This window comes from Acanthopleuribacter pedis, from assembly GCF_017377855.1.
Taxonomy (GTDB): domain Bacteria; phylum Acidobacteriota; class Holophagae; order Acanthopleuribacterales; family Acanthopleuribacteraceae; genus Acanthopleuribacter; species Acanthopleuribacter pedis.
The window spans coordinates 1-57,671 of record NZ_JAFREP010000007.1 but is presented as its reverse complement, the minus strand read 5'-3'; the positions used below and the strand labels follow the sequence as shown (position 1 = coordinate 57,671).

Below are 57,671 nucleotides of genomic sequence, written 5' to 3'. Positions count from 1 at the left end.
CGATTCAGGCCGGGTTGGGCCCGAGGCGGAAACCCTTTTTTAGGGTTGGGGTGCGAGCTTCACCGCTTTGGGGAAGGTCACCAAGAATTTGGTATCGATTTCAGGGGTGTCCATGTAACCGACTTCAGGCAAAGTCTTGCCGGCGGCAAAGGGATCGATGATGGTGGGGCTGCCCTGCAAGGCGGTGCCGAGGTAGGTTGCGGTTTGCAACTGACCGGCGGCAACGGAAGGATCGGTTGGGATCAACAAGAAGCCGTGGGCGGCGTTGGTGTACTGGAAGTGACCGGAACCCACATGAGGCGCGGTAACTTGCGGCTGGAAGGGGTATTCCCAAGATGCGGAAACCTGGGCCAGGCCCATGGCGCGGGTCAGGTCGGCGGTGGCGGTGTTGGGAATCACCTGGTCTTCAAAGGCTTCCTGCAAAAGGATGTTGGGCGCTTGACCGCCGGGCTTCAAGCCGGCATTCAAGGTTTGGGTAGCGTAGTTCATGGGGTCGGCATCGTCCAAAACGGTTTGGAAGATCAGGAAAAACAGGTTGTAATCGGCGGAACCGGTCGCAATCCCTTGTGCGGCCAAACCGGCATTCACACCGGGGCTGATGCTCTGGGACCGGGTCAAAATACCGCTCAAACGACCGCCGGGCACGTTCAGTACCGCGGTGTTCAGGCCTTCCTGCATGGTGGCGAACACGGTGCCGAACAAGGCGCCCAAGGATTGGCCGACGAAGGAAACGTTGGTGCCCAGCTCGGGTTGGCCGTCGCCGTTAAAGTCGGCGTTGCCGGATTGGATCATTTGCGTCAGCACAAACTGATCGGACAAGGTTTGCAGTGCGTTGTCACGCGTCATGCGGGGAATGCCCAAGTTGATGAAGTTACTGCCGGAGGGATCGGGGATGCCGTCACCCTGCTGAACGACGTTACCGGAAGCGTCAACTTCGAAGATGATCGCGCCGGTTTCGTTGTCGAGGAAGTCCATGGTGCGCTCACCGTGGAGCACGATGTCGATGGCGATCACGCCGAAGCCGGCGGTACACAAGGTATTGGCAATCGCCAACACGTTTTCTTTGGCACCGGTGAGACCGTGTTGGAAAATCACGGTAGGCGGTGGGTTGATCGCGGACTGCGCGGGCAAGGCCGCCCAGAAGTTAATGGTGCTGGTGCCGGTGGCGGTGGGGTTGCCCTGGGGGTCACGCGGCATGGGACCGACGAGCGGGTGGCCGATGTAGTTGGGCGCTTCAAAAGAACCTTTGTACATGGAACCGATGGCGTTGTGCGGTACGGAACCAAGCCCCTGCGATTGGAAGAACTGGTCAACCGCTTCCGGGGTGGGCAGGGGGATTTCAATGGTCGGCGTGGGGTTGGTGGCGCCGGCGGCGGTACGCAGAGAAACGGCCGGTGCAAACAGCGGCTGGGTATTGAAGGCCCAAGCAAAAGGAATGTTGCCGCGTTGTTGGCCGGTTACGGCCTCGGCAAATTGCCAAATCGGTTGGTAGGCCTGGCGAACGGGCTCCAAGGCCGCACTCGCAGAAGTGGGATCGATGGGCTCGAAACGCTTCAAGACGTCGATGGTCAATTGGGACTCAACGGGACGGCCGTTGTTGTCCAAAACACCGCGGGTCACGATGGCAATGTAGGTGCTGCCGGGCGCCAGGGGGAAAACAGGGGTGGCGGTAACGGTGGTGCGGTTTGAAGCGGCGTCGTAGGTCGCGGCATACGCCATAGGCGCGGGCTGGAGCGAAGCCAAATCGGTGGTCTGGCGGAACACGGGCATGGTTTCCATGCTCAGTGAAGAAGCATCGAGCTGACCCTCAAAAGGAAGCACGAGGGGGGCCAGGGTAGAGAAACCGCGCAGGGTGTTGGCGGAGTCAAAAGGCTCGCCGCTGAGCGGAAGGTTGACCAAACCGGTTGCGGGGTTGATCAGCAAGTTGTTGGGGATCGCAATATCGGCGGGACTGCCGGAAGCAGGATCAAAGAAAACGTAGGTGAACTCTTGGAACAGAAATTCGCCGTGATCTTCGTCGTCGGAACAAGCGGTCATGAACAATACTGCAAACAGGGACAGAAGGGCGCCGGTAATACGGAGGCGGCGGGACATGGATTCCTCCAGATATTCAGACACAAACTGGGGAACAAGCTCGGTTGCTTCTCATGGTTCTCTCAGTAAAGGTCTGGAAAATTTTTTCGAAAATCGCCCTTCACTATAACTCAGAGCGAACATTCGCAACAACAAGCAAGTTGTTCTCAGCAGGGAACTTGCCGCTGAAATTGCATTCAAATATCTCTGGTGACACCAGTTTGAGACTTTCGGGAGAACCAAATTAGCCGTATCATGAGCGGGGGCTTTTGCCCAGAAAAGGCCTAACCCGCATCTCACACGGCCTGAAACCGAAGAGGCGCGATAAGCGCGAGGGATTTTGGCCAAAAATCTGGAGCGAAATGGCTTGGGAAAAGCGGGCCGGGGTCGCGCACGACCGCACCCGCCGGCCTTGAGCATTTTCACGGACCGTTGCAGCCCAGAGTTTTCGCCAAAATCACCGCGTCTTATTGCGTCTTTTCGGTTGAAAAGATATGAAGGAGTCCTCAGTTGAAGCAAGCAGTCGAAATCCTAGCCCCGGCCGGTTCGCCCGAATCGTTGGTTGCGGCCTTAGAAGGCGGCGCCGACGCCGTGTATTGCGGTCTCAAGGATTTCAACGCGCGCGGCAACGCGGTCAACTTCTCGGTGGCCGATCTCGCTTTTTACGTACCCCTCGCCCACCAACACGGCACCAAGGTTTACCTCACCCTCAACACGCTGGTTAAGATGTCGGAAATGAGCCCGATTCTGCACGCGCTTGCCGAGGCAAGCGATTGCGGCATCGACGGCGTCATTTTGCAAGATATCGGTTTGGGCCGCACCATCGCCAAACACTTCCCCCACCTGCGCCGCCACGCCTCGACCCAACTGGCGATCCACAACCTCGAGGGCGTCGGCTTCTGTGTTGACGAGGGTTTTCAGCGCGTGGTTTTGGCGCGCGAACTGACCTTTGACGAAATCGCGGCGATCCGCGCCAAATACCCGGCCGACCAAATCGAGCTGGAAGTTTTTTGTCACGGCGCCATGTGTTACACCTACAGCGGCATGTGTTTCTTCAGTGGTTCGGTCGGCGGGCGCTCCGGCAACCGCGGCGAATGCGCCTACACCTGCCGCAAGGGTTACCGCATCCACAACGAAACCGAATTCCCGATGGCGGCGGAAAAGGGCAGTTTTAAGAACTACCTCTTTAGTATGAAGGACATGAACACGCTGGACGTGCTGCCGCAACTGCTGGATACGGGCATTGATTCCCTGAAAATCGAGGGGCGCCGCAAAGGCCCGGCTTATGTACACGCCTCGGTGCGCGCTTACCGGGAACGCATGGAAACGGCGGCCACGGCGGCGCGTGAGCGCGACTTGCAACTGGCCTTCGGCCGCGATTACACGGCGGCTTTTTATCAGCGCGGCCAGTTCGGCGACCATCCCATCGACCTGACCGCGACCGGCAGCAAAGGCTTGCCCCTGGGCACGATTGAAGCCGACGGCTGTTCCTTCGTGTTGGAACAAGACGGTTTACAACGCTACGACGGGCTGCGGTTGGTGACCCCGCAACGAGACGAAACCCTCTTATCATTTAATAAGTACACGGTGGAAGACGGCGACCGCATGCGCCCCGCCAAAGGGGCACGGGTCACCCTCGCCAAAAACTTCCCGCCGGGAACCCACGTGATGTGGGTTAATTCCCAGGCGGTCAACCAGCAATACCGGCCCGCAAGCCGGTTCCTCGGCAAAAGGGTGGCGGAACTCCCGTTGCTGGTCCACATGGCGGTTGAATTCGACGAAACCACCCGAGACCTAAACGTGCGTGCCTACGGACGACACGGCTCGGTGAGCCGCACCCTGACGGTTCCAAGCGGCGACCAAAAACGGGCCCTCCCCCTGCGCGACAAGTTGTTCCGCTTCGGCGACACGGCCTTCCAGGCGGGCGAATACCACGGCCCGGCCGAAATCGACGGCTTTCTGCCGTTTTCCCAACTCAAAAAGCTGCGCCGCGATCTGTTGGGCGAATTAAACGAAACACTGAAAAGCGGTCGCTCCGATTGGCTGGACGCACTCATTAAACTGGAACAACCGGAACAACAAACAACCTCGGCCGAAACCACGACCCAATTCGCACTGCGCGTGGCCGACCTCGCCACCCTGGAACACGCCCTCAAGCACCAAACCGAAACGGACCAAATCGATTTCGTCATGCGGCCGACCCTGTCGACGCCGGACTGGCGCAAGGCATTGGACATGTTGCGCGGCCAAACCAAACCGGTGCGTTTCGCCTTACCGATGGTGCTGCGCAAATGGGATTTACGGGTGATCCGCCATCGCCTGCCCAACCTCGCCGATTTCGACTGTGAATTTGTGCTGGCCAACCCGGCCCACTTCGATCTGCTCGCGGGCGACCCACGCCGCAAACACGCGGATTTCTCGCTATACCACCTGAATCGCTGGGCGGTTGAGGCGCTGGAACAACGGGGAATCGACGGCCGCTTCACGCTTTCGCTGGAAGACGACAAACCCAACATGGAAGCGCTGCTGCGCGCCTCGGATGCGGGCCGCTTTGAGGTGATCGGGTACACCGACACCCCGCTGTTTGTGGCGGAAGCCTGCAGCTTGGCGGCCCTTTACGGCGGTTGTCCCGGCGCCAAAAAATGCGGTCACGAAACGCTGTTCATCGAAAACGAACACGGCGACCAATTCCAGGTACGCCACGACCGCTGTCGCAGCACGGTAATCGGCGAACAGGCCTTGAGCTGGAGCGGGCAATTCGCATGGTTCCGCCGTCTGGGCGTGGCTACCTTCCGCCTCGACTTCACCACCCGCCCCTACAGTGCCGACCAAATGGGCCGGATCCTTGAGCACGCGCGCCGCGATCAGGTACTTGCCGACACCCACACCGAAAATTTGGACCGCATTCTGCTTTAACCTAAGAAGCGCAATCCATCGCGGTGATATTAGCCAAACCTCTGGGCTTGGGAGAACCGTATCGCGCCTCGAATGAAAGCAACAAGGCATTCGCCGCGGCAAGTTAACCTCAATCCCAACAGCATTGCCCCCTCAAAAGCCTTTCACAAAAAGAAGGTTTTTGAGGAGAAAAAATGCCCCCGCTGAACGCGGCCGTTGCATCGGCTGCTAGGCCGGAACCTGCCCGGATCTAACAAAAACGGTGGAACCAGAGATTTCCCCTTGCAACCAAACCCAAAACACTTTGCCTGGGCTGCAACGGTCCGTAAAAATGCTCAAGGCCGGCGGGTGCGGTCGTGCGCGACCCCGGCCCGCTTTTCCCACACCATTTCGCTCCAGATTTTTGGTCCGGCGCTTAAGATTTTCCCCGGCGGCTTCGCCTGTCTCAGCTAAAATGGTCACCATTGTCACGGAGACGATACGGGCAAATCAGGGGGCACAGCAGCCGAAGGTGTCAACCGACACCCAACCCACCCGGTCTCCGCGGATCGGTTTCGCCTCGCCCGTATTTCTCAGCAAGCGTCGTGCGACGGCACGCTTGTTGAGAAATGCGGGCGGGAGGGCGCACCCCCTGCCACCATGGACACGAATCGCGTCCCCCCTTCAAAAAGGCAAGCCGACCCTTTCATTATTCTTCCATGCGGTTTTTTTATCGGGCCGGCGGTTGTTCAACCGCACACACCCGAACCACCTACCGCGCCATGAGGTTTTCATGAACGTTTCCCGCTGTCTCGTTTGGGCACTCGTTTTCAGTCTCTTTCTGGGCGTCTCAACCCTGCAAGCAGACGATCACGAGGAGGGCACCGCTATTTTTCCCTACAAATACCATCTCAAAGATTTCGATAACGGCCTGCGTGTGATTGTCATCCCCACGGGGATCCCCAACTTGGTTTCGCTGCAGATCCCGGTGCAAACGGGTTCCCGCAACGAGGTCGAACCGGGTAAATCCGGCTTCGCCCACTTCTTCGAACACATGATGTTCCGCGGCTCCGAGAACATCAGTTCGGAAGAGTACAACGCCACGTTGAAAAACATCGGCGCGGACCAAAACGCCTACACCACCGACGATTTCACCAACTACCACATCACTTTCTCTAAGGACGACCTGGACACGGTCATGCGTTTAGAAGCCGACCGCTTCCGCTATCTGTCCTATCCCGAGGCCGACTTCAAAACCGAGGCACGCGCCATTTTGGGCGAGTACAACAAAAACTCGGCCAACCCAATCATGAAAATCCTGGAGCGCCAACGGGACCTGGCATTCAGCAACCACACCTACAGACACACCACCATGGGTTTCCTCAAAGACATCAAGGACATGCCCAACCAATTCGAATACTCGCGCGAATTTTTCAAGCGTTACTACCGCCCTGAAAAAATCGTGATCGTTTTGGCAGGGGACGTCGACCCCGAGGGCGCCTTTGGTTTGGTTGAAAAGTACTGGGGCGACTGGGAACGCGGCACTTACGAAAGTGACATCCCCACCGAACCAGCCCCCACCGGCCCCAAATACGAGCACATCGCCTGGCCCGCGCCCACGCTGCCGATGGTTGCGGTCGGTTTCCGCGGCCCCGCGGTTTCCGAAACGGAACTGGACATGGCGGCGATGGACATCATCGCGGAAATCGCGTTTTCCAGCAGCTCGCCGCTTTACCAAAAGCTGGTGCTCAAAGAACAAAAAGCCAACTCGGTACAAAACTACTTCCCGAACCGCATCGATCCCTACCTGGTCACGGCCTTCGCCCAGTTGAAGTCGGCCGACGATATCGCGGCGGCCCGTGACGATATCCTGGCGGCGTTTGCGAACCTGCGCACCGAAAAGGTCGCGGAACAACGTCTGAACGAAATTAAAGACAACCTGAAATACAGTTTCGCCATGGGTTTGACGAGCAGCAACGACATCGCCTCGGCCTTGGTTCCCTGGCTGGCACTGACCCGCGATCCCGAATCGATTAACCGTTACTATCGCCTCTACGACCAAATCACCCCGGACGTCGTCCACCGCGTCGCCAACACCTACTTTGTCGATCATGGTTTGGTGGTGGTTACCGTGGCACAAGGCGAAATCGCCGAGGACCTCCAAGGCCACGGCTCGATTGAAGGCATCGTTACCAAAAGCAAGGAAACGGTTGATTCCAAGGTGAAAACCCACCTGATCGAAAGCCCGTCTCCCGTGTTGAACTTCCGCTTTATGTTCCACACCGGCGCCGCCGTCCAAAAGCCCGAACACGCGGGCATCGCGGCCCTGACCACGGCCATGATCGCCAACGGCGGCAGCAAGACCCTGGATTACAGCGCGATTCAAAAAGCCTTTTTCCCCATGGCCACCGGGTTCGGCGTCCAGGTAGACAAGGAAATGACCGTGTTCCGCGGTTCCATTCACCAAGACAACCTCGACACCTACTACACCATCATCAAAGACCAAATGTTGCAACCGGCGTGGGATGAGGACGACTTCGAACGGGTCAAAAACCAACTGAAAAGCTCGATCACCATCAACCTGCGCAGCAACAACGACGAGGAACTGGGCAAAGAAGTTCTTTACGAATTCATTTACCAGGGCCACCCCTACGGCACGCTTAACGCGGGCCATATCAGCAAGATTGACAAGCTGACCCTGGCTGATTTGAAAGCCTTCTACGCGGAGCACTTCACCCAAAACAACCTGACGGTGGGCATGGCCGGCAACTTCCCCGAGGGTTTCGCGGACCGCGTGAAACGCGACTTCGCGGCGCTGCCCGAGGGCAAGCCGGCCGCCAAAATGGAACTGCCCGCGCCTAAAACCATCGACGGCTTGCACGTGCAGATCGTGGAAAAAGAGACCCGCGCCACGGCACTTTCCATGGGGTTCCCCATCGAGGTGAACCGCAGCCATCCCGATTTCGCGGCCTTGTGGCTGGCGCGCTCCTACTTCGGTGAGCACCGCTCCACCAACAGCTACCTGTTCCAGCGCATGCGCGAGTTGCGCGGCATGAACTACGGGGATTACGCCTACATCGAGTATTTCCCCAACGGCATGTTCTTAACGCAACCCAACCCCAACTACGCGCGCCAACAACAAATTTTCCAAATTTGGGTGCGCCCGGTGCCACCGGAGCAGGCTGCTTTCGCGTTGCGCATCGCCAAGTACGAGCTGGATAAGCTGGTCAAAGACGGTATGAGCAAAAAAGATTTCGAGGCCACGCGGAATTTCCTGATTAAGTTCGTGAACGTTCTGACCGGCTCGGACAACCGCCGCCTGGGTTACGCGATGGACAGCGAATTCTACGGCATGAAGGACTTCAACCAATCGATGGTCGCGGCGCTGAAAAAGCTGAAGCTGAAGGACGTGAACCGCGCAATTAAGAAGCACCTTCAGGGCGATAACATGAAAATCGTGTTCATCACCAAGGATGCCCAAGGCTTGGCCGACCAGCTTTTGTCGGGTGAGCCGACGCCGATCCAGTACGGCAGCGAAAAACCCGCCGAAATCCTGGAAGAGGACAAAATCATCGAGAAGTACCCCATCAAACTCAGCAAAGAAAACGTTGAGATCATCCCGGTGGACAAAGTCTTCAACTAGCCGGATAACCGAAACCAATTTGCAGAGAGGGTGCGCCGCGAGGTGCGCCCTTTTCTGTTTGGGATGGCTGGGATGCAGTTGCATGGCGGGGTCATTGCTTTGGAGCGGGTAGCGGATGGGCGTTTCGGCTCTTGGTTGCCGCTTCCCGTTGCGGATTGGGTCGGTGCTTTGTTTTATTTCTTAGGATGCTTCGATATTTTGAGGATGGGCGATTTCGCCCGTCGCCCCATTTGGTTGGGCCCCGCCGCGGATGAAGCCGTCACTTCGTTGGTCTGGTTTTCTGGATGCGGATGGGCGTTTCGTCCCTTGGTGACCTCTTCCCGATTCAGGCCGAGCCGTTGCTCCACCGGACAGGATTCCGCCTGGTAAATCGCCCAAAAGATTATTTCTTTTCCGGGCGCGATCCCGTGGGGCCGAACACCCCGCCTTCATCGCCATCCCATCCATCCAAGGCGCGATCCCCGCCCGCCACCACAGGCTGCAAACCGCCCATCCTCTAATCACCCTAACATCCTAAGAAATAACGATTACCAACCCGCGCCCCTCAATCAACCAAAATTTGTAAAACCCACCCATCCAAAAAATCCTATCTGTAAAAGGTTTGAAACGACACTTGACGCTTTAAATCTACATCTGTAGTTTTAAAGCCACAGCATTCGAGGAGTGTTTTGTGAAACTTTCCGATTTTGAGTTTGAGGTCATGCAGGTCTTTTGGGACCAGGGTTCCCTCACGGCACCCGAGGTCCACAAGCAAATCGCCGAACAACGCAAGGTCGCCTATTCCACCGTCAAAACGATCATCGATCGCTTGGAGGAGAAACAGGCCCTGGTGCGTGAGCGAACCTACGGACGAACCATCCTTTACGGGGCGGCGGTGACACGCGAGTCATTGTCCAAACCCATGGTGCATTCGTTTATCGGCAAGCTGTTCGGCGGCAATGTGCGTCCGCTGTTTAACCATGTACTCAAGGAAGAGCAGATGTCGTTGGAAGACGTCGACTACCTTCAAGAGATCTTGGATCAAAAGCGGCGCAAGCTTGAAAAAGAGAAGGAGTGACCGGTGATTCGTTATTTACTCTGGCACAGTTTGATTTCGCTGATGGTGTGGGCCGCCCTGAAAACCGGGCGTTCGGCACCACCGCGGGTCAATATGTTCGTCGCTTTGTTCGGCATGGTGATTTGGCTGATTCCCTTCCCGTTGTTTCACGTACCGGTTAGTGAAGCCGTTGCGGGTTCGGCCCCTGCCACCATGTACCATTTCCTGGTCGTCGGTCAGGGCGGCGGGTCCGAGGTGATCCCAGAGATGACGCATCAACGCGTGGCGTCACCCGAAGCCACCGGCGAAACCCTGTTTTCGCTGTTGTTTGTTTTGGCGACCCTGTTCGGCAGCCTGTTGTTCTTGCGCGATTTATACCAACAGCGGCGGACGATTGCCGCCTTGCGCAAGGATGCGATTCGGTTGCCTTCTCCTTTGATGCGAACTCAGGTAGCGGTATTCCAAATGGCTGGGAGCGGTGCCATGACCACCGGCATCTTGCGCCCCAGCGTTTGGATCGGCGCCGATCATATCCGCCAACCTGAATTTCGCGCCCTGCTTGCCCACGAACTCACCCACGTCCGCCGCGGCGATAACGCCTACCTGCTTTTGGTGCGTTTGCTCGAACGCCTGTTTTGGTGGAACCCCTTGATGGGTGTGTTGTCGGAGCGGATGCGTTTCTACCTGGAACTGTCCTGCGATCAATCCTGTTGTTCCCGCTTTGAAAAACAGGCCTATCGCGAGGCGCTGGCCGCGACCATGCTCAAGGTCGCACGGCTAACGACCCCAAACCGACGCTTGGCCGCGGCTTGGGGTACGGGAGAACGCCACAACCTCACACGAATCAAAATGATCGATGGGAGTTTTCAGATGAGAAAAGGATATATCAGCGTACTCGTGGTTTTGGTTCTGGTCAACGCGGCCCTGCTTGCGGCGCCCGGTCGCTTGACATGGCCGACGGCCCCCCTCGCCGCCGGCACCCTAACCGGTCTCGCCGCCGAGGCCCCCCTCGCGGGGGACATCCCTCGCGTCGGCCAGGCCGGTGTCGAAGCGCCCGTTTTCACCAAAAAAGTGGCGCCCAACTACCCGGAAGCCGCCCGCGAGATGCAACTACAGGGTTACGTCATTTTGGAAGCGACCCTGCGTGCAAGCGGTGTGGTTGAAGATGTGGTTGTCCTGCGCACCCTGGGCAAAGGTCGCTATCAGTTCGAAGAAGAAGCCACCGCCGCCATCAAACAGTGGGAATTCCTGCCCGCCACCCGCAACGGCGAAGCCGTCGACGTTCGCATGACCCTGAAAATCGATTTCGTGTTGGACGGTCCCAAGAAAACCCGCCAGGTCGCCATTACGCGGTGGCGCAACCTGAACCCCGGCTTGGAAGGCAGCGTGCGCCTCCCCCGCATCGTCAATCACAACACCACCGAAAACAAAAAAGCCGCCGATCAAACCCAAGTCCAGATCCCCGTGTTGGTCCAGGTTGCATCCGGCGGCGAGATCGTCGAGCTGTCCGTGGACGAACAAGCCCTGGCCCATTTCGGCAATCCGGGCGACATCCGCGGTCGCGTCGATCTCTTCTTGGACGAGCTCAGTTTTACCCCGGCAATCATTGGCGAAACCCCGGTTGATACAGAAATCCGTTTTTTTGTCCCGATCAGTCTTTAGTTCTCGCTACTAATAGTGGAAAGCAAATGACGCAACGGAGCGTCGCTGGAAGAGCAGGAACGAAATCGCTTTGTGGTACGGCCGACTGTTAAGCGAACCTGGGCAGAACTTTTCCGCGCCCGATTCAGCGCGTCGACACACACAATCGTGGGTACACCCCACCCACGGTGTTCATGATAACTACGAAATGCGTGGTCCCTCTAGAAGGCCACGCATTTTCATTTTTAGCATCCTTACTTACGGGTTAGTACGCTTCCATGTATTCGCTAACTTGTTGGTAAATTTTGAGGGCCGCGATCTTCGCCTTGGGACCGGCGCTCAAGTTGGTGTACTCCAACATTTCGGTGCCTTGCAGGCGGCCGAGCGGCCGTTTTTGGTGCAGGGACAACACCGACACTTGAACCTGCGCTTGCCACGCGGTTTGGTTACGTCCTCGGAAGCTGATATTGCGCTCGCCCCGTTCATCAACCCGCACCAGCACGAGCACATCGGTTTCGTGACGTTTCAGTGCTTGGCGCAGGCGCAGGATGGGCAGGGGTTGCTGCTGGATCAAATCACTGGGATCGCGCATGTCGTCCAGGGCGAGAATGGGGTAATCATCGCGGGAAAGGTGGTTCTCCAGGTGAACGCGAATCGGTCCCGAGATGGTGGGATCACCCAGAACCGCCACGACCACATTGGGGACCTCGGGTTTGGCACGGACCGCCCGTTGACCGGGAACGCGGGGTTGTGGTTGATCGCTTTTGGCGGCCATGCGCTGTCGCGGTCGGGTGATTTGCGGTTGATCCGCATCGGAAGCTTGCAGCGCGGGTTCGGATTCAGGAAAGGACGTCGTTTCGACCGGTTCATCCGGTTGGTTGGCAGCCATAGCCGTGCTGTTCGGTTGCGCCTGCGGTTGCGGGATTGCGGCGGGTTCGCCGGCGGCACGCGCGGTTTGAGGTGTTTGGATCGGCGGCGGCATGTCGGCAGTCGGTCCTTTTTTATTCGGTTGCGGATCGGCACCGATGACGGTCGCATCGCTTTCGGGTGATGCCTGGTTTTGCGGGTCGGTAGCGGGCTCGGTCGGTAGCACCCCGCTCTGATTGGCCGCGGCCGCGGTGTCGGTGGGTTGTTTTTGTGCCTGGCGCGTGTCCGCCGTTTCTGTCGGTCCGGCTTCCTGGGATTGGCGACCCCACCACAGAACCGCGCCAACGCCAAACACGAGAAACGCCGCGGCGGCAATCATCAGCCCGGCCTTGCCACGTCCGCCGGAGGAAGCAACAGACCGAGGAGGCGGGCCGGTTGGCGGCGCACTTTGCGGTTTAGCGGTAACCTTTCCTGCTGGTGACGGACCGGCAATGGGGCCGGTTGCTGCGCTCGTTGAGGGATTGGTCGGCGGACCGGAAGCAGACGGCGTTGCCACGGTTTCCGCCGGCGGCACGGGCGGTGGCGGCGGCCCCAAGGAAGCCTCCGTGGGTAAGGGTGGCGGGGCGGCCGCGGGCACATATTCGGTGGGCACCATGTTGGCATCGGTCGCGGTTTTGCTTTCATCCACGGCCGGACCCGCGGCGGCGAGGTCCCGCGCGGGACGATCACCGAGGGTGCGGTAGGTCTGCACCCCGAAGCCTTGTTCCAAATCGCGAATCAGCAGCTCGCAATCGGGATAACGATCCTCCGGTTTTTTGGCAACCATGCGATTAAGCATGTCGATGGTGTGGGCGTCCACTTCGGGATTGAGTTGGGCCACATCGGGAAGCGGCGACTGGACGACTTTGTGGATCATGGCGAAGGGGCTGTCGGCTTGAAAGGGTTGTTGCCCGGTCAGCATTTCAAAAAACACCACGCCGAGGGAAAAGATATCGGCGCGGCCGTCGAGCGGAAGCCCTTGGCAAAGTTCGGGCGAAAGGTAGCCGGGGGTGCCGAGGAACTGCCCGGTCCCGGTCAATTTCTTGCCCAGTTCGGCCATGTAAGCGATACCAAAGTCGGCAATTTTCACGTTGCCGCGGCGGTCAATCATCAAGTTACCGGGTTTGATATCGCGGTGGATGATTTCTTTTTCATGGGCCGCGGCCAAACCCGAGGCGGCCTGGACCAAAATGCGTGCCGCCGTTTGCGGTTCAATGCGCCCTTCCTTGCGAATCATTTGGGAAAGGGATAAACCTTCAACGAATTCCATGACAAAGTAGGGCTGCCCCTGGTGGTCGCCGATGTTGTAAATCTGAATGACGTTGGGATGGTTCAACGAGGCCGCGCTGCGCGCCTCCCGCTGGAAACGGGCAATCAATTCGGCGTCGTCGGCGACCTTGTCGCCCAACACCTTAATCGCCACAAAACGTTCCAGGGCGCTGTCGCGTGCTTTATAGACAACCCCCATGCCGCCGCGCCCCAGCTCGGCGACCACCTGATAAGGTCCGATCTGTTCTTCCATATGCCGTTCTCCCGATTGGTTATTTCATTGTACATGGGCGGGAACCACAATCCTATCCAAGCATCGTGCCCAGGCAAACGAACGGCATAACCTGTTTTATCTCAATACCCATCCGACGCACCGGCGGCCACAACCGCAAAACCGGACACCCACATCCCAAACACACCGTCCCTAATTAAGGACACCCACCTATTGTTAAAACGTGGGTGTCCTGATCCGTGCGACCGATCCTTACCCCGCCACCCCGCGGGCCAGGCTGTGATGGCCGCCCGTGTGGTAAGGAGAATCGGACCGCCGATTGGGGTCCCAATCATTAAGCTGTATCAAATGAATTCGGGCTCTTGTACCATAGGAAACTACTATGGAAATGCACCAGGTTAAATACTTTCTTGCCGTTTGCGAACACCGCAACTTCACCCAGGCGGCTCATGCCGCCCACGTCTCTCAACCGGCCTTAACAGCGGCGATCAAAAAGCTGGAGGAGGAACTCGGCGGCCCCGTCTTCCTGCGCGACCGCTCGGGATGTGCGCTGACGCCCCTGGGCGAACTGGTACGCCCGCGCCTCCAACACATTCAAGACGAGGCCGCGGCGACACTGGCTGATGCGGTTCGTCATATTCGGCTCGACCGAATTCCCATCCGAATCGGCCTTTTTGAAACGGTGGGCGGCAACCTTTTAGCCCGAAGTATCGCGCAATACCAGACAGCCAATCCCACCATCGAAATCGAACTCATTTACCGGCGCGCGGAGGTCGCATTAGAAGAACTCCGCGATGGATTGCTGGACGTGGTGATCGCACCGGATCAAGCGTTTTCGTCAGAGATCTACAGCGCCGACACCTTACTGCGCGAACCTTACCAGGTTGTTTTTGCCAAAGGCCATCGCTTCGAAGCCATGGACGAGGTCCCTTTGAAAGAGATGACAAAGGAAACCTACCTGGATCGACCGAACTGCGAAATGCGCGAAGAATTGCTGTCCCGCTGTAAGGAGTCCGGTATTGAAATTTACGCTTCTTACCGAAGCAACCGGGAAAGTTGGCTGTTGCTGCTTGCAGCCGAGGGGGTCGGGGTGGCGATTCTACCCAAAAGCTGTGTGCCGGATCCGATGTCGGGCATTGCCACGCGGCCGCTCACGGCGCCGCGAGTTAGCCGCACACTGGTTGCTTTGCGTTACCTTAAACAGCCCGCTCGTGCCGAGCTCCAAGCGTTGGTGCAAGCCCTTACCCGGCGAGAATGACGCCGAACCCGGCTAACCCGCATTTCCCACAAGGAATTCTGCTACGAGGCAACCCCTGCGATAACGAGGGTTTTCCTTCCGCGGGGCGGTCATCCGCATTACTCGGTCGCGCCGCTTTCGCCTCAGCTGCTACGCCGAAAGGTCGGCCCCGCGAAAGGTCGGCCCCGCGAAAGGTCGGCCCCGCGAAAGGTCGGCCCCCTGTTCCGTGGCTTGGGCGTCATCTTCGTACGCACAAGGCGTTCAGCTTCTCGCGACGAATCCTTGTGAGCAATGCGGGCTAAACCTGAAAAAGCCCACCGAATGAACGGTGAGCTTATTGAAACCTGTTTGGCGAAGCTTACTTGATCGCAAGGATGTCGAAGTTGTTCACATTGGCGACCACGCCGTCCGCCCAACCGCCCTCGACCAAAACGGCGGCCTTTTGGTTGAGCAGGCCCGCGACTTTTCCGGCAAAGTGCGCTTCCCGACCCGCTTCACCGGCGAAGATGTCAAAGATGGCAAAGTGGTCCTCGTCGATTTGGAGCGCGACCCAAAACAGGGTACCAGGCTCTGTTTCGGAAACGATGGAACCTGCCGCCGACAGCAACGCCGCCAAGTTTTCACCCTGCCCCGGGGCTGCTTTGAGCTTGATATAGGTCGCGGTGGTTCCACTGTAAAGATCAACCGGGTTTTTGGCCGACAAGACCGCGGAATGATGGATATTGGCGACAACCCCGTTGTCCCATCCTTCCGCGACCAGGGTGTTCGCATGTTGGTTCAACGCCCCGGCGACCGCCCCGGAAAAGTGGGCCTTGCGCGCCTGTTCATCGACAAAGATGTCAAAGATAGCCAGTTTGTTTTCAGGTGCTTGCAACGCAAACCAAAGCTTGGTGCCAGGCTCGGTTTGTTTCACCAAAGGCGCGGCATTGGTGAGGAAGGTTGCAAAATTGTCGGTCTGGCCGGCGGCCGCGTTCATTTCAATATAACTGGCTTTGTAATTTTTCATGGCTTGCTCCTGTGCATAAACGAAGGTGGTTAGGGTGATTAAGGAAAAGATGGTGATGGTTTTCAAAAGTTGGCTCATGATTTAACCTCTCTCAAGATTCGGGTTGGATTGGCCTCGTCAGTCCCTGAATGGGTGGCGTCCTGCGCTGAAAGAGTTATCTCATCTTCATCCAAACATCTCTAATTTCATGTATTTATGGTTCCATAAGTAAAGTTTATGAATGGTCGACCTCTTGCCCGGAAGCACCAGCTGTGGTCCCTTTCGGTTAGCTGCTCCATAGAGAACTTAGCCAGGATTACGAGCCAAACGAGCCGGCGCTTTGAAAGCGGGGCAGGCGTAACCAAAGAATGACGGGACACCCACCATTTTGGTGAAGGTTTGGCATAGCCATCGTCCAGTTTTTGCGTGCCAGAAAAACAGGTGAAACTAGCCCGCGGTTCTCACAAAGACACATAGGGGTCAAAGCCGCGCGTGGTCTCTGGACGCCGCGGCTCAGACTTCGCGCCAATGTCCTCGGCGATCAATCCTTTGGCTTGTGGGTTCGTACGCTATTAGTAACGTGTGTGTTTGGCTATTCCCTTTTCGCCGTGGATCGCAGCGACATCCGCCGCGGCCGCATCATCTCGGAGGAAACGGTTGTTTCTATTTGGATGGTTTTTGCCGCGACGGCAAGCTTTCTCCTGAGGGTGTTTCAACCTCAATCCTCGACGACAACGATCCTGGCACATACGAAGCCCGCTCAATGAAAAACCAAAAAGATGAGACACCCCGGTGAATAAACGGCGGTGCTCATTGCCCATACCAATTGAATGAAGGAGATCGGTCGATGCGCCTGTTAAAAATGAAAACAAACCTTTGCTTATTGTGGTTTTTAAATATGTGTACCCTCGGAACGGAGCTCCCCACGCCAAAAATAGACGACCGCCCCGCGGACATGCCGGGTTATATTGTTTATGCTTCCTACGGCGATAACAGCTTTTTAAGTATTTACCGCATCCAGCCCAATGGCACCCAACAGCGCCTCTTGGTTCCCGGGAAGGTCGGCGGGCGTGGTTCCCACCAACCTCATGTTTCGCCGGATGGGAAGCAGATTGCGTTTAATACCTACCAGTACAGCGGATGGAAATTCGCCATCGCCGACCTCGACGGTAAAAATATGCGTCGGGTGACCAAAACACCGCTGTACGAATACGACCCGGTTTGGCATCCTGACGGCAAACAATTGGTGTGCAATCAAGTCATCACCGAGGGGCCGCCCTATTTCCGAGGTCATCGGGAAATCGTTTTGGTGGATGTCGCCACGGGTGAGCGCCGAGTGCTCACCCATAATGAAGGGCGCAACACCAACCCGAGCTTCTCACCGGACGGGAAATCGATTGTTTGGGACAGCGCGGCGGCCGGTAACTACGATATCTGGTTGATGGATGCGGACGGAAAAAACCAGCGAAACCTGACCAATACGTCTGAACACGATTTGGTACCCTCCTTTTCGCCCGATGGAAAACGCATTGCCTTTCAAAGGGTGGCCAAGGACAGTTTGGACCTGTGGGTCATGAATGCCGACGGTAGCAACCCGATCAACCTCACCGGCGCGCGAAAGTTGGGTTACCACCTTGCCAACAGCAAGGAAAACCTCCATTGGAAATTGAATACGGATTGGTCCCCGGACGGCCGATATGTGGTGTTTGTTTCCGGGGAAAAAGAAAACGGCGCATTAAATTTGAACCTTTACGTGGCGGCCGTCGACGGAAGCACCGTGGCACGGTTAACCCAAACAAAAGGTGACGCTATTCAACCCGTTTGGGTTGTCGGCCCATAGGACCGCGTCCTCGTTAACCCCCGGCTGTTAACCCGTTTCCCGCCTACGTCTTTTGGTTTAGGGTAGAGAGCTTGGGGTCCCGAAAAAACCGGTTTCGCCCCAAAACCCTTCTCGGTGTTAAGAAGGGTTTTGGCGTGAACCCGCGCCGTAAATCGTTCACGAGACGGTCAGAATACGGGTCCGTTGGTATAAAGTGGGTGTCCTCGTCTGTCAGGTTCCCGGTCACCACCGCACGGTGCGCGGTCTGCTCATGACGCAACCGTGCATTACGCGTGATTTTGGCGTGGCAGTCACCGCGGTCGGTGCGTGCTTCCGGGCTGGTTGCAACACCGGCCGGCGACGCCGATCCGGGCGGATAAGGGATCTTTCGTCGAACGCAAAGGTACAGGCCTGAAAGGTCCCGCCACGGCTGTTTTCACCGAGACCCTTCTTTGTTTTTTTGGGTCTCGCCATTCAGTGCCCGAGCTAGATAGACGTCCGCCAATCGGTGATGCACCAACTCAAAACCGAACGTTAGCCAAGGCCTGGAGCCGCGGCGGTCACGTGATTACACCAGGTTCTCGCCGGGTTTTGCCGGTTGAACCAGGCCGCAAATGCTGGGTCGCTCATTTTCGTCACAATAAAGATTGAAGCGACCGCTGTCACCTTCCGCTGATGCCTTCAAAACGACCTGGCTGTCTAAAAAGACCGGTCCCTTAAAGGCCGCATCAAAGCGACAGGCACCTTCAACTAAATTACTGCCAAATTGTTCCAAACAAGTCGCCAACACACAAAAACCATGGGCAATATCGCGTTTAAAACCAAACAGTTTCGCCAGCATCTTCGACATATGAATGGGATTATAATCTCCGGTAATCGGCGCGTATTTTTTGCCTAAATCAGCCGCTACATGCCATTCGGATACCGGGGTTTCTTTTGTTATTTCAGGCATTTTGGCTAAGGGCGAAGGTGTCCCTTGCTCGCCGAAGCGGCCTCGCACGTAATAGGTGGAAACACTTTCCCACACCCGCTCGTCATCCACATGAACCAGCGTGGTGAAGTCGAACTCCATGCCTTTTTCCATGATGCGAAATTCACCCAACCGACACACCAACGCAAGGGTTTCAGACACAGAAATGGCGCGATGGGCGAGAATATGGTTGCGTAAATGCACTGAACCCAAAAGTTTAATGGGAAAGGATTTGTGAGTCAGCATTGCCATATGTAAACCCTGGCTGCAAACGTGCGGAAAGAGCAGGGGCAGCCGTTCCTTTTTCTCCAAGCCACAAACCTCGCGGTAGCGGTCCAAGTTCTCCTGATCCACTTGGACCTGAGCCCAACGCACTTCAATGTGTGGCAGACCGGTCGCGGCACGAAAACCCTTGCGCGGGAGCAGTAAGGCCTTTGCCATAGCGCCAAAAACACCGGGTCGATTCTCAAAGATCATGTGAATTTCATTGGCCATGAAACCTCCTATTATTGCGACACTATGCCCCATTTTCATCGTATTTCCCTGATTTCAAAAACATTTCTACCCGTATAAGGAATGAATGATGCCTAGAAGCAGTGAGGGCCACCCACCGATTTCGTAGCCAAGTTCGGGACACCGACCCATTGATGAACTTCGAGCGGAAAAAGCTTAAAACAAACCACTTTTTCGGAAAATCACCGCTAATTACCGCCGCTTTGGCGACGGTTCTTCACCTTGCGCTTGACCACGATGCGCATGAGGCGTTGGAAGGTCGAGCAGACGAAATGGTTGGGCGCGGTGCAGGCGGCGGCAGAGCGTAAGCCGTCGCGTATGGTGTTTATTGCGTGATGGTTCGGTCTAATTCCTCCGCCTTGGTCAGCAGCCGTTTGCGATCATCCAGCCCGCCGGTCAGAACCGAGGCCGGCTCGTCCAGGGAGAAACCGGCGCTTTGACCGAGCGCGATCAGGGCCAGGCGGTCCAGAACCGCGGGATCAAAGAGTCGCCGCGGGCCTTGACGACCGACCGATTCAATTAGGCCTTTTTCTTAACGCAGGGTCGAGGCGGGGAAACCCGATTGTTTCACGACTTCGCCGCTATCGAGGGTTGGTTTCATTGGGGCTTGACCTCAAATTGACTTGAACTTGCATCTTAATCCCAACGCACGGGGCCTGGCAATCGGCGTCGCCGAAACAGGCCCAATCCAGATTGGAAGGAGTGGTTATGGAAGCCGAATATTGGTATGAATGCCGGCAGACCAACGACCTTGGTTTTCACCAACCGGAGGGGAACGCCTTGTTCGCCCACCATTTTGATCGACTCAACTTTTTAAAAGGAAGCCGCTTATTAAAAGGCCGCCGCATCTTCGTGCCCCTGTGCGGAAAAACCCGAGACATGGCTTGGCTGTTGGCGAACGGGTTCCGCATGGTGGGTACAGAACTAAGCGAAATCGCGGTGCGTCAATTCATCGACGGCCTGGGCGTAAACCCAACCATCGGCGCGAGCGGCGACCTCACGCGCTACAGCGCGGTGAATTTGGACCTGTTCGTCGGCGATATCTTTGCGCTAAGCGCGGCGCAACTGGGCGCGGTCGACGCTGTTTATGATCGCGCCGCCTTGGTTTCGCTGCCCGCGGAAATGCGTCGGCGCTACCCACCATCTGCGAAAACTCACCGGCGGCGCGGCCCAACTGCTCATCAGTTTTGAATACGACCAACAACGCTTGCCGGGTCCACCCTTCTCCATCAGCGAGGCCGAGGTGCATCAGCACGATGGCGACACCGATCACATCAAACACCTGCATCGACAGCCGGTGATGGGCGGTTAAAAAACCATCGGCTCGGCCGACGAGGACGTGTGGCTGTTAACCACACCTGGTTCCTGATTAAGCGGTCCGTTAAGCCAAAAGGACACCCACCTAAAGAGAGGAGGATGTTCGAAACGCACCCAATTCGGGACACCCACTTTTCGCCGTCTACGTTGCGGCCCATTTCGGACACCTACTTATCGCTGGAGCATCACCAACCAGAAGGCCGCGGCCACTAAAAAAGCGACTTGAGTTGGGTGGGTGTCCTACAGCCCTTTGAAATGGGTGGGTGTCCCAAACCAGCCCTTTGAAATGGGTGGGTGTCCTAAACTGGGAAAGGTGGGTGTCCTAAACTGGGACTGGCGAAAAGGTGGGTGTCCCACTTTGCACGCGCGTGCGAACTTATCGCCTAAATGAGCGAACACCGATAATTAGTTTGAAAGGTGCGCGCTTTGAAAGGGCCCTTCGACCGTTCCTGTTTCCAAGTCCCTAATCCACACCTCAGCAAAAACAAATTTGGCGAGCAGCGCATCTGACATCACCTTAGCGTCACTGAATGAGGGGAAAACCGGACGAAACGCGGATTGACCTTTGCGGCGGAAGGTTCCGTCTGAGTTAAGCAATATGCCTGTGCTTGCTTGACAAAAAATGATTTCAAAACCCTCTTTACTCACAAAGGACTCCAGCTCATCCAAGCTTTATTGCTTATTTTGGCGCAAAGGAAAAATAAGCGCAATGAACTCGCCCTCGTCGCTCCCACAGTTGGCCAGGATGGCACAGTTGGCGGAACTCAACGATGTTGCCACCTGAAGCTGAACGATTCGAATTTGGTAAAGCCGTGCTACATCGACCCGGTCGACCAGTGGCGACGGCGTCGGTCGGGACGGGCGTGCCCAGCAGGACGGCCAGGCGCAGGTCTTAAAGGCGCCGTCGGCAGGTGAACGGCATCAGCGACGACCGCGCAGAACCCGACTGCGGCGACGTCGGTCCTTAACGCGAACCGAAAAAGATCCGTTCAGGTTCTTCCGTGCGGTAAATCAAACTTTCTCATATGACAGCATGTTGGCTGCCTTTTTCTTGTCGCAGGGTAAAACCCATCCGTCTCCTTTTTTCACCCCCCAACGCAGCTTTGAACCAATTGACCAGCACTGACACCTTTCTCAAGCTTGGCACGCTTAACTGAGTCCCCCTCGTCAAGCGTTCTGCGAGCAAAGGAAATAGCAATGTAGACGGTATTGTCGTCAAGGTCGTACCTGTTGATCATGGCTCATCTTGTCAAAGCAGAATAGACACGTCCATTTTGATTGAAACAAGCCTAACTCTTGCAAATGGGCTCATATGAAACCGGGAAAGCAACCGCCGGGCTGTTTTGAGAAATCAAAATGTCTCATCGCCGTTTTGTTTTTCGGTCTTCCGACAAGTTTATTGACCTGTTAACTTTACTGGGGTAATTACCAGAGGTCTCGTAGAACGCAGAATTCGGCATTGGTCGGAACTAAAGAAGTCATGAAAGCATTCGAAGACTGGTAATAGCGTAGCCCGGCGCTTTTCTCTCCAAGCTCTCATCGAGCATGCACTACTACAGCTCATCGATGGATGAGCTTTGTGAATGGGAAAAGCAGTGACTGCGGTAGAAGAACCCGAATCCATAGGAGAATTTTGTTACAGCGAAAAGCAGCGACACTTTCAAGTGCCTTGTGGGTTAAACCTTGCCAAGCACCAGAGTCAAGCCGCAGGAGCTCAGACCGCGTCCTCAACAAAACGCTGCTGGGATTTGCTATAAGGAAATCGCCCCCTGCGCAAAGAATGAGTAATAAAATGTAAAAAAACAACTCACGCAGTGAAAACTGGCGAGTTGTCGGAAAAAATGTCGAAATCCCCTTGGGAGGATTTGCAAATTTAATGTTTCAAGAATCTTAAGCGTTTAGCCTGGGCGCTTTTCGAATGGGGGACACCCACCTTTCGCCGTCTACGTTGCGACCCATTTCGGACACCTACTTATCGCTGGAGCATCACCAACAAGAAGGCCGCGGCCACTAAAAAAGCGACTTGAGTTGGGTGGGTGTCCTACAGCCCTTTGAAATGGGTGGGTGTCCCAAACCAGCTTTGAAATGGGTGGGTGTCCCAAACCAGCCCTTTGAAATGGGTGGGTGTCCTAAACTGGGACTGGTGAAAAAGGTGGGTGTCCCAAACCAGCCCTTTGAAATGGGTGGGTGTCCTAAACTGGGAAAGGTGGGTGTCCTAAACTGGGACTGGCGAAAAGGTGGGTGTCCCACTTTGCTATGCCGATTTAGTGGGTGTCCCACAGTGCTATTTAGTGGGTGTCCCACAGTGCTATTTAGTGGGTGTCCCACAGTGCTATTTGGTGGCTGTCCCACTATGCTTGGTACAGCTTGCCGATTTGGTGGGTGTCCCACTTTGCAATAACCTTTGTACATCCGGTTACCTGGCTATGGGAGGACAAACTTGAGCGTTGAAGCCGCGTTAACCAATGACCCAATCCGCACCAAAGGCCTCGAACTTTTGGCGGCCAACCTCGGCACCATCGGCATGGTGCGATTCTTCCAACAAACCGAAAATGGCTGGGGCGATTACACGCATGATCGTCAAACATGGCTGGGCGAACGCGGCGTGAAAAATCTTGCCGCCCAAATAAAACATCGCAAGCAGAACACGGACTAAACCGGGGCGAACGCACAAAACCTCTGGTGAGCCGGCGCGGGAACGGCCTTTTCGGGGTGTTTGACCCTTCGCCCAATCCGCTGACGCGCGCACCACGAAACCGGACAAAACGGGCTAGCCCTCGGAGACGTTCTTTTTGGGTAGGGTGACAATCATCTCGGCGTATATGTCTTTGGTGGCGGCGACCTTCAGGGTGCCGCGGTGCTCCTGGACGATGATGTCGCGGCAAATGGACAAACCGAGGCCCACATGTCGGTTGCCGGCGGTTTTGGTGGTGTAAAAGGGTTTGAAGATGGTTTCGTAATCGTCGCGGGCGATGCCCATGCCGTTGTCGCGCAGGCGCACTTCGACACGATCCTCGAAGTTGCGCGTCTGCAAGCGGATCTCACCCATGAAGTCGTCGCCGATCTGGTCGCGTTTCTCGCGAATGGATTCGGCGGCGTTGTTGGTTAAATGGACCCACACCCGGCTCAGGCTTTGCGCGACAACCTCGACCATTCCGACCGTTTCGTCAAAGTCACGGGTGAACTGAATCACGAGCGCGGTGTCCTTGGCGCGCAAGCTCTGGTACGTCAGCGACACGTATTCGTCGAATAAGCCGTTGAGGTTACACGCCTCGCGGTGGCCGCCGGCCGCGCGCGCCAACTCCATCATGCTCGCCACCACGGCGTCGGCCCGTTTGCCGTGTTTGTCGATCACGGCGGCGTTTTCGGCAAGGTCGGCGAGATCACCCGCGAGCTGCCGGTAGCTGTCACCTTCAAGGACCCGGCCCTGCAAACCTCGAACGGTCTCGGCCAATTCAGACGAAAGCGACAAAGTCAAGCCGGCGAAATTGTTGATGAAATTAAGCGGGTTGGTGATTTCGTGGGCGATGCCGGCGGTGAGCGTCCCCAGCGACGCACTTTTTTCCTGTTCCATCATTTGCCGGCGCGCCTGCACAAGCGCCTCACTTTGTGCCGCCACATCCAACGCGGCGCGCGCTTTGGCGGCAACCGAAAGGGCGGCCTCGCGGAAACGCACCAACTTGGCGGGATCAACCTGATCAAAACACTCGGGATCCACCATGTTCTCCAACACCAAAAAGCCGGATATGCGTTGGTCGTCATTCAAGGTCATGGTCAACAGCGCCTTGGGTAACGGCTGACCGGCAAATAAGTCGGGATCGTGCAGGAGGTTGAAGTGACGCACCCCGTGAATGCCGGGCGCCAGGGGTTCGGCGCCCTCGCCGAGCATGTTCACCAGCTTGTTGTAGCTGAAACGAAGCGGCTGCAAGGTCTCCCACGCGCGGCCAACGGCGGCGACACACACAAATGCGTCCTCCTCCCGATCCCAGGTCCAAACCATTCCCTGGGTTGCGCCCGGGAACAGGGCCGCCCCCTGAATCGGCAACCCCTGCCACAAGTGGGGCAAGGATTCGTGGTGGTTGATGCTTTGGATGATCTGGTCAAACACTTCAGCGGTTTGATTGGCCTCGGCCAATTCGGCTTTGCACCGCGCGAGCTCATCGCCCAGGTCAGCGGCCTTGCGCGACAGAACACGGGTCACATCCAGTTGTTGCAGGTGCGATTCGATCCGCGCCAACAGCTCACCGGCGGCGATAGGTTTGGTGATGTAATCGTTGCCGCCGACGTTAAAGGCCGCGACCAAATCCTCTACCTGGTTTTTGGCGGAGAGGAAAACCACGGGCAGTACCTCAAAACCGGCGCGACGACGGATGGCGCGACACACCTCGTAACCGGACATGTTCGGCATCACCACATCCAGCAACACCAAATCGACCTGGCCGCTCTCGGCTAACAGGCTCAGTGCCTCGCTGCCGTCGGCGGCCTCGAGCACCTCGTAGCCGCGCCCGTCCAAATGATTGCGAAGCACCCGGCGGTTCACGGGTTCGTCATCGACCACGAGCAGGGTGAAGGATTGGGCGTCGGAAAGCGGGCGCGCCGCGGGATTGGACAACGCGTCGGAAAAGGGTGCTTTCGCCTCGTTGACGTTGAAGCGCGGGCCCGTCACGGCACGAACCGGTTCCCCTTCGGCGGCGGGCGTTTGTGCATCGGCGAGCGGGAGGCTAAAGGTAAAGGTACTGCCGCGGCCTTCCTGAGACGCGGCCCAAATGTTACCGCCGTGCAAGTCGACCAACGCCTGGGTAATCGCAAGCCCCAAGCCGGCGCCGGCGGCGGTCGGGATCGGGACCCCGCTGTGCGGGGGAACGGCTTGAAACAGGTCGGCGATTTGGGGGTCGCTCATGCCGATCCCGGTATCGGTCACGGCGATGTGGAGCCGCGCGCCCTGCACCTCGGCGCTGACGGAGACGGTGCCTTGCTCGGTGAACTTGATCCCATTGCCAACCAAGTTCACCAAAATTTGCAAGAGGCGACGCGGGTCGGCGGCAACCGGGGGCAAGCCCTCGGCGACCTGGTTTTCCAAGCGTACCGCGTCCTTGGGGGCGAGGGGGGTGAGTAGGGTAACAACCTGGTCCACCGCGGTTTTGAGCTCCACCCGGCACGGCTGGAGCGGCAGTTGTTGGGTGGACAATCGCGCGAAATCGAGTATGTCGTCAACCAAGCCGGCAAGGTAACGTCCGCCGCGCGCAATCAAACCAAGCTGGGCCAAGGTATCCTTGGGCAGCTTGCCACGCTGGGCCTCGGCCAGAGACTCGGCCAAGCCGACGATCCCGTTCAGCGGGGTGCGCAGTTCATGGGCGGTGTCGGCCAAAAACTGGTTTTTCATCAAATCGGTGTGTTTGAGCCGCTGGACAATGGTTCGTTCATAAATGAGGCGCCCCCGTTGCACGCGGTAGCGACCGTAAACCAAGGCGGCCAAAAGGGTGGCGTACCCCAAGACGGCAAGGGTCGACAGCCAAGGCGCGGGCCGCATGCGCACGCGCAACTCGCGGGGTTCGGAACGCCACTTGCCGTCCTTGTTGGCGGCGAGCACACGAAAGGTGTAGCGGCCGGGATCAAGCTCGGTGTAGGTGGCAAAACGTTGGTCGGCGCCGACCTCGACCCAATCGCGGTCAAAACCCACGAGTTGGTAGCGGTAGCGGTTGCCGGCGGGAAAGGCGTAGTGCAGCGCGGCAAATTTAAAGGTGACCACCCGATCTCGGTGGCCGAGTACCAGGTTTTGCAGCCGATCAAGCGGCGCGGCCAACCCCGCGTCAAACCGACGCGCACGGGGTTGAAGCGGCCGGTTACCGACGCGAATCTCGGTGAGGACCACGTTGGGCTCGTGGGGATCGCGCTGCAAATCGCCAGGCAAAAAAGCGGTGACACCGTTGGGGCCGCCGAAACAGAGTTCGCCGTTAAGGGTACGGATCGCGGCCCCCTGATGGTAACCGCGCGGCTGGGTGCCGTCGACAGGGGTCCAGTGCTGCATGCTCATGGTTTCCGGGTTGCATTTTGAGAGCCCCTTACCGGTCGCAATCCAGAGATCCCCAAAACTGTCTTCCAAAAGGCCGCGCACATCGGTGGAGCGCAAACCCTCGGCGTACCCGAAGGTCTGCCAGCGCGTTTGTTCGGGGTAATCGGGGTCGACCTGCTTCAAACGGTGCAACCCGTCAACGGTCCCAACCCAAAGGCGGCTTTGCGAATCTTCCAACAGCGCGGTGATATGGTTGTTGCTCAAGGTCCAAACATGACTGGGATGATGCACCATGCGGTCAAAGCGACCGGTTTTGCGATCCAGGAGATGCAGGCCGCCGCGGGTACCCACCCAGAGTCGGCCCTCGCGGTCCTCATACACCCCCGTGACGACGTCGTTTGCCAAGGTGCGGGGGTCGTCGGGGTTATGACGGTAGACGGTCGCGCGGCCTGAGTCACGGTCAAAGCGGAACAAACCGCCGCCCCCGGTACCAACCCAAAAATTGCCGAGCCGACCCTCGTAAAGACAACGCACATCGGCATGGTTGACGCCGTCCTCGCGAACGGGGAAACGGGTGAAGGTACCGGTCGCTCGATCAAAACGCGAGAGACCGGCATCCCGGGTCCCCACCCAAATCACCCCGGAACGGGTGGCGGTGAGGCAACGAATGTCGTTGGAGGGCAGGCTGCCGGGTTTGCCGGGGTTGGCGCGAAAATGGAAAAAGCGCTCGCGCGCGGCGTCGTACCGGCTGAGTCCGCCGCGGGTTCCGATCCAGAGACCGCCGAAAGGGTCCTGAACCATGGCGGTCACCCGGTTGTCGATCAAACTGTCGGGCCGGTCCGGTCGATGGAGGTAGCGGCCAAATTGGCGCGTGGCGACGGTGAGTAAATCCATGCCGGCGTCGGTACCGACCCACAGGTTGCCAACCTCGTCACGCAACAAGGTATGGATGTGATCGTGACCCACGCTGCCGGGATCGGCCGGATCGTGGCGGTAACCCAGGTTGTTGCCGGTACCGGCATCGAACAGGTTGAGCCCGGCGTCGGTGCCGATCCAAAAACGGTTGTCCCCGTCGGACTGGACGGCGCGAATATGATTGGACGACAGGCCGCGGGGGTTCCCGATTTCACGACGCAGGTTTAGGATCACCTGGTTGGTGACCGGGTCCAGGAGAAAAAGGCCCTTGGTATGGGTACCAACCCATGGGGCGCCGTCCGGCCCGACGGCAAGCGCGGTAACAGGGCCGAACGCGGCAACCACGCCCCCACCCGGGTCCCCGAGTAGATGGACAAAATCGTCGCTTTCCCCACGGTAACGGCTCAGTCCGTGGTCGCCGCCAATCCATAGACGACCACGGCCGTCGACCAACAGGGCGTGAAGCCGGTTACTCCCCAGCGAGGTAGGCACATCGGGATGATGGCGGTATTGGCTAAATACGCCGTCGTCAGGATCGAAGCGCAGCAAGCCGGCGCCGCGGGTCGCGACCCAATAGGTTCCGTCCTCGGCGGACACCATGGCCGCGATGCCGGCGGTCAGGTCACCCATCCGCGAGGGTGGGCGGCGATGGATGGCGCGCGCGAATCCTGGATCAAAAAGCGCCAAGCCGCCGGTCGCGGTACCCAACAACAAACGGCCGTCGTCAAGCACACATAAAGCGACAACCCCACCACCGGGAATGGTGTCTGGATCCGCCTTGTCGTGGCGAAACCGTTTCATTTCATAGCCGTCAAAACGCGCCAACCCTTCCGCGGTGCCAAACCACATAAAACCCTGACGGTCACGGACCACGGCGGAGACGGCACCTAGGGATGGAACCTCATCGGCGGCGATAGGCTGAAAACGCACCTGTTGCTCGCGTGCCTCAAGCGGCATCCCCCAAAACACCGGGATCAGGGCGAACAAAGCATAGACTGTAGCGCGCCATCCGCGAATCTTCATATCCCAACCAGTAGCTAAATCACTGCCGAACATAAGGTTTCTGCCCAAAAACCGCGATACTTGGCGGGAGCCCGCCTCAATCTTGGGGGCTGCCGCGACTCGCGGAAACACGCGAACCACGGACCGGCGAGCGGGTCGATATTGTCTTAGCTAAACCACTTTGTTCCATGAATTTAAGGAAAATCATCGCTGGTTCCGCGCCTTCGGGTTTCACGTTGTTGGATTCGCTGGATGTCGTTCCGATTATAACCGATTCCCACGCCCCTCGCGGTTTTTTGCAACAGACGGCTGATTAACGCGTTTCCGGGGGCGCGCTTCATCCGCCGACAGAAATTCGCGGGCGAAAGCAAAACACACGCAACCACAAAACAACACCATTAACGCAAACATCCATTTTTACTACTTTTATCGTATTTAAACAGTACACGGGAATCCATGTCGACGGATTCCACAACCCTCAAAGTCTAGCCGGAGGCACAAAGCTAGTCTCATCAGAAACTTACCGCTTGTCTCAGCGATTTTTTCTGAGCCATAACAAGCCTTGCCCGGCACCGAAGCGTTAACAACATCCCAACAACACACGTTTTCCGCGCGGAACAGGCTTTTCCTAACACGGCTAAACCGCGTCAATCGGTCGTCTACATAAAGACTGATAGCAGTATTTTTTAAACGCCGATTTTTTCAAAGAAAAATTCACAACCACACGCCAACCACCACATAAAATTAGGGTTAGCCGCCAAAAACCTCAGAAAGTTAACCGTTATTCGATACTTGCTTGCAATAATTTATTGAAAGCGCCCTCGCTTTTACGGCAAGATAGGACGGCATGACGCTTGTGAACTTACCTCATTTTCCCTGCTTCCATTTGGCCACAAGCCGCCCATGTATCTGAATGACCTCCCCCAGGAACCTAGTGATCACAGACGCATCGCCGCCTCCCTATAAAGGCCGGTGCTTGGTCCATCACCGATCACACCCCTCACCCCCCGTTTATGGCTTATATAACTCAGAGTGAACATCATGAAATGTATCTCCTGCAACTACGAATTTGGTGAAGGGACCCTATTTTGCGGGGTCTGTAGCGCCCCTTTGGTCAATTTGGCGGTCATGGAAGGCGGCCTACTTCTTATAGAAGACACCAACCAGGCAATTCTCCAACGGGTGCTGGCCCCCGACTACCGCGTCCAAGGTAAATTAGCGGACGGCGGGATGGCTTGCGTTTACCACATTGTCGACAACCGCACCGATGAATCCATGGCGTTTAAAGTGCTGCCTTTGGACCGCGCGGGCGATCCCGAAACGGTCGCCCAGTTTGAACGGGAATCGCGACTGCTGGCCGAATTGTTCCACCCGCACATCATTCCGATCTACGATGCGGGGGAAATCGCCAAGTTCCATTACCTGGCCATGCCGATGATGGCGGGCGACCTCAAAAAACGCATCGAAAAAGGTTTGCGCCTGCGCGAAACCCTGCGCATTTTTCACCAAGTGCTGGGCGCGCTTGCTTACGCGCACGATTCAGGGCTAACCCACCGCGACATTAAACCCGCCAACATCCTGTTTGACGAAAGCGACAACGCCCACCTCGCCGACTTCGGCATCGCTTGGCTGGCCGACGAGGCCGGGGCCGAGGGTCACGGACAAGGTTTGGGCACCCCCACCTACGCCAGCCCCGAACAACTGTTGGGCGAAAAGGTCGGCCCTGCTTCCGACATCTATTCACTCGGCGTGGTGTTTTACGAAATGCTGACGGGCCAACGGCTGTTTACCGGCGCCAATCCAAAAGAAGTGGTGCTGGCCCACCTTCACCAGGAACCCACGCCGCCGTCCCATCACAACACCAACCTGCCCCCCAGCTTAGAAACCCTCGTTCTCCGCATGTTGACCAAAAACTTCGAGGACCGTTTTCTCGACGCCCACGCCCTGCAGGAACACATTCAAGCAACCCCGGAACTCTACGCCTTGTTTGAGGATTTCAGCAAGCCGGCCAAAGAGCAGCGCAGCGACGAGGATGTGCCGCCGCCGCGCCGTCCCCCCATGGTCAAAGCCAAACGCCGCGGCAAGTTGCGCGGCTTGATCGACATGGCCTTGGGCCGGGCGCTGACCGCTTAAGCGAACAGAAGCCGACCCCTCACATCACCCCGTTTCGCAAAACAGCCGGATCGCGACGGGGCTTTTTCCCCAAAAGCTCAAATTTCTTCCACATTGTTCCGCTTTGATGAAGGCAGCCCGCGCTCCCCCGCATTTCTCACAAGGATTCGTCGCAAGAAGCTGAAGCCTTGTGAGAAATGCGGACTGGGTCCCGACCAGACAACTCGGTTGGTCCACGCGGGCGCTTTCGCATTTCAGAGAGGTCACCCCATGCGTTTTGGTTTTCACCTGTCGGCCCTATTGTTTCTGTTTGTCGCCCTGCTTTCACCCTGCTTCAGCACGAACCCGGTCGCGGCCGCCAAAACAGCGGCCACGTCCACCACACCCTTTCCTAGCTGGACCTTGGCAAGCAGCGGGGACACGATTGGCGCGGCCGGTTTGTTCATCGGTGAATTCGACGGCAACCCCGGCCTTGACCTGGTCGCCACCGCGGCGTTGTCCAACACAACAGCCCAGCGCTTCTGGTCCATTTCGGCCTTGACCGAGGACGGCCTGATCGAAACGCGCACCACCAGCAGCTTATCGACCACACGGACGATCACGGCACTGCGCACGGCGGACTACGACGGCGACGACCTGGACGAAATCTGGGTAGCCTACAGCGACTTCACCATCGAGGTGTTCGACCCCTTGTGCGACACGCCCTTGGTGACCATCGACCTCGGTGTCACCCTCAGCACCTGGAACGACGTGCAGATCACCGACATCGACAACGATAGGGTCCTCGAAATCCTGGTGGTCGGCGCGGAAGGCCTGTCGATTTTTTCGGGTAGCACGCCCTTTGCCCTGGAACAGACCCATGCGACCTACACCGACCACGAGATGACGGTCGGTCAGATGGACGACGACCTGTTGCCCGAAATCGCGCTGTCCGGCGGGAACCGCGGCTATGTCATCGAATACGATGGTTCGGTCCAATGGGAATATTTGCTCGGCTTTGGGCGCGCGATTACGGCACAGGATATTGACGCGGACGGTCGCGATGAACTGGTCGGCGACCTGAGCAGCAGCGTGATCGCCTTCGACGTCGAGCAGCAAGCGGTGAAATGGGAAACCGAAATCATCCTGTTTGCAAGTGGTTTCGCCATGGGCAATGTCGACGGCACCACGGGAGTCGAAATCATCGCCTGGAACACGGAAAACAACCGCCTCGCCCTGTTTGCGGGTGCTTCAGGCGCGGCGATGGGGACCCTGATTTTTGACGAGCTGGATTCCATTTCCGGGTTGGCCGTGGGCGACCTGGAATCCCGCGGTCAAGACGACATCGTCGCCGCGGGCGTTCGCAACTTCGAGCGCACCGCCACGATGGCGGTGGCGGACTTTAACACCGGCCTCCCCCGTTACCAGAACCGCAAGGTGCCGGGGGCGCTGCATCAATTCGCCGTGGCGGATCTGGACAACGACGGTAGCGAGGAAATCCTCGTCGCCCCGCCGGAATACGAAACCAGCGTGGATCCCCGCCTGCTGGTGTTCAACGGTGCAAGCCGCGCGCTGTCCCGCACGATCCGCTTCCTGGGCGGCGGTTTTACGGTGCATGGTGTCACCTTAATCGCGGTCGACAACCTCGACAGCGATCCGGCCATGGAAGTGGTGTTCGTCGCCTCGGAAACCTTTAACACGGTCATCCGCATCTACGACGGCGCCACGGGTGCGGTCCAGGCAACGAGCGCCCACCTGGACGACGACTTCAACCGCATCACCACGGCCGATGTGGACGCGGACGGGGTGGTCGACATCATCGCGGCGAGCAACGAACGGCTCCATCGCTTTCGTACCGAAACCATGGCGGAAGTCTGGCGTTCGCCAACGCTGGGTTTCTCACCGATCACCCACCTGACCACGGCCGAAACCGACGGGGACGAGGCCTTGGAAATTTTGGTGGGCGGCGACGGTACCAACGTGTTGTTTTTTGACGGTCAAACCAACCAGCTACAAGACTTTGTCGAAGGCGGCTACAGCGCGGTCACGGTGACGGACATCGACGGCGACCTCGAAAACGAAATCCTGTTAGGTACCCAAAGCGGCATGATCGAGATCTATCGCGGCAGTCCTCCGGCATGGGTGACAACCCGTGATCCCGGCTTGGGTGTCCCGATTAAAGGCATCCGTTACGACCGGATCGACGCGTTCACCGATCCATTTTGGTTTTTGGCCACCGGCGGCGCGGTCACGGTGACCAGCGACGGGACGGCCGAACAAATCTGGCAGAGTGCGTACGGCATGAATTCGGTTGCAAGCGGCAACCACATGCTGATCGCCGATCCCGACGGCGACGGCCGCCGCGAGATTTTCGTCGGCGGTAGCCACGTGCTTGCCGGCTTCACGGTGGACTGTGGCGCGCCCCTGCTGCGCGCACGCCTGAACCACTGGCAAACCAACTGGTTCGTCACGGATTACGCGGCTTTAATCAACTGTGCAACCCAAGAATAGGCTGTGCAGTCGGCCGGCGGGGTTAGTCCTCGCCCGACGGCGCTTCTAGGGCGGCCAACACGCCGATCATTTCTTCGTTGAGCACACGACCCAGCCACGGATCCTCGCGCAGGTGGCGGCGACTCTTCAGCAGCAGCGCCTTGGCCTCGGCAAGGCGCTTGCACCGCGCCAAAGCGGCGCCTTTGAACAGGAAAATCTGAGCTTGAACGGTTTCATCCGCGTGTTCCGCCAACATCAGATCGGCCAATTCAAGCGCTTCCTCGTGACGGTTGCAGCTCACCAACAGCTCCAGCTTAATGAGTCGTCCACCGGTCAGGAGAAAGGCGGCGTCGCGAAACCGCGTTTCAAACCCGGCCAAGGGGCCCTCCAAAACGGCCTCGGCGAGCTCCAGCTTCCCTTGACGGAGTAAAATGTTCATTTTGTTGAGGTAATAACGACACTGATCCTCGCTCAGCTGATCGGCACCCCCCTCGCGGTCCAGTAATTCGTCCAAGCCGCAAAGGGCCGCCTCGTAGCAACCTTGATGGGCAAGGGCCAGAGCATGAAGCTCAATCATCCGCTTCACCTCGGAATCGTCCCCGCCGAAAGCGGCACGCAAGGGCGCCAAAATGGTTTGGTACGCGGTGCAAACCGCTTCAAACCGGCCCAACTGCCAATCGGCCAAACACAGGCCGACCCGCAACCGCAGCGATAACCGCATCAGGGCTTGATCGCCGACCTCGGCCCAGGCCAACGCACGCAGCAAGCGCTCGCGGGCGTCGTGGGGGCGATTTTGCTCAATCAAGAAAAAACCGTAATCGCGGGCGGCAATCATCCGATGACGGGGATCGTCCGGTGTGTCCTCGGGAAGCGCGTCCACCAAGCGTCGGTAAACAGCCTCAGCCTGATCAAAACAGCCTGCCTGCCACAAGCAAAAAGCAACCGTGCGTTCGGCGGTCAAAAGGCCCGCCGGCCAATCGGCTTGGTGTGCAGAACAGGCCGCGGACAAAACACGCGCCCGCTCCAAGGCCCGGCGGGGTGCGCCCACCCGCGCGGCTTGGTGAATAAACCACAACTCGATTTGCACATAAAGCTCGGGATATTCTTCCAAACGCACCCTGTGACGGAGTTTCTCAAAGCATTTCTCGGCCTGGCGGCGATGGTTTCGCCCAATTTCCCATGCAATGGTGATTTGTCCATACAGACAATCGGCCGCCGACGGACCGAGCAAGGTCCGCGCCCGCGCTTCCAAGGCTTCGAATTGGCGCAGGGCGCCATTGACCCGACCTAGGGCAAGGTAACCCTCGGCCACTTCCCTATAACAGGCGACCAACATCGGCGACAAGGCGGCGCCGACGGGCTGCCGTCCCAAGGTGTCCAGTTCTAGCAAAAAGTCCGCTTGGTCCTGCAGGCAGGCACCTTTTCGTTCGCGAAACCGGCTTAGTAAGAGCGCGCCGACGGGATCGTGGGCACCTTCCATTCGATAACCGAATGATTCGGACCGCGGCGACGGCATCAAATGGCGCATCACAAGCAACGATCCGCCGGGACGTCCCACGGGAAGCGCCGGCACCACCAGCGCCGGCATCTGTTCCGAAAGGCAGCCGGCGGGAAAAGCCCCCTTCAAAACGGCTTCACAATCCATTCGCAACGCGGCAACGGAGGGGTACCGTTTCTCGAACGACTTCTCGGTCGCGCGCTGGATCACGGCTTGAACGTAGGTCCGGGTCGGGCCGTAGGCGGACGCCCCCTGCAAGCCGCCGTGCTGATCCGGCAAGATCATCGGCTCGCGCAGCAGCACTTCTTTGAGTTCGACCGGGGTGAGTTCCTCGGGTTTAAAACGCGCGTAGGGTTTTTGATCGCACCACAACACATAAAGTAAGCATCCCAAGGCATAGATGTCGGCACGAACATGGTCGTCACCGCCGCCGAAAACCAACTGCTCCGGGGCCATGTACAAGGGTGTCCCCGGCCGATGCCCCGGAAGGGTGTCTTCGTGGTCCAGGGTCATCGGTGCAGCCAAGTTTTTGGCAATCCCCAGGTCGACAATCCAAGCATGGGCTTTGCGACCCAGGTAACCCGCCAGAATGTTGGATGGTTTTAAGTCGCGATGTAAACAGCCCTTCTCGTGAATGTGTTCCACACCGAGGCAAACTTGAATAAAAAGCTGGAGTCGGGTCTCCAGTGAAAGTTGTTTTTCCACAACGAAATCGTCGATATGTTGGCCGGGAACATAATCCATGACCAGGTAGGGGCGCCCCTCAAACACATCGTGATCGTGAATGGCGACCACATTGGGGTGCTTCAGCGCGCGAAGAACAGCCACCTCACGTTGAAACCGTTTGAGGAAACGATCTTCATCCGCGGGTAAACCCGAGGCATCAAGGTTGGGCGTCCATAGTTTTAGGGCATAGTCTTGGTTGGGTGAGGCGATTTGGCGTACCTGGAAAACGGAACCCATGGCACCCCGACCCAACTCGCGAATAACCCGGTAAGGACCGACCCGAACCGGTTGATTCTTAAAGTAGGCATCGAAAAAGTCGGCGTCTAACACCTCGGGTAAGCGCGAGTTTTCCAAATAGTTAGCCGGCATGCCCGAGTCAAAGACCAGCTTGCAGGTCCGCTCAAAAAGCACCGGCCGCAACAAACATTGCTCTTTAATAAAATTTAAACGACCCCTTTTCGGATGCAACAACGCCTTTTCAGCCATACGTAATGCTTGACGAGACAATTCAACTTCTTTTGAAGATCCATGATCGAACGGAGACTCCACGATGCTTCCTCCAGGTAACCGCGATGCGGGAACACGCCGGCAGGGAAGGCAACACGGCGTTTTTCCGCCACGGCCCACCCGCCCTTAGCGCGAGAATTGGGTGACATGTTGAGAACGAAATACGATGCACAACCCATGGGTTTTCTAAAAACGGCCAATCAATCCCTTTTGCCGGTTTCCGTGTCGGTACGGCCCAGGGCTCCGTCCACCATGCGAACTTGTGCCAACATGGTCGTTCGTTCCGCCGCGGCGACCATGGGACGCATGAATCAGTTCCGATTTTTCGTTGCAAATCACGGCAGCCATCGAACGAAAAAAATCCCGTCCTACCCAACAGCGCTAAAAACCACAACAGGCTCGATAAACGCGAGGTATTTTTTCTAAAGGTCTGTATCGAAGTAGCTTGAAAAAAAACCGGGGTCGCGCCCGACCGTACCCGCTGGGTGCGGTGCGCATTTTTACAGGCCGTTGCAGCCCAGAGATTTAGTTAAAATCACCGCGACTTATCGCGCTTCTTAGGTAAAAACCACAACAGGCTTCACCCCTCACCCAGCCCCACAACGCACGCTATCCCTAAGCTTTAATCCATTTCCCAGACGCCTTCCTCACACCCTCATCCCCTTTTAGCGGGAAACTGAAAAAACACCGGCCCTGATACAGAACCACCGGTTTTTGCGGATGAATCAGTAAGGGTCTATCGCGCAAGCACAAAGACACCTGCCGGTTCCCAATCAACCGAAATTTAATGAAAAACACACGAAACCGCACGACGGTTTTCCTGGGGACTTCGGTCTTCCAGGGGCAGATTGGTCGAATTCCGCGAAGGGTGTTCATCGCTTGCTTTCTGCACTCACGCGCTTGCGTTCGGTAGATCTCAATCAAACCGTTCTGAGGTGAATCAATGCGACGTCAAGCCGCACTATCCCGATTCTTTGTGTTAACAACCGCCCACTTGTCGACACCCGACACGGAGGGGCCGGAAAAGCTCATCCCACCCACCAAACCGCCACCTGAACCGGTGGAGAATCCCAACCCTACCACGCCGCACGAACCATCGAGGCCGCCCCAATAACCCGGCCTCCGAACCAGTGGAAGGAAACCCCGTGCGCCGGAAGGGCTTGATCCCCAGGATCGACTTCCCACGCGCACGGCACCTCGCTTCGATCAGCATTGAATGGGCGTCGAAATCCCACCATGGGTCGGCCAGAAAGGCACCGCGACAAAACGGTCCCAACAGTCCTCGTCCTTTTCCACCGACCCCGGCAGGGCGTTTCGCGCCATCCCTCATGGGACGGCACCGGCCCAAATCGCACGCTTCTTAGGTTTCATTCACTTCGGCATTCGATAGCAGGCCCAACCATTCACTAAACTTTAGTCCATCGTCAACAATGACGTTAAGATTAAGTATCACAGAGAAGCATCGAAAATTATAACGATTCTCCTTTTCAAGCCTAGATTGAATCCGACCTATTCCGGTGCCCGTCAACGTCTCCGGCACAGGTTTTCTGTATCTATATATCCACAAATAAAAAGATCCACTAAATCCCTTATTTAGTTCACTTTAAACACCGCAAACACAACACTTCATCACCGCAAAATATAATGAAAATAACCAAAACTAAAAAAAACACAATTCAGAATCATTTTTTCTTCGATTTTTATGAATAAAAGAAACAGAGAACAATCTCGCCTACCTCAAAAATTCAACACCCCAAAAAAAGGTGAACATATGTCCTTGCCTGATCTCCACACCGCACTATCCTTCCTCACGCAATTCTCTGAAAAAACCCAAAATACCGAAAAAGACAACAACCTTTTTACCGGCAACGGACAGACTCACGACCTCAGCCCCCGGGCACTCACCCGCATCCTCAATTTCCTCCACCAGACCCAGACCGTGGTCGCACCTGACCCACCGCCAGGTTTGGATCAACAGAAAATCGCCGCCAAGGTATTGCGTGCGCTTCTGGTCCAACACCTTAAGAATCCGCTTCCAGGCGGCCCCGATCAACAACCAACACACCCGCTTCACCGCCTATCCGACGCGGAACGCGAACGTGTCCTGGCCACGGATCGGGCACTGTTCCAACTCGAGGCACTGGACCCCGATCTGTGTGAAATCGTCGAACTGAGGTACTTTTTGGGCCTTGATCTCGAAGAAGTTGCCCGGCTCACGGGTCATTCCAACAAACTAATTGCGGTAAAATGGAAACTTGCGAAAACCTGGCTATTCCAGGAAACACAAACAGGAAGGCAACACGCATCGCTGTAAACGGACAACGACAGCTCCGCCCTTCGCGAAGGCCGCAACCCCACGCGTTCACCTTTGCGTCGGCACGGGCCGACGGCTTCATCCGACGCACCGCCTGAACAGAAGAAGTTCAACCCTTATTGCGGAAAAGCCGGCGTTTCTCTATCACCGACGAAACGCCGTCAATCGTTGCGTATTGGGCTAACCCCAACCGCAACGGTCCCGGCCCAGCCGCAACACACCAAAAAGGTCGGGTTCGCTCGATTCCGGCTCCCCACACCAAACCCAGTTCGACCGCCTTTCACAAACAGTGACCCACGCGAATCGCCCTTATTCGGTGCCACCCTCGGGCCGACCGGCGCAATCAATCGCATAAAGATCCACCGAAACACCCTTCACCCTACAGCGTCGATCCAAAACCATCCCGATCCGCCGAGCCACCTTGCTGCTGGCCGTGTTCTCGGGGTGAATCAAAGCGATCAGCCGGGCTAGCGTCCATCGCGCAAACGCGAAATCACGACAGGCAACCGCCGCCTCGACGGCGTAGCCCCGTCCCCACGCCTCGCGGGCTAATCCGTAGGCAATCTCGGTCTCCGCGACACCGTCAATCTCCCAACGAATAAAGCCGCAATAACCGACCAAGCCGCCCTCTTTTTTTTCTAACGCGTACAAGGTGCGGCCGAACCGGTTCCACTGATCTTGGCGCTTGGCCAACCAACGCCGGGTCTGAACCAAGTCACGCGTACCACCGATGAAAAACTGCATGACGCGTTCATCCGCAAACATCGAAGCCAAGAAGGGTAGGTCGGCTTCCTGAAAAAGACGGAATTGCAGTCGGTCGGAAGTCGGCAGAGGTACAAACAAATCACGCTCCTGTCCATAATGATCGAACCAACCCAGACCGCGGGAATACGCCGATAATGTCGCGCGCGGCTCACGCTTTTATCGGGGTTTCCGCAAGAAATGACCTGAAACGTTCACGCTAGCACAGGCGGTTCCATCCACCGGATTTTTCCGAAGGTCCCCGAGGCAACAAGCAAAGAGGAACCCGGCCGGCCACGATTCCGCGTCGCCCATTTTTTACCAATCTGATAATTTACCATTGACACCCACTGGACAGACCAGATATTTCCGTGAGTTTTTTGTTAAGAACCCAAACACCTCAACAACCAAAAGGAACACCTTTACAAAAGATCAAAGACATTAATTTCAAATAGCTTAAGCAACAAAGAGCAGACCAAAAGCACCACACCGACCAGGGTTATCTTCTACTTGAATAAATTTTCGGTAAAATTTTATTTACATTTCTCAACAGCCTTTGATAGATTGAGCGAGCATTCAATATTCAGCTTCAGCGCTTTTCTAGGAACAACAACCTTTGAGCGCACCCAGCTTATGACGCCGACGATCTTATTCGCGTCATCCATGCGGCTCGGCTTGAACACCGTCCTTCCCCGTTCGAGCCGCGCACGTTTTGCCGCGGCCAATCATTGTGCCGTGTGCCAATTCTATCCATCGTAATCTTTGGAAGGAGTTTTTACTCATGTCACGCATATTAGGGTTCTGTTTCCTTTTGACCACACCCGCCTTGCTCTTCGCCAATACCGGCGTCGCCTTCGTCCACGGGACGGGCAAACAAACCGATGCACGCAACGACTACTGGACCCGCGAAATGGTCGATTCGGTTCGTCAAGGCTTACCCAACAGCAGCAACTACACGGTGATTAATTGCGATTTCGAGCAGTTCATGTGGGATAGCGCCGCCGCGGGCTGCTTGGCCGACCAACTCTTGAGCTTCATTAACAACCGCGGCATCACCGATCTGGTGGTAATCACCCACTCCAACGGCGGCAATGTCATGCGGTGGATTTTGTCCAACCCGACCTTCGACAGCCGCTATCCTCAAATCATTAGCAAAATCCGCTGGGTTAACGCCCTCGCGGCATCCAGCCTGGGCACGCCGCTTGCCGACGCCGCCACCAACGGCAACGTGTTCGAGATCGCCGTCGGCTGGTTGCTCGGTTACGCCTCGGATGCGGTCAAACAGCAGCAGGTAAGCTGGATGGCGCACTACAACGCCAACAACCTCTACGGCACCAACGGCCGCCCCGGCCTGCCCGTCGGTTTCTACAACGTGGTCGGCAGCGATGTTGAATCCTCGCCTTTCGACGGTGATAGCTACTGCGGTGGTTACACCCTGAACCTCGGCCTCGAGGTCACCCAAGAGTGGTTGGACAACTGCTCCGACGGTTTCCTGAACTGCAGCAGCCAAGCCGGCGCCGGCCAGGTCTGGTTTTACGACACCCAGCTTTCGAACGAACCCTTAAGCCACAACCAGAGCAGACGCAAGTGCTTCGGCCTCGACGTCGTCCTGCGCAACGATTTATAGGAGGCCCATCATGAAAAACCAACGTGTAAAACAATGGCTTCGCTTGGGTTCTTCCGTTCTCTTGGGCATGAGTTTCGCCATGGGTGCCGACGAGGGCGCTTTAATGCCGCCGGAAGCAGGTGATTTTGGCGCAACCGTCATTCAGGCGCAATCCCTAAAAACCACCCCCCAACTTCCCCCCACGGCCCAGGACCGCATTCACTTCAGTTGGGCCTTGGACCCGGCCAAACAACTGAACCTCGATTACGAGAGCTATCAGGCGCAAAGCAAGGCTTACCGCTTGGTGGTGAGCAGCAGCGATTTCGAAAAAGGCATCGCCCTGCCGCTGGAAAGCTCGCGTCCCTTGATCAAAATTTCGCCCCAAGCCGTTGACGGCAAAGTAAACGTCAACCACGCGATCCAGCCCCAAGACCTGATTTTGGTGGACCGCAACGGGACGCTTTACCACGGCACCGAGGGTGTCGACATGCCCGCCGCGGCCGAGGATCTCCAGCGCGCCCACAAAAAGCGCTTTGCACCGGCGACCACCATGTTCAAATTGGCCCACGAGGTCGGTCACCAATCGGTTCACCTCTTCGCACAGAATGTGGACCAAAGCCGGGAACGCACCTATGTGATCCAGGTCTTCGAAAAACACGCCGGCGCGGCTTTGCGCCTGCAAACGGAACGCGACACTTATTTCGCGGGTGAAACCTTGCGGATTAACACCGGCTGGGTTTCCGACATGGGCAAGATCGCCACGGAATCCATGCAGGGCCACCTGATCAGCCCCGACGGACGTCGTTTCCCGTTGACCTTTAGCGCCGACGGCTCAAGCGCCGCGGCACAACTGCCGAAAACCCTGTCTCAGCACAAAGCCCTCTGGCGCGTGGACGTTCAGGCGGCGGGTCTCCACGGTGACACCTTGATTCGCCGCGACGCCCACGTGGGTGTTGCGATCAGTGAAGCGGGTGCCCGGTTCGGGGGTCACGTGGCCTTCGATCAAACCGAGACCCAGGTCATCGCGGATCTTGCTGTCGAAACAGCGGTTACTGGTCGCTTCGAAGCGCGCGCGGTGCTCTTCGCCACGGATGCCGCCGGTGAGATGGTCCCCGTTTCGGTCGCCCATGTCGCCGACCTGCTGCCCAAGGGTGAGCACCGCCTCGACTTGCAGTTTGAACTGCCCGCCGATGTGGACGCGGGCGCGCCTTATGAGTTGCGCGATCTGCGTTTGGTTCACCAGGACCGCGGCAGCTTGTTGCACCGCCAACGGGTCGGGCTACGCTTCGATCCCGGCGCGGAATAAGGCCACGATCTTCACAAGCGATCCTCCACCTCGCGGTAAACCCAACCCTCGGTTGCCGCGGTGAGGACATCCCCTTTGCCGCCGGCGCCTCAAAACGTCGGCGGCTTTTTCTGTCTACGCGGGAACCTTTTCGCCGGGCGAAACTTCCAAATCATCGGCGACTACCTTAAACTGAATGGTTTATTGAACAACGGTCCCCTTGATTAGGAAACACGATGAACACCCATTTCGGCCCATGGCTGTGGCTCCTCTGTTTGCTCCAGCCGCTTGCCTTTAGCACGGAACCACTCAGCCCACGCATTGCCAATTACCGCATCGAAGCCCGCCTCCACCCGCAAGAACGCAAGGTCGTCGCAAGCCAATACCTGTTGTGGCACAACCAAAGCCGTCACCCGGTGGCGGACCTTCAGTTTCATCTGTACCTCAACGCCTTTCGCCACACCCAGTCGACCTTTTTGCGCAATAATCCCGGTGACGCCCGGCCGTTTGACCGCATCTGGGGTGCACTCGACATTCAAACCATTAAGCTGCAACCGCCTGCACGGTCACGAATCGAAATGAACGATGCGGTCAGTGAAGAAATTCGCCCGGACGCCAACCGCTTTGAGCAGCCGCCGGATGCGGCGACCCTGGTCGACGTCACCGATCAGCAGCGGTTCATTTGGCCGGACGACGGCAACATCCACGATCAAACGGTAATGCAGTTAACGCTGCCAAACGCCCTGCCCGCGGGGGCCTCGATTTGGGTGTATTTTGAATTCGAGGCAACCCTGCCCGATCCGCCGATTGCCCGCACGGGCGCCGGGGCCGATTATTTTTTTGTAGCCCAGTGGTTTCCGAAAATCGGCGTCTGGCAGGACGGGCTTTGGAACTGCCACCAATTCCATCCGTTCAGCGAGTTTTTTGCCGATTTCGGGGTCTACGATGTCGCCATGACGGTGCCCGCCAACTACCACCTCGGCGCCACGGGTCGCGGTGGTCCACCCGATCAAAACGAGGACGGCAGCCTGACCTATCGCTACCGGGCCGAGGATGTTCACGATTTCGCCTGGACCACCAGTCCCGATTTCGTGGTCCACGAAGAACAGGTTGACGATGTCGCGGTGCGCCTGCTGATCCAACCGCAACACCGCGGTCAAATCGAACGCCACATGGTCGCCACCCGCCACGCGTTGCGCGCGGGTCAAGAATTGCTGGGTGAATACCCCTACGACACGCTAACCGTGGTCGATCCCCATCCGCGCGCGCGGGAAACCGGCGGCATGGAGTACCCAACCCTGTTCACGGTCGGCACCCGGCGCGGTTTGCCCAAGGCGGTTCGGTTGATGGAAGCCACGCTCATCCACGAATTCGCCCATCAGTACTTTTATTTATTGGTCGCAACCAACGAGTTCGAGGAGCCCTGGCTGGACGAAGGTTTCACTTCTTACGTGGAGGGGCGACTCTCCGAATCGCTGTTCGGCACGGAGACCGGCATCCTCGAACTTGCCGATTTCAAATTTTCGGACCGCCACCTCAACCGCGCGAATTTGGCCGCAACCGGCGAACGCGACGCCATGGCGAAAAAGAGCTGGGAATTCATGAATTACGGCTCTTACGGGGTCAACAGTTATTCCAAACCGGCGTTGGCGCTGGGCACGCTTGAACGGGTACTTGGCCGCGAAACCTTTGACAAAATCCTGCGCACCTACGTCAAGCAGTACCGTTTCAAACAGCCGCGTGCCCAAGACTTTATCGTCATCGCCAATGTGGTTTCGGGCCGCAACCTCAATCCGTTCTTCGAACAGTTGATGCATGAAAACGGCACGTTGGATTACGCGGTCACCGGTGTGCGGTCATCGCGCAAAACCTCGCATCACGGGCGCGACGTCACGAACTCCGGCGAAGACAGCCCCTTGTTCAGCAACCAAGTGGATCTGCGTCGCTTAGGTACCTTTGTGTTCCCGGTCGAAATCGAATTGTGCTTCGAAGACGGCGGCTGCCGCCGCGAGCAGTGGGACGGACGCGACGCCTGGCATCAACTGCGCTTTGACGCGCCGAGCCGCCTGGTTTCCGCCCAGGTCGATCCCGAATACACCATCTTGCTCGACGTTAACTTCACCAACAACAGCCGCCGCCTGGAAGCTTCCGGCGCGGCAAGCGATCAACTGGCGTCACGCTGGTTCGGTCGCTTTCAATGGCTCCTAGAACTGTTTGCGCTTTAGTCAATTCTTTGGATGGGATCCTTCATGACCAAACCCCGTTTTCTCCACGCCGTCGAACACGGCTTGCGCCAGGCCCATCGCTATCCAGGAACCGTGCTTGCGCTGTACCTGTTCCAACTGTTTGCATCCCTGATCAGCCTCTATCCCTTTTGGTTTCTGTTTAACCGTCACGCGGAAAGGTCGCTGATCGACGCCTTGCCGGGTGGTCTGATGAACGGCCATCACCTCATCGAGATCGGGGCCGCCGAGGCGGGCGGTTTTCAATTGGCGATGGTGTGGTTGATCGGTTGTGGTGCCCTCGCCTTGGTTGGGAACCTGTATTTGGCGGGCGGCGTGGCGGTGGTGGTCGCGCGCGGACGCGGTGATCAGCCGGCCCTGTTCCGTCGCGCGGGTTTTGCGTTTTTGCCGCGTTTCGCAATCCTCGCCCTGTGGATGCTCCCCTTCGCGGCCCTGATCCCTATCGCCATGATCACCTTAGAAAGCATCTTAACGCTGATCTACGGCGCGAACCCGGACGACCAACTCGGCGGTTTGGCGCTCCAACTCCGCCTGGCGGTCCTGGTTTTGGCGGGATTCGCCCTCAAGCAGCTCTTCGCCTTGGCGCGCCTGCACATGGTGCGCAATCCGCATCGCTCCAGTCTCGCGAGTTTGGCGGCGGCGCTGGTTTTTTGCTTCGCCAAGTTCCGCGCGGTGCTGGGCTTCCTGCTCATTTTTGGGACCGCGTACGCATTGTTGGGGTTCAGCCTGTTCGAACTACGCCCCTTCCTGCCCCACGACGGTTGGCTTCTGGTGGTCCTGCACCAGCTTTGGATCCTGCTCAAAAAAGGTTTGGACGTCACGCTAACCCACGCGGAATGGCACTTAATCGACGCCTACACGGACAGACCGGCGATGGTCGGCGGCGGCATGCCGCCGGTACGTCGTCTCCCCGGCCTCTGATCCGACCATCATCTTGTTTGGGTGGCGTTAGGTCCTGTCCTTGTCCTCTCCGCGTGGGTGCCCACCCGGCCGACGCCCTCTTCGTGTGGGTGCCCACCCGGCCGACGCCCGCTTCGTGTGGCTGCCCACCCGGCCGACGCCCGCTTCGCGTGGGTGCCCACCCGGCCGACGCCCGCTTCGTGTGGGTGCCCACCCGGCCGACGCCCTCTTCGTGTGGGTGCCCACCCGGCCTACCCCACGGGGGTAGGCACACCGCCACGTGAGGACCACACCAAATTTAAAACGTGAGCCCTAGGCGAACCACTTCCGGTTACGCCGGCGGCGTTACCCAGGGTCCCCGGGGGTTCACGAACGGTAAACCCCACCGGGGTTGGCATCCCAACGAAAAAAAAACCGAGAATGCACGGCCGATCCGTATCCCAACACGACCCCTCGTGATCCATGCGGTTTCGCCACAACCAACACGACAGGATCCACGTTTCGTAAAATGTCGTATGCCAACCCCGTCGGGGTTTACGAAAAGGGAACCCCAAGCACCCAGGGTTAGCCCATTTTCAATGGCCTAACCCGGGGCTAACATAGTGCCCCCCTTCAGGGGGCGTCCAGGGTGGCGAGGCGTCGCCTCGCATCGCATAAAACCATGGCCCGCGGATGGCGATGTGCGCACCCTTCAGGTGGCGCCGGATCATCGCCCATCCATACCGATTTCCATCACCTACCCCGCTTGCCCTAACGGATGCCCATCGTGAACCATGCCCGGCCCTGCCGATGCCCATCGTGAACCCCGCCCGGCCCTGCCGATGCCCATCGTGAACCATGCCCGGCCAGGGCACCCTATCGCGGCGCAACAGCCGCCCGCTGCTTAGTTACTGGAACGGTAACGAGGATCGTCGTGGCGTAAATCGCCGCCAAGAAAGGGCTTAAACGCCAACTCAAAGGTGGCCCCTTTGCCTTTGCCTTCGCTGGCCACCTTCATCTCACCATTCATCGACTCGACGGCTTTCATGCAGTAGTGCAAGCCGTAGCCGTGGCCGTACTTTTTGGTAGTGAAACCGTGTTGGAAAATTTCTTCGGTATTGACGATGCCTTCGCCGCTGTCGGTGATGCGGAAGAAAGGCACATCCTCGTCGCGGGTACCGGTTTCAATCAGCAGGCGCCGCTCCTCGACCGCGTCCATGGCCTCGACGGCGTTTTTGATCAGGTTCACCAAAACGTGAACCAAAACCGCCTGGTGCGCCATGATCGGAATGTCGCATTTGAAATCGACCTGCAGTTTGACACCGCGTTCGTCGATCAAATCTTTTTGGACGGCCAAACTCTCCTCGACGGCAATGTCGAGGTTCACCGTGGTCAGGCTTTTCTTTTCTTTTGAGTAATACTGCTGGGTTTCGATGATGTCTTTCATCAAGCCAATTTTCTTCTCGGCGTTGTCCAGCTCTTCCACCACATCGTCGTTCTCTTTTTGCAACAGGTTCCCGAGGTGGCGATAGTACTGAAGCAGTTGTTCGCCTTTTTCGTCGTTGGCAAAAAATTCGGGCAGGTTGCCGCTGTTCTCATCGAGAATGCGGTTGGCCTTGTGGAGGCCGTCGACCCGCGATCCGTTGACGACGCGACCGATGTTTTTCATAGACACGTTCATGCTGTTGAGAATGTTGCCGATGTTGTGCAGCACCGAGGTGGCAAATTTGGCTTTACCGGCGGCACGGGCATTGGTGCGCGCCTCTTCTTGGGCGGACCGCAACTGGCGGGTAGTAATCAACAACTGAAGATGGGTATGCACGCGAGCAATCAACTCGGTGGCCGAAATCGGTTTGGTCAGATAATCGTTGGCACCGGCTTCCAGTCCGGCTACGAGGTCGGCAACCTGGTTTTTGGCGGTAATTAACAGCACCGGCAACTCGTGGGGTCCGTAGACCTCGCGAATCCGTTGACATACCTCAATGCCGCTCATTTGCGGCATCATCACGTCGAGCAACACCAGGTCAAACATGTTGCCGTCTTCAATGAGTTCAACGGCCTCGGCACCACGGGACACCTTGGTCACCTGGAACCCGGCGAGATGCTGCTCGAGCACTTGCAGGTTAACCGCGTCGTCGTCGACGGCAAGTATTTGATAGTTATCGGTTTGAAGGCCGGCCAAACGGCGGTTCAGGGTTTCACCGACGGGGGCGGTCGACACCGCGGGATCGGCCGATTCCATAAATTCTTCGGGCGCCCCCACCAGATCGACCGGCTTGGACAGCGCGATTTCAAAACCTTCGAGCGGTTGTGCGTCTTCGCCGGCAAGCGGCACTTTGAACCAAAACTGGGAACCTTCGCCGAGCTTGGAACGCAGCCCGATTTCGCCGCCGTGTTTGGTCACAATGTCACGTGAAATGCTGAGTCCCAAACCGGTCCCACCAAAATCACGCTGGGCCGAACCGTCGCCCTGTTGGAAGGGTTCGAAAATATCGGCCTGCCTTTCCTCGGGAATGCCGGGCCCTTGATCGGAGACGCTGATGCGCATCCAATCGTCCTCGACCATGGCGGAAACGGTCACCCGCCCCTGCTCGGAAAACTTGACGGCGTTCCCGATCAAGTTAATAAGAACCTGCTGGATGCGGTACTCGTCAACGCGCACCGCGGCAATCCCCTTGGGCAATTCATTGACCAAGCTCAGGTCTCTGTCGCCAACCAGGGGTTCCATAATGCTTAAAACCAAATCTACCAGCGCAAAAGGGCTGATTGGCTTGAGGTAAAGGGACAGCTCGTTTTTGCGCAGTCGTGAGAAGTCCAGCAAATCGTTAATCAGTTGGGCCAAACGCTGGCCGCTGTAAAGCACCACCTGCAAATTCCGGCGGGCCTCGCTGCTGAAATCGCCGCCGGAACCACGCAACAGGCTTTCAACCAAACCGATGATCCCGTTGAGGGGCGTACGCAATTCATGGGAGGTGTTGGCCAAAAAGGCGTCTTTCAGGTCGTTGACCTTGCGCAGCTCGGTGACCATGCGCTCGCGGGCACGCTCTTCTTCCAAACGGTGGCGGTGTAAGTCGCGTAATTCATGGACGTACTTCAGGGTTTTTTGAATGGTCGCCTTTAAATCGGCGTACTGGATGGGTTTGCTGATGAAATCAAAAGCGCCGCCGTTCATGGCCTTGCGAATGTTCACCATGTCGCCGTAGGCAGTCACCATCACGGTCGCCAGCAATGGAAAACGCTGGCGTATTTTGGAGAGCAGCGTCAGCCCGTCCATGTCGGGCATGCGTATATCGCTGAGGACCAGATCGAACTGGTCGTCTTCGTCTAACTTGTCCAGCGCCTGACGGCCGTTGTAGACAAAGGTGAACGAAAAAATCTTATTGCGCGTTTCTTTGCGAAACATCTGGCGGAACAGAACTTCCAGATCCGGCTCGTCATCGACAACCAAAATGCGTGCCGGTTTGGCTTCCAGATCAAGTTCTTGGGGAGAAGATGCACTTTGATCTAAGTTATCGGTACTCATACTGGACTACCCAACCCCTCACCACACCTCACCTCACCTGGGGTGAAAAAAATAACCATCGGAAGGAAAAGGCACGGTTCGCCGACCGCGTTCAACCTTCTCCAAGGACCCGGACAAACCGGTAGGAACGAACAGCCGGGCGAAAACGCCGGCAAATGCCCATAGGGACGCGAGTGGCTCCAAACAGCGCAGTCTGTTTCACAGCCGCTTTAGGTGTAAGTCTACGCCTTTACAAGCATTTTCATGCAGTCTACCAGATATCAAGATCCGTGGCGCAGGAAAAAGTGAACAAATGGGAATTTGCATCACAACCGCCAGGGTCACCGACAATCAGGAAAAAACATGCAAAAGCCGTTTTTTCATGAGCAAGGACACCGACATCAACTTTCGCCAACTTGCGTCATACAAATAAACCTATTGTCAAGAACACCTTAGGAGCATAACGCTCAACAAAAGCACGTTTTCTTCAAAAAAAACGCTTGACACGCATTCCGGGCTTGCACGATGATGGCGGCCAAGAAGAATCCCTTTCACCGCACCCTCGCGGTGACCTCATTCTGCGACCCCTACGGAGTTGACGACTATGTTTCCCACTATCGCCATCGTGATTATCGTCGTCGTCGTGATTCGCCTAACCTCCTAGGCGCGGACGCAGTCACCTTATTTGACGAAACCCGCGCCCCTCACGGAAGCGCGGGTTTTTTGCTTTCAGGCCCCTTCTTATCCCACTGGAGTTTCTCATGATCAACAGCAACCTCATCGGCTTCAACAACCTATCCAACACTGTTGCACCCGTCCTAGGTCTAGCTGTATCCGCCGTCGTCGACGTGATTATCGTGGTCGTGGTGGTGATTATTGTGATTAGCAGCGCGGGGCCACCCGGTTAAGCAACAACCAAACGCTTACCGAAAAGGCCCCGCACCTCACCGAGGTACGGGGCCTTTTCTTTTTCCCCTTCCCCAAGTCCTTGTTCCCCAGACGCTTGATTCCCCCAAGTCCACACTGTTTCCCCAAGTCCACTTCCCCCACCGGCGCCACAGGAGGTTCCCCCATGACTCAGTCCCCTTCCCCCGAGGACCCCGAGTCGCACGACGCGTCCACGAGGCCCCACCTCAGTGACGCGATCAAAAAAGGCATCGCACGTGCTCCCGCGCGGGCCATGCTCAAAGCAACGGGTCTCAGCGACGACGACCTGCGCCAACCGCTGATCGCCGTCGCCAATACCTGGACCGAGATCACGCCCTGCAACTACCACCTGCGCGAATTGGCCGACCATGTCAAAGCGGGCATTCGCGAGGCGGGCGGTACCCCGATCGAATTCAACACGGTTGCGGTATCCGACGGCATCACGATGGGCACCGAGGGCATGAAAGCCTCGTTAATCAGCCGTGAAATTGTGGCCGACAGCATCGAGCTGGTCACCAAGGGCCACTTCTTTGACGCAATCATCACCATCGTGGGTTGCGACAAAACCTTGCCGGGCGCCACCATGGCACTGGCCCGTTTGAACCTGCCTTCACTGGTGCTGTACGGCGGCTCGATCCACGCGGGCCGCTGGCAGGACAAAGACGTCACCATCCAGGATGTGTTCGAAGGCGTCGGGGCCTGCCTCTCCGGCAAGATCACCGAGGCCGAGTTACACGACTTGGAAAACAAGGCCTGTCCCGGCGCGGGTGCCTGCGGCGGCCAGTTCACGGCCAACACGATGGCGACGGCGCTTACGGTGATGGGTTTGTCGCCCCTGGAGCTGAGCGAAGTCCCGGCGGCGGATCCCCGCAAAGCCGAGGCGGGCCGCAAGGCCGGCGCCCTGATCATGGATTGCTGGCGCAAGGACCTGAAGGCCCGCGATCTGATCACCCGCGCCTCGCTCAAAAACGCGATCACCTCGGTTGCGGCCACGGGCGGTTCCACCAACGCGGTGCTGCATTTCCTCGCCATCGCCCAGGAAGCGGGTGCCGACTTCACCATCGACGATTTCGACCGTGTCGCGGCCGAAACCCCCGTGTTTGTCGACCTCAAGCCGGGCGGGCGTTTCACGGCCCCGGACCTGGAGCGCGCGGGCGGCACCCGCTTGGTCCTGCAACGCCTCAAGCAGGCGGGCCTGTTGGAAGACACGCCCAGCGTCAGCGACCCCTCGCTGTTCGCGGCTTGCGAATCGGCACAGGAAACGGCGGACCAACCGGTGGTGCTCAGCGCGGACAAACCACTCAAACCACGCGGTGGTTTCGCGATCCTCAAGGGCAGCTTGGCCCCCGAGGGTTGTGTGATCAAGTTGTCCGGCCACAACCGCAAACGCCACGAGGGTCCGGCCCGTGTTTTCGACACGGAGGAAGCCGCCTTCCAAGCGATTTCCAAAGATGAAATCCAAGTCGGCGACGTGATTGTCATCCGTTACGTGGGCCCACGCGGCGGTCCCGGCATGCCGGAAATGCTGGCGGTCACCGCGGCCCTGATCGGCGCGGGCTTGGGTGACTCGGTTGCGCTGATCACGGACGGCCGTTTCAGCGGCGCCACCCACGGCTTCATGATCGGGCACGTGGCCCCGGAAGCCGCGGTCGGCGGGCCCATCGGCCTGATCCGCGACGGCGACCCCATCGTGATCGATGTCGAACAGCGCAGCCTGGACGTGCAAGCGGACCTAAGCGCCCGCAAGGCACAGTGGCAACCCAAACCCCAACAGTTGCAGCCAGGCGTGTTTAGCAAATACGCCGAACGGGTCGGCTCGGCTTCGTTCGGTGCCATGACGGTTTAGGTTCTCCTTGGTTCCTAAACCCTTCACGACCCCCCGTGACAAGCGTTGCCGATACCCCGCGGCCAACGCTTCCTAAACCCCAATCCCCCAACCGTGTAGATCACACACCTTCGATAAAAAAACAGGCGCGCCGAATAAGGCGGCCTCCGAGCATAGAGGAGCAACACCATGACCAAGATGTATCGCGAGCAGGATGTCAACCGAGAAGTCTTTGAAGGCAAAACGTTAGCGGTGCTGGGCTACGGCAGCCAAGGCCGCGCCCACGCGCTAAACCTGCGCGAAAGTGGATTCCAAGTCCGACTCGGTCTGCGACCCGAGGGCCGTTCCTGGAAAAAGGCACAAGCCGACGGCTGGGAGCCGTTACCCCCCGGTGAAGCGGTGGTCGGTGCCGATCTTGTTGCCATCCTCGTCCCCGACATGGCGCAAGCCGCGCTGTACCAAGACTACGTGGCCCCTAATCTCAAGCCGGGCGCGGCGCTGCTGTTCGCCCACGGCTTTAACGTCCACTTCAAACACATCCAGCCCCCCAAGGAAGCGGACGTGATCATGGTCGCGCCCAAAAGTCCCGGCGACCTGGTACGGCGTCAGTACCAACAGGGCCGCGGTGTTCCCTGCCTGATCGCCGTCGACCAAGACGCCGGCGGCCAAGCCTTCGACCGCGCGCTGGCCTACGCGGACGGTTTGGGCGGCACCAAAGCGGGCGTGTTGCAAACGACCTTCGCGGAGGAAACGGAAACCGACCTGTTCGGCGAACAAGCGGTGCTGTGCGGCGGCGTGACGGAGCTGATCCGCTACGGCTACGAAACCCTGGTCGAGGCGGGTTACCAACCCGAGGCGGCTTACTTTGAGTGCCTGCACGAGTTAAAGCTGATCGTCGACCTGATCTACGAGGGCGGCTTTACCAAAATGCACGAGTTCGTCAGTGAAACGGCCAAGTACGGTGACCTGACCCGCGGACCGCGCGTGGTGGACGCCTCGGTGAAGGCCAACATGAAAGAAGTCCTGACCGAAATCCAAAACGGCACCTTCGCCAACGAATGGCGCGAGGAAAACGACCAAGGCCTGCCGCATTACAACAAATTGTTGAACGAGGATCTCGAGCACCCCATCGAACAGGTGGGCAAGGAGTTGCGTTCGGCGATGGCATGGTTGAAACCTCAGATGGAGGGGGCCAAATGAGAGCTGCCGATTTCGTGGTCAAAGCACTCGAACGCGAGGACGTGGAATTCGTGTTCGGCTATCCGGGCGGGGCGATCATGCCCGTCTACGATGCTTTGGTCGAAGCCAAGTTCAAGCACGTGCTGGTACGCCACGAGCAAGGGGCGGCCCTGGCGGCGGACGGCTACGCCCGCGCCTCCGGCAAGGTAGGTGTGTGTTTGGCGACGTCGGGACCGGGTGCGACCAACCTGGTCACGGGCATCGCCAACGCCTTCATGGATTCGGTCCCGATGGTTGCCATCACCGGCCAGGTGCCCACCCACTACATGGGCACCGACGCCTTCCAAGAAACCGACATGCTTGGGGTCACCATGTCCATCGTCAAACACAGCTTCCTCGCGCGCACACCCGAGGACCTGTTTTGGATGCTGCCGGAAGCCTTTCGTGTGGCGCGCTCCGGCAGGCCCGGCCCGGTCTTGTTGGACATCCCCAAGGACGTCCAACAGACGATGATCGAGATGCCGGCGGAAACACCGCCGCCGCCGGAGCCGGTCGTCGAACCGGATAGCGCGGCTCTGGCGGCGGCGATTGAGCTGCTCGAGGACAGCGAGCAGCCCATCATCTACGCGGGCGGCGGTATCGGCATGGCCAACGCCCTCGAAGCCTTCCGCGACTTTGTCGAGGCGACCCGGATCCCCGTGGTCACGACGCTCAAGGGGATCGGCAGTTTGGCCGGCGACCACGAGCTCAACCTCGGCATGCTCGGCATGCACGGCCTGAAAGCGGCCAACCTCGCGGTTCAAGAGAGCGATCTGCTGATCGTGATCGGGGCCCGCCTGGACGACCGCGCCACGGGCAAGCTGGACACCTTCGCGCCCAAGGCCAAGTTAATCCATCTCGACATCGATCCGGCGGAGCTTGGCAAACTGCGGCGCCCGGCGGTGGCGGTACGCGGCGACCTGACACACAGCCTCACCGCGTTGCGGGCACCGATCGCCATTCGCAACTGGCGCTCGCGCTGCCTGATCCGCAAGGCCGAATCGGCCTGGGACTACGGCAACCCCAGCGACGACATCTACGCCCCGCGCCTGCTGCGCAAGCTCTCCGAGCGTGCCGGCACGCGCACCATCATTAGCTGCGACGTCGGCCAACACCAAATGTGGGTCGCCCAGCACTACAACTTCACCGAACCCTACCAGCACCTCACCAGTGGCGGCCTCGGCACCATGGGCTACGGCCTGCCCGCGGCCATCGGCGCCTGGTTGGCACGGCCCGATCACGAGGTGATCGTGGTTAGCGGCGACGGTTCGATCATGATGAACATTCAGGAGTTGGCCACCCTCAACCGCTACGGCATCCCCATCAAAATTCTGCTGCTGGACAACAGCCACCTCGGTCTGGTGCGCCAATGGCAGGAACTGTTTTTCGAGGAGCGCTTTAGCGAGGTCGACCTCTCCGACAACCCTGAATTCGTCCAAGTCGCCGAGTCCTTCGGCGTCGAAGGCATGAAAGTGGATCACCGTAACCAAGAAGAAGAAGCGATTGAGGCATTGTTAAACGCCAAAGGCCCCTTCTTCTTGCACGTCGCCATTAACCCCGAAACCAGCGTTTGGCCGTTGGTACCCCCCGGCAAATCCAACGCCGATATGATGGAAGGAGCGAAATCATGAAAGTCTTTATGCAGTTGAGCCTGTTCAATCGAGAAGGTGGCTTGGAGCGGGTTCTCGGCGTCGTGCGCCTGCGCGGCTTTCAAGTCATGGAAATGGCGGCCCACCAAAACGCCCAGGGCAACGCCCTTGACGTGACCCTGAAACTTCAGGGCCAACGGGAGAGTGACAACCTCAAGCAACAGCTCAACAAGCTGTACGACGTAGAGAAGGTGGAAATGTTCACCATGGCGCCCGCCAAAAGCGCGGTGATGACAAACTTCAGCCAACAACCGATGGCGGCGGCCGGTTAACACGGGCACGGGTCCTTTCGTCGCCGACCCCAGCCGCGGCGGGCCGCCATCGCGGTCCGTCACGGTGGCGAAAGGACCGATCCCACCCCATCGATTGAGCATCGCCCAACGCTGAAATTCCATCAGAATCTAAGTCAAAGCAGGTTCCCTACATTATATATAGGTAGGCCAATCTCGCTTTGCCTCATTTTGCTCCTCATGGAAGCGAGGCCGTGTCGTGTCCGGCACGGGGTCAGGACCCGACGCGACTTCGCTTCTTTCACCGACCCACGGCCCGTGGGGAAACCGCGCTTTGCCCCCGAAGCGAACCCAAGAGGACCAACGCCATGAAGGTCAGTTCCTACCTAGAAAAGATCCTATCGTCTCGCGTTTACGAAGCGGCCGTGGTCACCCCGGTCAGCCGCATGACCCGTCTTTCCGATCAAATGCACAACCACATTCTGCTCAAACGCGAGGACCAACAACCGGTTTTCTCTTTTAAAGTGCGCGGGGCCTACAACAAAATCGCCTCTCTTTCCCCCGAACAACAGCAGCGTGGTGTGATCGCGGCCTCCGCCGGCAACCATGCACAAGGCGTCGCGCTCGCCGGCCACAAACTGGGGCTCCAGGCCATTATCGTGATGCCGCGCGCAACGCCGGCCATTAAAGTCGACGCGGTGCGGGCGCTGGGCGCCGAGGTACAACTGGTCGGCGAAACCTTTGAGGAGGCGGCGGCCTACGCCCGCGAACAAAGCGAAATGCGCGGCATGGCCTTTGTCCACCCCTACGACGATCCGCTGGTGATTGCCGGGCAAGGCACCATCGGCATGGAATTGTTGCAACAGGTCTCCGAACCCATGGACGCGGTGTTCCTGCCGGTCGGCGGCGGCGGCTTAATCGCCGGTGTGGCGGCCTGCCTCAAGCAAACCCGCCCGGAAACACGCATCATCGGGGTAGAGCCGGAAGACAGCGCCTGCCTGCACGCGGCCCTGGCCGCCAAGGAACGCATCACCCTGCCGCAGGTCAACATTTTCGCGGAAGGCGTGGCGACGACCTCCATCGGCGAAGAGAATTTCCGCCTCGCCCAACTTTTTGTAGATGAAGTGGTTACGGTTAACACGGACGAAATTTGCGCGGCGATCAAGGACATCTTTGACGATGTACGCTGTATCGCGGAGCCCTCGGGCGCCATCGCCCTCGCCGGCATCAAAAAATACATCGAACGCGAACAGGCGCGGGACCAAAACTTGGTCGGTGTTCTCAGCGGCGCCAATGTCGATTTTCACCGATTGCGCCACGTTTCGGAACGCAGCGAGGCACGCGAGAAAAGTGAAGCGCTGCTCGCGGTCCAGATCCCGGAGGAACCGGGCAGTTTTCTCAGCTTTTGCGAAGCGCTCAACCACCGCAACCTGACCGAGTTCAACTACCGCTACCAACCGCGCGAGCTGGCCACGATTTTCGTGGGGGTCAGTGTCAAAAAAGCGGGTGAGAACGGCGCCTCCCTGTGTGCCTCCCTGCAAAAGCAGGGTTACCACGCCTGGGACCTGAGCCACAACGACATGGCGATGGACCACCTACGCCACATGGTCGGCGGCACGGCACCGGACCTAAGCAACGAACGCCTGTTCCGCTTCCAGTTCCCGGAACGACCGGGCGCGCTGCGCAAGTTTCTCACCGAACTGGGCGCCCGCTGGAACATTTCCCTGTTCCACTACCGCAACCACGGCGCGGCCTACGGCCGGGTCCTGTGCGCCTTCCAAGTCCCGGAAGGAGAGCAAGATGCGTTCTCGGCGTTCCTCGACGATTTGGGCTACGCCTACTGGGAGGAAACGGACAACCCGGCGTATCCCCTCTTCCTGGCCGCGGGCTGTTTCGAGGCGCCGGTAGCCGGGCGCTAGAGCACGGAAAAAGGCCGCGGAACCGCCGGCACCAGCACCTTCAGCGCATCCCCCGGTTCTCGCGAGAGGGCGCCAAACGCAACCGAGGGTTTCGTTTGGAGGGGCACGCGGCTTCAAACGAAACATGGCTAGCGTCATGTTCACGGTGTCTTGCAACTTATTAGCAGCATCTTCGCGCGTTTCGTAGGCCTGACGTTCGTCGGCGTGCTGTTACGTTTTCATGGTACCGAAGGTTGGCGCCGGCCACATTTGCCAAAATCAAACAACGCCAGGGACGCCAGGGTCCCTGACTTTGATTGGGTTTATGTTTCAGCAGCGTCAAGTTTGTCTTGAAGCGCCAGTAGCTTTTTGGCTTCTTTTCGTACCCAGGGGAACTCATGGGTAAGCTGGGGCATGATAAGCTCTCGGGGAACTTTTGCTTTCAGCCTACGCAGTCCATCCATGGCATGCCCGACCTCATCACCGGCCTGTAATACTTCCATCAAAACCTCGGCCGCCTTTGGATGTTTCGTTTTCCCAAGTGCAACCATTACCATTTGTCGGGTAAACCCGGCAGATCGGTCTCGTACTATTTCAGCGAGCTGGTTAAAGTGATTCTTGCGAACTACAGGGACGAGCGCATCTCCTACAATCCATCGATAATTTTTATCCTCTTCAGATGTAGAATTTTTAAATTCATCAATGAGCACCTCAGCAGAAAGCTTCGCCCAAGGTTGGGATAAAGTCCTTACGATATCTTTCTTCAGAGGTCGGTAGGTTACTCTGGGCAACCATTTGATTAAAATGGGGATTGCTTCGAGATATTTCACCTTGCTTTCTCGAAGTTCCTTAATGACAGAAATTTGAAATCCCTTTCCCCCCAGTTCATGGAGCAAATCCCTAGCCGCAGCACGATATTTCACGCGACTACAATCGATATGAGCTTTAAACTTTCTGTCTTGAGGTGAAAGGTTTTCTTCTTTTTCCAGCCGCTCAAGATGCTGTTGGTATTCGTTCGTTTTGCTCATTTGACACGCTCCACAAGAATTTCACCGGATTCAACCAGCTTTTGAAGAGGTTTGGTTAGCTTAGTCTTATCCGTCAAATACAAAGTCAACGTGAAGCCTTCCTCCTTAGCAAACTGATAATAGTCCCTAATTTGACTAGAAAGGTAGACCGTTGCGCTGCTTTTGGCTTCGCCAATTGTTCGATCATCTTCATCCAAAAAATCTGGAACTCGGTATTTCGCTTTGCTGCCTTTGACTTGGATGTGATCCTTATTCTTAGGAAGGGGGACCTTTTTTTCAAATGCCAAACCCTTTTGGACGTTTTGTTGGAGTCGGGTGGCTGCAGCCGAGGCCATGGCCAGCATTTCGGTGCCGTGTTTTGCCAACATTGCGCCGGCTTCGCTTGCGCCGCCCGCCGCTTTGATCGCCGTTCCCGCGCCGCCCGGCACGCCCGGAATCAAGGTGGCCCCGATGTCCAGTGCGACACCGCCCGCATCGATGGCCGCCGCGCCCCAGTTGCCCTGGCTGATGTTGTCCACCGCCGAGACCACGCCCATGCCGATGTTGGCCACGTCCCACAAGGTCTCGAC

General features: G+C 57.7%; 32 protein-coding genes and 1 pseudogene. 21 read left to right on the top strand and 12 right to left on the bottom strand.

Annotated elements, in window-relative coordinates; all coding sequences use genetic code 11:
• Positions 1–39 precede the first annotated feature (39 nt).
• The gene (locus tag J3U88_RS09635) at positions 40–2,094 is read right to left on the bottom strand and encodes a hypothetical protein (protein ID WP_207858380.1); all 2,055 of its coding nucleotides are present in this window, start codon (positions 2,092–2,094) and stop codon (positions 40–42) included.
• Positions 2,095–2,583: 489 nt separating this feature from the next.
• Between J3U88_RS09635 and J3U88_RS09630 the strand changes: the two genes are divergently transcribed.
• From J3U88_RS09630 to J3U88_RS09615, 4 genes are all read left to right on the top strand, one after another.
• Positions 2,584–4,989, top strand: coding sequence for a peptidase U32 family protein (locus J3U88_RS09630; RefSeq protein WP_207858379.1), 2,406 nt, complete (start codon positions 2,584–2,586; stop codon positions 4,987–4,989).
• Positions 4,990–5,740: 751 nt separating this feature from the next.
• Positions 5,741–8,590, top strand: coding sequence for a M16 family metallopeptidase (locus J3U88_RS09625; protein ID WP_207858378.1), 2,850 nt, complete (start codon positions 5,741–5,743; stop codon positions 8,588–8,590).
• A 670-nt stretch (positions 8,591–9,260) separates the two neighbouring features.
• Positions 9,261–9,647, top strand: coding sequence for a BlaI/MecI/CopY family transcriptional regulator (locus J3U88_RS09620; protein ID WP_207858377.1), 387 nt, complete (start codon positions 9,261–9,263; stop codon positions 9,645–9,647).
• A 3-nt stretch (positions 9,648–9,650) separates the two neighbouring features.
• Entirely contained in the window at positions 9,651–11,288 is a 1,638-nt protein-coding gene (locus J3U88_RS09615; protein ID WP_207858376.1) for a TonB family protein, read from the top strand.
• 244 nt (positions 11,289–11,532) lie between these two features.
• Here the strand turns inward: J3U88_RS09615 and J3U88_RS09610 are convergent, their stop codons facing one another.
• Positions 11,533–13,695, bottom strand: coding sequence for a serine/threonine-protein kinase (locus J3U88_RS09610; RefSeq protein WP_207858375.1), 2,163 nt, complete (start codon positions 13,693–13,695; stop codon positions 11,533–11,535).
• A 361-nt stretch (positions 13,696–14,056) separates the two neighbouring features.
• On the opposite strand from J3U88_RS09610, the gene J3U88_RS09605 reads away from it, so the two are divergent.
• Positions 14,057–14,932, top strand: a complete 876-nt coding sequence (locus tag J3U88_RS09605; protein ID WP_207858368.1) for a LysR family transcriptional regulator — start codon at positions 14,057–14,059, stop codon at positions 14,930–14,932.
• A gap of 337 nt (positions 14,933–15,269) precedes the next feature.
• On the opposite strand, the gene J3U88_RS09600 is transcribed toward J3U88_RS09605, so the two are convergent.
• Positions 15,270–15,998, bottom strand: a complete 729-nt coding sequence (locus J3U88_RS09600; protein ID WP_423842044.1) for a putative quinol monooxygenase — start codon at positions 15,996–15,998, stop codon at positions 15,270–15,272.
• Between the two features lie 796 nt (positions 15,999–16,794).
• Here J3U88_RS09600 and J3U88_RS09595 point away from each other — a divergent pair.
• Positions 16,795–17,736 (top strand): TolB family protein, encoded by a 942-nt coding sequence (locus J3U88_RS09595; RefSeq protein WP_207858366.1) that lies wholly within the window; start codon positions 16,795–16,797, stop codon positions 17,734–17,736.
• A gap of 547 nt (positions 17,737–18,283) precedes the next feature.
• Here J3U88_RS09595 and J3U88_RS09590 read toward each other — a convergent pair.
• Together J3U88_RS09590 and J3U88_RS35285 are read right to left on the bottom strand one after the other, a co-directional pair.
• Complete coding sequence (locus J3U88_RS09590) at positions 18,284–19,024, bottom strand: MaoC/PaaZ C-terminal domain-containing protein (protein ID WP_207858365.1); 741 nt, start codon at positions 19,022–19,024, stop codon at positions 18,284–18,286.
• 362 nt (positions 19,025–19,386) lie between these two features.
• A pseudogene (locus tag J3U88_RS35285) lies at positions 19,387–19,799 on the bottom strand (MerR family DNA-binding protein).
• A gap of 107 nt (positions 19,800–19,906) precedes the next feature.
• On the opposite strand from J3U88_RS35285, the gene J3U88_RS09580 reads away from it, so the two are divergent.
• Positions 19,907–20,389, top strand: coding sequence for a class I SAM-dependent methyltransferase (locus J3U88_RS09580; protein WP_207858364.1), 483 nt, complete (start codon positions 19,907–19,909; stop codon positions 20,387–20,389).
• 531 nt (positions 20,390–20,920) lie between these two features.
• Here the strand turns inward: J3U88_RS09580 and J3U88_RS09570 are convergent.
• Positions 20,921–21,163 (bottom strand): hypothetical protein, encoded by a 243-nt coding sequence (locus J3U88_RS09570; protein WP_207858361.1) that lies wholly within the window; start codon positions 21,161–21,163, stop codon positions 20,921–20,923.
• A 1,792-nt stretch (positions 21,164–22,955) separates the two neighbouring features.
• Here J3U88_RS09570 and J3U88_RS09565 point away from each other — a divergent pair.
• Entirely contained in the window at positions 22,956–23,171 is a 216-nt protein-coding gene (locus tag J3U88_RS09565; RefSeq protein WP_207858359.1) for a hypothetical protein, read from the top strand.
• Positions 23,172–23,285: 114 nt separating this feature from the next.
• Here the strand turns inward: J3U88_RS09565 and J3U88_RS09560 are convergent, their stop codons facing one another.
• The gene (locus J3U88_RS09560; RefSeq protein WP_207858357.1) at positions 23,286–28,466 is read right to left on the bottom strand and encodes a two-component regulator propeller domain-containing protein; all 5,181 of its coding nucleotides are present in this window, start codon (positions 28,464–28,466) and stop codon (positions 23,286–23,288) included.
• A 1,020-nt stretch (positions 28,467–29,486) separates the two neighbouring features.
• Here J3U88_RS09560 and J3U88_RS09555 point away from each other — a divergent pair.
• Positions 29,487–30,578 carry a serine/threonine protein kinase gene (locus J3U88_RS09555; RefSeq protein WP_207858355.1) on the top strand — a complete coding sequence of 364 codons (1,092 nt, stop codon included), beginning with the start codon at positions 29,487–29,489 and terminating at the stop codon, positions 30,576–30,578.
• Between the two features lie 249 nt (positions 30,579–30,827).
• The gene (locus J3U88_RS09550; protein ID WP_207858353.1) at positions 30,828–33,047 is read left to right on the top strand and encodes a hypothetical protein; all 2,220 of its coding nucleotides are present in this window, start codon (positions 30,828–30,830) and stop codon (positions 33,045–33,047) included.
• Positions 33,048–33,069: 22 nt separating this feature from the next.
• Here J3U88_RS09550 and J3U88_RS09545 read toward each other — a convergent pair whose 3' ends face one another.
• Positions 33,070–35,673: a serine/threonine-protein kinase gene (locus tag J3U88_RS09545; RefSeq protein ID WP_207858352.1), complete on the bottom strand. Its 2,604-nt coding sequence runs from the start codon at positions 35,671–35,673 to the stop codon at positions 33,070–33,072.
• 1,855 nt (positions 35,674–37,528) lie between these two features.
• Here J3U88_RS09545 and J3U88_RS09540 point away from each other — a divergent pair.
• The gene (locus J3U88_RS09540) at positions 37,529–38,071 is read left to right on the top strand and encodes an ECF-type sigma factor (protein WP_207858351.1); all 543 of its coding nucleotides are present in this window, start codon (positions 37,529–37,531) and stop codon (positions 38,069–38,071) included.
• 309 nt (positions 38,072–38,380) lie between these two features.
• Here J3U88_RS09540 and J3U88_RS09535 read toward each other — a convergent pair whose 3' ends face one another.
• The gene (locus J3U88_RS09535) at positions 38,381–38,914 is read right to left on the bottom strand and encodes a GNAT family N-acetyltransferase (protein ID WP_207858350.1); all 534 of its coding nucleotides are present in this window, start codon (positions 38,912–38,914) and stop codon (positions 38,381–38,383) included.
• 679 nt (positions 38,915–39,593) lie between these two features.
• On the opposite strand from J3U88_RS09535, the gene J3U88_RS09530 reads away from it, so the two are divergent.
• The 4 genes from J3U88_RS09530 (at position 39,594) to J3U88_RS09515 (ending at position 44,867) form a co-directional block, all read left to right on the top strand.
• Positions 39,594–40,439, top strand: coding sequence for a hypothetical protein (locus J3U88_RS09530; RefSeq protein ID WP_207858349.1), 846 nt, complete (start codon positions 39,594–39,596; stop codon positions 40,437–40,439).
• A 10-nt stretch (positions 40,440–40,449) separates the two neighbouring features.
• On the top strand, positions 40,450–41,724 hold the full coding sequence (locus J3U88_RS09525; RefSeq protein ID WP_207858348.1) for a DUF4785 domain-containing protein: 1,275 nt from the start codon (positions 40,450–40,452) through the stop codon (positions 41,722–41,724).
• A 215-nt stretch (positions 41,725–41,939) separates the two neighbouring features.
• Complete coding sequence (locus J3U88_RS09520; RefSeq protein ID WP_207858347.1) at positions 41,940–43,928, top strand: M1 family metallopeptidase; 1,989 nt, start codon at positions 41,940–41,942, stop codon at positions 43,926–43,928.
• A gap of 24 nt (positions 43,929–43,952) precedes the next feature.
• On the top strand, positions 43,953–44,867 hold the full coding sequence (locus J3U88_RS09515; protein WP_207858345.1) for a hypothetical protein: 915 nt from the start codon (positions 43,953–43,955) through the stop codon (positions 44,865–44,867).
• A gap of 862 nt (positions 44,868–45,729) precedes the next feature.
• Here the strand turns inward: J3U88_RS09515 and J3U88_RS09510 are convergent.
• Positions 45,730–48,348 carry an ATP-binding response regulator gene (locus J3U88_RS09510; RefSeq protein WP_207858343.1) on the bottom strand — a complete coding sequence of 873 codons (2,619 nt, stop codon included), beginning with the start codon at positions 48,346–48,348 and terminating at the stop codon, positions 45,730–45,732.
• Positions 48,349–49,088: 740 nt separating this feature from the next.
• Here J3U88_RS09510 and J3U88_RS09505 point away from each other — a divergent pair.
• The 6 genes from J3U88_RS09505 (at position 49,089) to ilvA (ending at position 56,095) form a co-directional block, all read left to right on the top strand.
• Positions 49,089–49,235, top strand: a complete 147-nt coding sequence (locus J3U88_RS09505) for a hypothetical protein (RefSeq protein ID WP_207858341.1) — start codon at positions 49,089–49,091, stop codon at positions 49,233–49,235.
• 164 nt (positions 49,236–49,399) lie between these two features.
• On the top strand, positions 49,400–51,100 hold the full coding sequence (gene ilvD, locus J3U88_RS09500; protein ID WP_207858339.1) for a dihydroxy-acid dehydratase: 1,701 nt from the start codon (positions 49,400–49,402) through the stop codon (positions 51,098–51,100).
• Between the two features lie 168 nt (positions 51,101–51,268).
• Complete coding sequence (gene ilvC, locus J3U88_RS09495; protein ID WP_207858338.1) at positions 51,269–52,279, top strand: ketol-acid reductoisomerase; 1,011 nt, start codon at positions 51,269–51,271, stop codon at positions 52,277–52,279.
• Complete coding sequence (ilvG, locus tag J3U88_RS09490; protein ID WP_207858336.1) at positions 52,276–53,928, top strand: acetolactate synthase 2 catalytic subunit; 1,653 nt, start codon at positions 52,276–52,278, stop codon at positions 53,926–53,928. Before ilvC ends, ilvG begins: the two co-directional genes overlap by 4 nt.
• Positions 53,925–54,218: an ACT domain-containing protein gene (locus J3U88_RS09485; RefSeq protein WP_243435869.1), complete on the top strand. Its 294-nt coding sequence runs from the start codon at positions 53,925–53,927 to the stop codon at positions 54,216–54,218. The genes ilvG and J3U88_RS09485 overlap by 4 nt, the downstream gene beginning before the upstream one ends.
• Positions 54,219–54,544: 326 nt before the next feature.
• Positions 54,545–56,095 carry a threonine ammonia-lyase, biosynthetic gene (ilvA, locus tag J3U88_RS09480; protein ID WP_207858334.1) on the top strand — a complete coding sequence of 517 codons (1,551 nt, stop codon included), beginning with the start codon at positions 54,545–54,547 and terminating at the stop codon, positions 56,093–56,095.
• A 302-nt stretch (positions 56,096–56,397) separates the two neighbouring features.
• Here ilvA and J3U88_RS09475 read toward each other — a convergent pair whose 3' ends face one another.
• A complete protein-coding gene (locus tag J3U88_RS09475) occupies positions 56,398–57,102 on the bottom strand; it encodes a HEAT repeat domain-containing protein (RefSeq protein ID WP_207858332.1) in 705 nt (234 codons plus the stop codon).
• A partial coding sequence (locus tag J3U88_RS09470; RefSeq protein ID WP_207858330.1) for a putative toxin occupies positions 57,099–57,671 on the bottom strand: 573 nt, incomplete at its 5' end. The genes J3U88_RS09475 and J3U88_RS09470, both read right to left, overlap by 4 nt.

Excerpts from the sequence above, each read along its gene's own strand:
- J3U88_RS09635 (WP_207858380.1), bottom strand. The coding sequence starts at position 2,094 with ATGTCCCGCCGCCTCCGTATTACCGGCGCCCTTCTGTCCCTGTTTGCA.
- J3U88_RS09625 (WP_207858378.1), top strand. The coding sequence starts at position 5,741 with ATGAACGTTTCCCGCTGTCTCGTTTGGGCACTCGTTTTCAGTCTCTTT.
- J3U88_RS09610 (WP_207858375.1), bottom strand. The coding sequence starts at position 13,695 with ATGGAAGAACAGATCGGACCTTATCAGGTGGTCGCCGAGCTGGGGCGC.
- J3U88_RS09605 (WP_207858368.1), top strand. The coding sequence starts at position 14,057 with ATGGAAATGCACCAGGTTAAATACTTTCTTGCCGTTTGCGAACACCGC.
- J3U88_RS09595 (WP_207858366.1), top strand. The coding sequence starts at position 16,795 with ATGTGTACCCTCGGAACGGAGCTCCCCACGCCAAAAATAGACGACCGC.
- J3U88_RS09580 (WP_207858364.1), top strand. The coding sequence starts at position 19,907 with ATGGAAGCCGAATATTGGTATGAATGCCGGCAGACCAACGACCTTGGT.
- J3U88_RS09560 (WP_207858357.1), bottom strand. The coding sequence starts at position 28,466 with ATGAAGATTCGCGGATGGCGCGCTACAGTCTATGCTTTGTTCGCCCTG.
- J3U88_RS09555 (WP_207858355.1), top strand. The coding sequence starts at position 29,487 with ATGAAATGTATCTCCTGCAACTACGAATTTGGTGAAGGGACCCTATTT.
- J3U88_RS09550 (WP_207858353.1), top strand. The coding sequence starts at position 30,828 with ATGCGTTTTGGTTTTCACCTGTCGGCCCTATTGTTTCTGTTTGTCGCC.
- J3U88_RS09540 (WP_207858351.1), top strand. The coding sequence starts at position 37,529 with ATGTCCTTGCCTGATCTCCACACCGCACTATCCTTCCTCACGCAATTC.
- J3U88_RS09530 (WP_207858349.1), top strand. The coding sequence starts at position 39,594 with ATGTCACGCATATTAGGGTTCTGTTTCCTTTTGACCACACCCGCCTTG.
- J3U88_RS09525 (WP_207858348.1), top strand. The coding sequence starts at position 40,450 with ATGAAAAACCAACGTGTAAAACAATGGCTTCGCTTGGGTTCTTCCGTT.
- J3U88_RS09520 (WP_207858347.1), top strand. The coding sequence starts at position 41,940 with ATGAACACCCATTTCGGCCCATGGCTGTGGCTCCTCTGTTTGCTCCAG.
- J3U88_RS09515 (WP_207858345.1), top strand. The coding sequence starts at position 43,953 with ATGACCAAACCCCGTTTTCTCCACGCCGTCGAACACGGCTTGCGCCAG.
- J3U88_RS09510 (WP_207858343.1), bottom strand. The coding sequence starts at position 48,348 with ATGAGTACCGATAACTTAGATCAAAGTGCATCTTCTCCCCAAGAACTT.
- J3U88_RS09505 (WP_207858341.1), top strand. The coding sequence starts at position 49,089 with ATGATCAACAGCAACCTCATCGGCTTCAACAACCTATCCAACACTGTT.
- ilvD (WP_207858339.1), top strand. The coding sequence starts at position 49,400 with ATGACTCAGTCCCCTTCCCCCGAGGACCCCGAGTCGCACGACGCGTCC.
- ilvC (WP_207858338.1), top strand. The coding sequence starts at position 51,269 with ATGACCAAGATGTATCGCGAGCAGGATGTCAACCGAGAAGTCTTTGAA.
- ilvG (WP_207858336.1), top strand. The coding sequence starts at position 52,276 with ATGAGAGCTGCCGATTTCGTGGTCAAAGCACTCGAACGCGAGGACGTG.
- J3U88_RS09485 (WP_243435869.1), top strand. The coding sequence starts at position 53,925 with ATGAAAGTCTTTATGCAGTTGAGCCTGTTCAATCGAGAAGGTGGCTTG.
- ilvA (WP_207858334.1), top strand. The coding sequence starts at position 54,545 with ATGAAGGTCAGTTCCTACCTAGAAAAGATCCTATCGTCTCGCGTTTAC.
- J3U88_RS09475 (WP_207858332.1), bottom strand. The coding sequence starts at position 57,102 with ATGAGCAAAACGAACGAATACCAACAGCATCTTGAGCGGCTGGAAAAA.